The 55323-nt window shown below is 66.8% G+C and carries 56 protein-coding genes and 1 tRNA gene (2 of these 57 running past the window's edge); 33 read left to right on the plus strand and 24 right to left on the minus strand.

Going from position 1 to position 55323, the window contains the following annotated elements; all coding sequences use genetic code 11:
- From U1872_RS10730 to U1872_RS10740, 3 genes are all read right to left on the minus strand, one after another.
- Positions 1-943 carry the 5' portion of a TonB-dependent receptor gene (locus U1872_RS10730; RefSeq protein ID WP_332792899.1) on the minus strand. 1394 nt of this gene lie to the left of the window's left edge, so only the first 943 of its 2337 coding nucleotides appear in the window; the start codon lies at positions 941-943; its stop codon lies off the left edge, out of view.
- 112 nt (positions 944-1055) lie between these two features.
- Positions 1056-2213 carry an alpha/beta hydrolase family protein gene (locus tag U1872_RS10735; RefSeq protein WP_332792900.1) on the minus strand — a complete coding sequence of 386 codons (1158 nt, stop codon included), beginning with the start codon at positions 2211-2213 and terminating at the stop codon, positions 1056-1058.
- A 4-nt stretch (positions 2214-2217) separates the two neighbouring features.
- Positions 2218-3120, minus strand: a complete 903-nt coding sequence (locus tag U1872_RS10740; protein WP_332792901.1) for a VOC family protein — start codon at positions 3118-3120, stop codon at positions 2218-2220.
- Positions 3121-3333: 213 nt separating this feature from the next.
- Between U1872_RS10740 and U1872_RS10745 the strand changes: the two genes are divergently transcribed.
- Both U1872_RS10745 and U1872_RS10750 read left to right on the plus strand, forming a co-directional pair.
- On the plus strand, positions 3334-4101 hold the full coding sequence (locus U1872_RS10745) for a hydroxypyruvate isomerase family protein (RefSeq protein WP_332792902.1): 768 nt from the start codon (positions 3334-3336) through the stop codon (positions 4099-4101).
- Between the two features lie 56 nt (positions 4102-4157).
- Complete coding sequence (locus U1872_RS10750; RefSeq protein WP_332792903.1) at positions 4158-5510, plus strand: MFS transporter; 1353 nt, start codon at positions 4158-4160, stop codon at positions 5508-5510.
- Positions 5511-5549: 39 nt separating this feature from the next.
- Here the strand turns inward: U1872_RS10750 and U1872_RS10755 are convergent, their stop codons facing one another.
- Positions 5550-6041 carry a GlcG/HbpS family heme-binding protein gene (locus U1872_RS10755; RefSeq protein WP_332792904.1) on the minus strand — a complete coding sequence of 164 codons (492 nt, stop codon included), beginning with the start codon at positions 6039-6041 and terminating at the stop codon, positions 5550-5552.
- A gap of 242 nt (positions 6042-6283) precedes the next feature.
- Between U1872_RS10755 and U1872_RS10760 the strand changes: the two genes are divergently transcribed.
- The 4 genes from U1872_RS10760 (at position 6284) to U1872_RS10775 (ending at position 9723) form a co-directional block, all read left to right on the plus strand.
- The gene (locus U1872_RS10760; protein ID WP_332792905.1) at positions 6284-7294 is read left to right on the plus strand and encodes a sugar phosphate isomerase/epimerase family protein; all 1011 of its coding nucleotides are present in this window, start codon (positions 6284-6286) and stop codon (positions 7292-7294) included.
- A 14-nt stretch (positions 7295-7308) separates the two neighbouring features.
- A complete protein-coding gene (locus tag U1872_RS10765; protein WP_332792906.1) occupies positions 7309-7701 on the plus strand; it encodes a C-glycoside deglycosidase beta subunit domain-containing protein in 393 nt (130 codons plus the stop codon).
- Between the two features lie 76 nt (positions 7702-7777).
- The gene (locus U1872_RS10770; protein WP_332792907.1) at positions 7778-8746 is read left to right on the plus strand and encodes a sugar phosphate isomerase/epimerase family protein; all 969 of its coding nucleotides are present in this window, start codon (positions 7778-7780) and stop codon (positions 8744-8746) included.
- A gap of 14 nt (positions 8747-8760) precedes the next feature.
- Positions 8761-9723: a sugar phosphate isomerase/epimerase family protein gene (locus U1872_RS10775; protein ID WP_332792908.1), complete on the plus strand. Its 963-nt coding sequence runs from the start codon at positions 8761-8763 to the stop codon at positions 9721-9723.
- A gap of 79 nt (positions 9724-9802) precedes the next feature.
- On the opposite strand, the gene U1872_RS10780 is transcribed toward U1872_RS10775, so the two are convergent.
- Positions 9803-10489, minus strand: coding sequence for a fumarylacetoacetate hydrolase family protein (locus tag U1872_RS10780; protein WP_332792909.1), 687 nt, complete (start codon positions 10487-10489; stop codon positions 9803-9805).
- Positions 10490-10721: 232 nt separating this feature from the next.
- Between U1872_RS10780 and U1872_RS10785 the strand changes: the two genes are divergently transcribed.
- Entirely contained in the window at positions 10722-11051 is a 330-nt protein-coding gene (locus tag U1872_RS10785) for a hypothetical protein (protein ID WP_332792910.1), read from the plus strand.
- A 50-nt stretch (positions 11052-11101) separates the two neighbouring features.
- Here the strand turns inward: U1872_RS10785 and U1872_RS10790 are convergent, their stop codons facing one another.
- From U1872_RS10790 to U1872_RS10805, 4 genes are all read right to left on the minus strand, one after another.
- Positions 11102-13111, minus strand: a complete 2010-nt coding sequence (locus U1872_RS10790) for an alpha/beta hydrolase domain-containing protein (RefSeq protein WP_332792911.1) — start codon at positions 13109-13111, stop codon at positions 11102-11104.
- Positions 13112-13227: 116 nt separating this feature from the next.
- Entirely contained in the window at positions 13228-14937 is a 1710-nt protein-coding gene (locus tag U1872_RS10795; RefSeq protein ID WP_332792912.1) for a carboxylesterase/lipase family protein, read from the minus strand.
- Between the two features lie 12 nt (positions 14938-14949).
- Positions 14950-16530: a carboxylesterase/lipase family protein gene (locus tag U1872_RS10800; protein ID WP_332792913.1), complete on the minus strand. Its 1581-nt coding sequence runs from the start codon at positions 16528-16530 to the stop codon at positions 14950-14952.
- A 144-nt stretch (positions 16531-16674) separates the two neighbouring features.
- Positions 16675-18996 (minus strand): TonB-dependent receptor, encoded by a 2322-nt coding sequence (locus U1872_RS10805; RefSeq protein ID WP_332792914.1) that lies wholly within the window; start codon positions 18994-18996, stop codon positions 16675-16677.
- Between the two features lie 392 nt (positions 18997-19388).
- On the opposite strand from U1872_RS10805, the gene U1872_RS10810 reads away from it, so the two are divergent.
- Entirely contained in the window at positions 19389-20402 is a 1014-nt protein-coding gene (locus tag U1872_RS10810) for a glycosyltransferase family 2 protein (protein WP_332792915.1), read from the plus strand.
- Between the two features lie 90 nt (positions 20403-20492).
- Positions 20493-22055, plus strand: a complete 1563-nt coding sequence (locus U1872_RS10815; protein ID WP_332792916.1) for a glycosyltransferase family protein — start codon at positions 20493-20495, stop codon at positions 22053-22055.
- Positions 22056-22278: 223 nt separating this feature from the next.
- On the opposite strand, the gene U1872_RS10820 is transcribed toward U1872_RS10815, so the two are convergent.
- A tRNA-Gly gene (locus U1872_RS10820) sits at positions 22279-22353 on the minus strand.
- 194 nt (positions 22354-22547) lie between these two features.
- On the opposite strand from U1872_RS10820, the gene U1872_RS10825 reads away from it, so the two are divergent.
- Genes U1872_RS10825 through U1872_RS10835 form a run of 3 tightly spaced genes read left to right on the plus strand, consistent with a single transcriptional unit; the run spans position 22548 to position 24264 of the window.
- Positions 22548-23444, plus strand: a complete 897-nt coding sequence (locus U1872_RS10825; protein WP_332793613.1) for a tetratricopeptide repeat protein — start codon at positions 22548-22550, stop codon at positions 23442-23444.
- Positions 23441-24067, plus strand: coding sequence for an LON peptidase substrate-binding domain-containing protein (locus U1872_RS10830; protein WP_332792917.1), 627 nt, complete (start codon positions 23441-23443; stop codon positions 24065-24067). Before U1872_RS10825 ends, U1872_RS10830 begins: the two co-directional genes overlap by 4 nt.
- On the plus strand, positions 24064-24264 hold the full coding sequence (locus tag U1872_RS10835) for a hypothetical protein (protein WP_332792918.1): 201 nt from the start codon (positions 24064-24066) through the stop codon (positions 24262-24264). The genes U1872_RS10830 and U1872_RS10835 overlap by 4 nt, the downstream gene beginning before the upstream one ends.
- A gap of 297 nt (positions 24265-24561) precedes the next feature.
- Here U1872_RS10835 and U1872_RS10840 read toward each other — a convergent pair whose 3' ends face one another.
- Positions 24562-25779, minus strand: coding sequence for a UbiH/UbiF/VisC/COQ6 family ubiquinone biosynthesis hydroxylase (locus U1872_RS10840; protein WP_332792919.1), 1218 nt, complete (start codon positions 25777-25779; stop codon positions 24562-24564).
- 114 nt (positions 25780-25893) lie between these two features.
- On the opposite strand from U1872_RS10840, the gene U1872_RS10845 reads away from it, so the two are divergent.
- From U1872_RS10845 to ribA, 4 genes are all read left to right on the plus strand, one after another.
- Positions 25894-28209 (plus strand): FtsK/SpoIIIE family DNA translocase, encoded by a 2316-nt coding sequence (locus tag U1872_RS10845; RefSeq protein ID WP_332792920.1) that lies wholly within the window; start codon positions 25894-25896, stop codon positions 28207-28209.
- Positions 28210-28273: 64 nt separating this feature from the next.
- Positions 28274-28885: a LolA family protein gene (locus U1872_RS10850; RefSeq protein ID WP_332792921.1), complete on the plus strand. Its 612-nt coding sequence runs from the start codon at positions 28274-28276 to the stop codon at positions 28883-28885.
- 225 nt (positions 28886-29110) lie between these two features.
- Positions 29111-29905 (plus strand): exodeoxyribonuclease III, encoded by a 795-nt coding sequence (gene xth / locus U1872_RS10855; protein WP_332792922.1) that lies wholly within the window; start codon positions 29111-29113, stop codon positions 29903-29905.
- Entirely contained in the window at positions 29902-30978 is a 1077-nt protein-coding gene (gene ribA, locus U1872_RS10860; RefSeq protein WP_332792923.1) for a GTP cyclohydrolase II, read from the plus strand. Before xth ends, ribA begins: the two co-directional genes overlap by 4 nt.
- Positions 30979-31003: 25 nt before the next feature.
- Here ribA and U1872_RS10865 read toward each other — a convergent pair whose 3' ends face one another.
- Both U1872_RS10865 and U1872_RS10870 read right to left on the minus strand, forming a co-directional pair.
- Positions 31004-31666, minus strand: coding sequence for an HAD family hydrolase (locus U1872_RS10865; protein ID WP_332792924.1), 663 nt, complete (start codon positions 31664-31666; stop codon positions 31004-31006).
- On the minus strand, positions 31663-32361 hold the full coding sequence (locus U1872_RS10870) for a YggS family pyridoxal phosphate-dependent enzyme (RefSeq protein ID WP_332792925.1): 699 nt from the start codon (positions 32359-32361) through the stop codon (positions 31663-31665). The genes U1872_RS10865 and U1872_RS10870 overlap by 4 nt, the downstream gene beginning before the upstream one ends.
- Before the next feature lie 22 nt (positions 32362-32383).
- Here U1872_RS10870 and U1872_RS10875 point away from each other — a divergent pair, with 22 nt between their 5' ends.
- Positions 32384-32896 carry a thiamine phosphate synthase gene (locus U1872_RS10875; RefSeq protein ID WP_332792926.1) on the plus strand — a complete coding sequence of 171 codons (513 nt, stop codon included), beginning with the start codon at positions 32384-32386 and terminating at the stop codon, positions 32894-32896.
- 25 nt (positions 32897-32921) lie between these two features.
- On the opposite strand, the gene U1872_RS10880 is transcribed toward U1872_RS10875, so the two are convergent.
- Complete coding sequence (locus U1872_RS10880) at positions 32922-33617, minus strand: hypothetical protein (RefSeq protein WP_332792927.1); 696 nt, start codon at positions 33615-33617, stop codon at positions 32922-32924.
- Positions 33618-33902: 285 nt separating this feature from the next.
- Between U1872_RS10880 and U1872_RS10885 the strand changes: the two genes are divergently transcribed.
- From U1872_RS10885 to U1872_RS10900, 4 genes are read left to right on the plus strand one after another with little or no spacing between them, the layout of a single operon-like run.
- The gene (locus tag U1872_RS10885) at positions 33903-34361 is read left to right on the plus strand and encodes a DUF3576 domain-containing protein (protein ID WP_332792928.1); all 459 of its coding nucleotides are present in this window, start codon (positions 33903-33905) and stop codon (positions 34359-34361) included.
- Positions 34362-34373: 12 nt separating this feature from the next.
- On the plus strand, positions 34374-36926 hold the full coding sequence (leuS, locus tag U1872_RS10890) for a leucine--tRNA ligase (protein WP_332792929.1): 2553 nt from the start codon (positions 34374-34376) through the stop codon (positions 36924-36926).
- Positions 36923-37420, plus strand: a complete 498-nt coding sequence (lptE, locus tag U1872_RS10895; protein ID WP_332792930.1) for an LPS assembly lipoprotein LptE — start codon at positions 36923-36925, stop codon at positions 37418-37420. Before leuS ends, lptE begins: the two co-directional genes overlap by 4 nt.
- Positions 37421-37444: 24 nt before the next feature.
- Positions 37445-38461 carry a DNA polymerase III subunit delta gene (locus U1872_RS10900; RefSeq protein ID WP_332792931.1) on the plus strand — a complete coding sequence of 339 codons (1017 nt, stop codon included), beginning with the start codon at positions 37445-37447 and terminating at the stop codon, positions 38459-38461.
- Positions 38462-38499: 38 nt separating this feature from the next.
- Here U1872_RS10900 and U1872_RS10905 read toward each other — a convergent pair whose 3' ends face one another.
- From U1872_RS10905 to U1872_RS10930, 6 genes are all read right to left on the minus strand, one after another.
- Entirely contained in the window at positions 38500-39327 is an 828-nt protein-coding gene (locus tag U1872_RS10905) for a ParB/RepB/Spo0J family partition protein (protein WP_443025384.1), read from the minus strand.
- A gap of 68 nt (positions 39328-39395) precedes the next feature.
- Positions 39396-40184, minus strand: coding sequence for a ParA family protein (locus U1872_RS10910; RefSeq protein ID WP_332792933.1), 789 nt, complete (start codon positions 40182-40184; stop codon positions 39396-39398).
- Positions 40181-40795 carry a 16S rRNA (guanine(527)-N(7))-methyltransferase RsmG gene (gene rsmG, locus U1872_RS10915; RefSeq protein ID WP_332792934.1) on the minus strand — a complete coding sequence of 205 codons (615 nt, stop codon included), beginning with the start codon at positions 40793-40795 and terminating at the stop codon, positions 40181-40183. Before rsmG ends, U1872_RS10910 begins: the two co-directional genes overlap by 4 nt.
- Positions 40792-42636, minus strand: coding sequence for a tRNA uridine-5-carboxymethylaminomethyl(34) synthesis enzyme MnmG (gene mnmG, locus U1872_RS10920; protein ID WP_332792935.1), 1845 nt, complete (start codon positions 42634-42636; stop codon positions 40792-40794). The genes rsmG and mnmG overlap by 4 nt, the downstream gene beginning before the upstream one ends.
- A gap of 64 nt (positions 42637-42700) precedes the next feature.
- Positions 42701-43987: a tRNA uridine-5-carboxymethylaminomethyl(34) synthesis GTPase MnmE gene (mnmE, locus tag U1872_RS10925; protein ID WP_332792936.1), complete on the minus strand. Its 1287-nt coding sequence runs from the start codon at positions 43985-43987 to the stop codon at positions 42701-42703.
- A complete protein-coding gene (locus tag U1872_RS10930) occupies positions 43984-44214 on the minus strand; it encodes a DUF6489 family protein (RefSeq protein ID WP_332792937.1) in 231 nt (76 codons plus the stop codon). The genes mnmE and U1872_RS10930 overlap by 4 nt, the downstream gene beginning before the upstream one ends.
- Here U1872_RS10930 and U1872_RS10935 point away from each other — a divergent pair.
- A complete protein-coding gene (locus tag U1872_RS10935; RefSeq protein WP_332792938.1) occupies positions 44134-44742 on the plus strand; it encodes a methylated-DNA--[protein]-cysteine S-methyltransferase in 609 nt (202 codons plus the stop codon). The genes U1872_RS10930 and U1872_RS10935 overlap by 81 nt on opposite strands.
- Before the next feature lie 111 nt (positions 44743-44853).
- Here the strand turns inward: U1872_RS10935 and rho are convergent, their stop codons facing one another.
- From rho to hemE, 3 genes are all read right to left on the minus strand, one after another.
- Positions 44854-46110 carry a transcription termination factor Rho gene (rho, locus tag U1872_RS10940; RefSeq protein ID WP_140850649.1) on the minus strand — a complete coding sequence of 419 codons (1257 nt, stop codon included), beginning with the start codon at positions 46108-46110 and terminating at the stop codon, positions 44854-44856.
- A gap of 277 nt (positions 46111-46387) precedes the next feature.
- Positions 46388-46843: a CopD family protein gene (locus tag U1872_RS10945; protein ID WP_332792939.1), complete on the minus strand. Its 456-nt coding sequence runs from the start codon at positions 46841-46843 to the stop codon at positions 46388-46390.
- On the minus strand, positions 46840-47871 hold the full coding sequence (gene hemE, locus U1872_RS10950) for a uroporphyrinogen decarboxylase (RefSeq protein WP_332792940.1): 1032 nt from the start codon (positions 47869-47871) through the stop codon (positions 46840-46842). The genes U1872_RS10945 and hemE overlap by 4 nt, the downstream gene beginning before the upstream one ends.
- Positions 47872-48185: 314 nt before the next feature.
- Here hemE and U1872_RS10955 point away from each other — a divergent pair, with 314 nt between their 5' ends.
- From U1872_RS10955 to U1872_RS11005, 11 genes are all read left to right on the plus strand, one after another.
- Positions 48186-49013, plus strand: coding sequence for a pyruvate, water dikinase regulatory protein (locus tag U1872_RS10955; RefSeq protein WP_332793614.1), 828 nt, complete (start codon positions 48186-48188; stop codon positions 49011-49013).
- The gene (locus tag U1872_RS10960) at positions 49010-49606 is read left to right on the plus strand and encodes a Maf family protein (RefSeq protein WP_332792941.1); all 597 of its coding nucleotides are present in this window, start codon (positions 49010-49012) and stop codon (positions 49604-49606) included. Before U1872_RS10955 ends, U1872_RS10960 begins: the two co-directional genes overlap by 4 nt.
- Positions 49603-50415 carry a shikimate dehydrogenase family protein gene (locus tag U1872_RS10965; protein ID WP_332792942.1) on the plus strand — a complete coding sequence of 271 codons (813 nt, stop codon included), beginning with the start codon at positions 49603-49605 and terminating at the stop codon, positions 50413-50415. Before U1872_RS10960 ends, U1872_RS10965 begins: the two co-directional genes overlap by 4 nt.
- Positions 50412-51026 carry a dephospho-CoA kinase gene (gene coaE / locus U1872_RS10970; protein WP_332792943.1) on the plus strand — a complete coding sequence of 205 codons (615 nt, stop codon included), beginning with the start codon at positions 50412-50414 and terminating at the stop codon, positions 51024-51026. Before U1872_RS10965 ends, coaE begins: the two co-directional genes overlap by 4 nt.
- A gap of 4 nt (positions 51027-51030) precedes the next feature.
- Positions 51031-51723 carry a DNA polymerase III subunit epsilon gene (gene dnaQ, locus U1872_RS10975; RefSeq protein ID WP_332792944.1) on the plus strand — a complete coding sequence of 231 codons (693 nt, stop codon included), beginning with the start codon at positions 51031-51033 and terminating at the stop codon, positions 51721-51723.
- Between the two features lie 84 nt (positions 51724-51807).
- Positions 51808-52392 (plus strand): ribosome hibernation-promoting factor, HPF/YfiA family, encoded by a 585-nt coding sequence (gene hpf, locus U1872_RS10980; RefSeq protein WP_332792945.1) that lies wholly within the window; start codon positions 51808-51810, stop codon positions 52390-52392.
- Between the two features lie 101 nt (positions 52393-52493).
- A complete protein-coding gene (locus tag U1872_RS10985) occupies positions 52494-52961 on the plus strand; it encodes a PTS sugar transporter subunit IIA (RefSeq protein ID WP_332792946.1) in 468 nt (155 codons plus the stop codon).
- A complete protein-coding gene (locus tag U1872_RS10990; protein WP_332792947.1) occupies positions 52948-53421 on the plus strand; it encodes a PaaI family thioesterase in 474 nt (157 codons plus the stop codon). Before U1872_RS10985 ends, U1872_RS10990 begins: the two co-directional genes overlap by 14 nt.
- Positions 53418-53771: a DUF1491 family protein gene (locus U1872_RS10995; RefSeq protein ID WP_332792948.1), complete on the plus strand. Its 354-nt coding sequence runs from the start codon at positions 53418-53420 to the stop codon at positions 53769-53771. The genes U1872_RS10990 and U1872_RS10995 overlap by 4 nt, the downstream gene beginning before the upstream one ends.
- Before the next feature lie 320 nt (positions 53772-54091).
- The gene (locus U1872_RS11000; protein ID WP_332792949.1) at positions 54092-54610 is read left to right on the plus strand and encodes a cell wall hydrolase; all 519 of its coding nucleotides are present in this window, start codon (positions 54092-54094) and stop codon (positions 54608-54610) included.
- Between the two features lie 50 nt (positions 54611-54660).
- On the plus strand, positions 54661-55227 hold the full coding sequence (locus U1872_RS11005) for an MmcB family DNA repair protein (RefSeq protein WP_332792950.1): 567 nt from the start codon (positions 54661-54663) through the stop codon (positions 55225-55227).
- On the opposite strand, the gene U1872_RS11010 is transcribed toward U1872_RS11005, so the two are convergent.
- A protein-coding gene (locus tag U1872_RS11010; RefSeq protein ID WP_332792951.1) for an ankyrin repeat domain-containing protein crosses the window boundary here: on the minus strand, positions 55224-55323 show its 3' end. Its footprint extends 518 nt past the window's final position; the window shows 100 of its 618 coding nt (coding positions 519-618); its start codon lies beyond the right edge, outside the window; it ends in the stop codon at positions 55224-55226. The genes U1872_RS11005 and U1872_RS11010 overlap by 4 nt on opposite strands.

The following is a 55323-nucleotide window of genomic DNA, read 5'->3' on the forward strand; positions in this document are numbered from 1 at the left end:
TGGTGTTCTGCGGGATGCACTGCGTGCCCGGCGTCGATTGCCCGATCTGGACGTAGCCATTACCGGCGCACCCGGCGCCGGGCGCGTTGCCGGCTTGATTCAGGTCGGCATAGGCCTGCGCGGCTGGTACGAAATCCTGCTCGACATGCTCTACCGCCGCATCGATCGTCAGGCCTGCGACCGGCTTGAGCCGCACGCTCGCGCGACCGCCATAGGTATGGTCCGAGCCGCTGCGGCTTTGGTAGCGCGTGGGGAATTGCGGGGTCGAGACCGGTTGGTTGGCGTGATAATTATAACCGTCGTGATCGCTGTAGATGCCGGACAGCCGGATCCCGCCGACGTCGCCGAACGGAACGTCGACCCCACCTTCGGCGATCAATTGATTGAAATTGCCATAGCTGACCGAGGCGTTTGCACCCAACACGCTGCCTGGCTTGCGGGTGATGAAATTGACCGCGCCGCCGGTAGAGTTGCGACCGTACAGCGTGCCCTGCGGCCCCCGCAGCACCTCGATGCGGTCGATGTCGAAGATCGAGGCATTCAGGATCGTCGGGCGGTTGATATATTCGCCGTCGATGTTGACCGCGATCGACTGGTCCTGCGCCTCATTGTTGTTGAGCGATCCGACACCGCGGACGGTGACGCGCGTATTTGTCGTGTCACTGGTGATCTGCAACGCCGGCGAGACGCGTTCAGCGGACGCGAAATCGGTGACGCCGGCCTTGCGCAGCGCCTCCCCAGAAACGACGCTGATCGCGATCGGAACGTTTTGCACGCTCTCGGACCGGTTCTGCGCCGTTACGATGATGTCCGCAGTGGCGGAATCCGATTGCGCGGCGGATGGCGGCGGAGGGACCGCGCCGCTTTGCGTCTGCGCACCCGCGGCAGAGCTCGCCAGCAAGCTTGTACCCGCCAACAAAATACGGATCGATCGACTCGTCATGTGAAGTTCCTCCCCTAACACGCGGCTTTTTGCGCCGTCATAATAGAATATGCGTTCTAGTGTGCGGAATCTGATCTACTGTCAAGGCTCGCCCCAAGATCGGCCGAAAGCCTCACCCCGCCGTGGTGCCGAGCGTCTCGCTGAACCAGTCCGCGATGTAATCCCGACCGAACGCCATGTTGTCGGCGCCGACATGCTCGACCCCGCCCTCGCGTGCGGTGAAGATCTTGAGTTCGGGCCGCGGGCTGGCGGTCAGGCCGGCCAAGGTCCGGTGCGCATAGTCCAGCGCGATCTGCCGGTCGTGTTCGCCGTGCGTCACCAGGAACGGCACGGTGATCCGCTCGACCACGCCGTCGAGCGTCATCGCCGCCGACTTGTCGTGGAAGTCGTCCATGTCGCGCGCGCCGAACGCCCACATCACATGCGCCCAATAATGCGGCACGGGGTTTTCGCCCTCGCGGCGCAGGCGCTTCTGCTGCACCTCGGCCCACTCGTGATTCGCGCCCCAGACGGCGCCGCTGGCAAAGCGCGGTTCGAACGCCACCGCACGCGGGGCGAAATGACCGCCGAGGCTGATGCCGGTCATGCCGATCCGCGAGAGATCGACCTCCGGCTGCGCCTCGAGCCAATCGACCGCCTTCGACGCCCAATGCTCGCTGTGCGGATCGACCGGAAGCCCCTGCAGCCGCAGCGCCTCGCCGCTTCCGGGCTGGTCGACGCACAGCGTGGAAATGCCGCGCCGCGCCAGTGCCTGCGGGAGGCGCGACCAATAGAGCAGCTCCTTGCAGCTATCGAGCCCGTTGCAATAGACGACCACGGGGTGCGGCCCCGCCCCCGCTGCACGCGTGAACAGCGCCGGCATGGTGCCGGTCGCCAGCGGGATCTCGACGCGTTCGCGATCGATCTGACCGAGCGCGGTCGAGCGCTCGAACGCCTCGAGCGCGCGCGCATAGGTCTGCGTGCGGCCGGGATGGCCGTGGCCCTGCATCCGCTCGGCAGTGATGAGGTAGAGCGACGCGCGCTCGAGCTTGTTCGAGGCCGAGAAGCGCCGCCCGCGCGCCTCGTCCTCCGCCGCGAGGTCGAGCAGCTTGTCCGCCATCGCAACCCACTGCGCCATGAACTGCGGCGTGCCCGCGTCGGCGCCCCCCGCCGCCGCGTCGCGGATCGGCTGACACATGTCGATGATCTCGCCGATCTGCGCGCCGCTCTCGATCGCGATCGCGACCGAGAGATTCCAGATATAGTTCGGAAAATACTCGAACAGGGCCATGCGCTCAGACCTCGACCGGCTGGAACAGGCCGGCGTCCGGGCTCGGTTGCGGCATGGTCTGCGGGCCGCCAACGCCGATGCCCCATTGGTCCATCGTATGGGGCCCAGGGTTGTGGACGCCGTGGACGTGATGCGCGTCGTCGACGTCTTCCAGTTCCGACGTATATTCGATCGCGAACCCGTTGGGCGTGGTGAAATAGCTGAAAGTGTTGTTGCCTGCGGTGTGCCGTCCCGGCCCCCAGCGGATGTCGGTGCCGTGCTTCTTGAGCCGCGCGATCCCACGCATCATGTCGTCGACCGTGAGCATGTCGTAGGCGACGTGGTTGAGCGACGGCGGTCCGGGAAGAATTGCCAGCCGGTGGTGCGCGGCGTTGCAGCGCAGGAAGCACATGAAATCGCCAAGCCAATCGGAAATCCGGAACCCCAGAACGTCGGTGAAGAAGCGCACCGCGGCCTGATGATCGGGCGAATGCAGCACGATATGGCTGATCTTTACCGGCATCCCTTCCCAGCGCGCCAGCGTCCGCTTGTCGCCTGCGGCCACGTCGCTCGAGACTTCGAAGGGCAGCCCGTCGGGCGAGAAGAAGCGGAAGCCATAGCCGCCACCCGGCGCATCAAGGTCGTGCGGCGCGAAGACGACACGGCAACCCGCCGCCACGACCTTGTCGTGCAGCACATCGACGTCGGCCCGGGTCGCCGCCGCAAGCGCGATCACGTCGATCCGCTTCTGCTCGGCGGCCCGCAGCCGGACGACGTGATGCTCGTCATGCCCACGGGTCTTGAACCACGCCATCGTGTCGGTCGCGGCGACCTCTTCCAGCCCCCAGACGTCGGCATAGAAAGCGCGTTCGGCGGCAAAATCGGGCACGGCATAGCCGACGTAGCGGATTTCGGAAATTCGGCTCATTGGTCTTCCTCTCCTAGGGCTGGGCCGCACGTTCACGTCGCGTTTTGCGATCGACCCGCCAGACAGAATTTGGGCCGTTGACCGCACGATGCGGATTGCCCTAATCAGTAATACGAACTTTGGTTCTAATATGACGCGACGGTCGCAGGAGCAACGGTTTTGTTGCGCGACCAGAAACGATAATCGGCCGCAGGCCGCTCTGGAGAGAAATGTATGCTCGCTTCCCCCTGTATCGAATGGCTGTTCGCCAACGAGCATCCCGCCCTTGAGGATCGCGTCCGCGCGGCCCACGACGCCGGCTTCACCGCCGTCGAATTCCATCTGTGGCGCGACAAGGACCTCGATGCCGTCGCCGCCGCGCTCGACGAGACGGGCGTCCGTCTGACCGGCTTCGTCGTCGAGCCGCGCCGCAGCCTGGTCGACCCTGCGCAACATGCCGAATTCCTCCAGGCGGTGCGCGAATCGCTGGTGGCGTCGCAGAAGCTCGGCTCGCCCCCGCTGGTCGTGGCCTCGGGTTTCACCCGCGACGGCGTCTCGCGCGAGGAACAGCATGGCGAAGCGGTGACCGCGCTCAAGCAGGCCGCGAAACTGGCCGAAGAGGCCGGCGTCGTGCTGGTGCTCGAGCCGCTCAACACCAAGGTCGAACATCCCGGCATGTTCCTGTCGAGCACGACGGAGGCGCTCGACATGATCGAGGAAGTCGGCAGCGCCAACCTGCGCCTGCTGTTCGACGTCTACCATTCGGCGGTGATGGACGAGGACATCGAAACCGTTCTCGGTGGTCGCATGCATTTGCTGGCGCATGTCCAGGTTGCCGACATGCCGGGCCGCAACGAACCCGGCAGCGGGACGATTGACTGGCCGACCGTGGTCAGCACGTTGCAGCGGCTTGGCTACGACGGCGACGTCGGGCTCGAATACAAGCCGACCAAGCCGGCGCTCGAGTCGCTGGCCGAGGCACGGGCGACGCTCGGCTTCTGATCCGCCTACCGGGCACCCGGCAACGACCGGGTGCCCTTTCCATGGAGAGGAGCGCTATGGCCGGGTCCGGTACGAGCGAACGGCTGCGATTTGGCGAGAAGCTGAGTTACGGCCTCGGGGATTTCGCGTTCAGCATCGTGTGGAACGTCGTCGGCGCGTTCCTGCTCTTTTATTATACCGACGTGGCGCGCCTTCCGGCCGCGGCGGTGGGCACGCTGTTCCTGACGGCGCGGCTGCTCGATGCCGGCGTCGATATCGGCGTGGGGGTCTGGGTCGACAAGACACGCACGCGCTGGGGGCGGACCCGGCCCTTCTTCCTGTTCAACGCGCTGCCCTTCGCGCTGATCTTCGTCGCGACCTTCCTGGTGCCCGACTGGTCGATGGGCGCGAAGCTGGCGTACGCCTACATCACCTTCAACCTGCTCGGGATCCTCTTCTCGCTCGGGACGATTCCCTATTCGGCGCTGATGCCGATGATGACCGCCAATCCGGCGGAGCGGCTCCAGCTCGGCAGCTATCGCTCGGTCTCGACCGCGCTGTCGGTCATCGTCGCGACCGCCGCGACGATGCCGCTGGTCGGCCTGCTCGGCCGCGGCGATGCGCGGCTCGGGTTTGCGCTGGTCGCAGGCCTTTTCGCGATCGTCTCGCTCGTCCTGATCGCCAATCTGTTCCGGGCCTGCAAGGAGCGCGTGTCGGATGCGACCCCGGCGGACTTCGCGGTGCTCCCCGCGGTCGGGGAAATGCTACGCAACCGCGCCTGGCTAGTGACCTTCGTGTTCGCCGCGCTCAATTTCGTGCGATTTGGCGCGATCCTGTCGGTGACTGCCTATTTTGCGATCACGGTGCTGCGCCAACCGTGGATGATCTCGGTACTGCTGCCGGGCGTATCGGGGACGCTGGTGCTGGGCGCGTTTATCGCGCCGCCGATCCTGCGCCGCACCGGCATCCGCAACGGGTGTCTCGGCGCGATTGCGTTGGCGATCGCGCTGTATCTGGTGCTGCCGACGACCGAGGCCAACCCCGGCCTGTTCATCGCGCTGTTCCTCGCCGCCTCGATCTCGATCAGCGTGACGATGACCGCGATCTTCACCATGGCGGCCGACTCGGTCGACTATCACGAATGGCGCTTCGCGCGGCGCAACGAAGGATTGCTGTCCTCGGGGATTTCGCTGTCGACCAAATTGGGCATGGCGATCGGCAGCGCGGCGGTGGCCTATACGCTCGCCGCGACCGGCTATGCGCCCGGCGCCGTCAACGCGACCGCCGCCGCGGCGATCCGCTGGTCTTATTATGGCTGGCCGATCGGCGTGCTGCTCGCGCAGGCGGTGTGCATCCTGTTCTGGCCGATGGACGGCCTCCACGGCCGCATCCGCGCCGTCATCGCCGAGCGATCGGCGCTGATCGCCTGATTCGGCCCGCGGCACGCCGATGGCGTGCCGCGGGTCGCGTCACTTGAGCTTGTCGGCCAGCGCGGTCAGCGCCTTGGTGGCGCAGGCCTCGTCGGCGGCCCCGCCCGAGGCGCCGCCCACACCGATCGCGCCGACGAGCTGGCCGTCGATCCGGATCGGCACCCCGCCGCCGATGAAGATCATGTCGGGGTGGAGCGAGCGCAACATGTCGGCATAGGCCGGGGCCTCGCGCACCGCGTCGCCCAGTTTGGCAGTGGGAAAGCCGACCAGGACCGCCGACATGGCCTTGCGCCGCGCAGTCTCGATCGCCACCGAACCGGCGGTGTCCCCGCTCACCTGGGTGCGCACCAGCCCGCTCGCGTCGGCGATCGCCACGCCGACATCGAAGCCCCCCGCGGCGCATGCGTCGCGCGCGCGTTCGGCCAGCTCGAGCTGCAGCACAGCCGGCAGAAATGGACGGCGCGCGACCTGCGCATCGGCCGCCGCCGCCGCGAAAACCGCGCTCAAACCCATGATCCAGATCCTCTTCACGCTCGCTCTCCCTGTGTTTCTGCGCCTAAATGAGTGTCGACGTTCTAATTTGTCAAATCTCGCAAAGCGCTAATCGCGGCTTGACACTCGCGGCGCTTTTATAGAATGAACGTTCTAATTAAAGGGCGTTGGGAGAGGCGACGAGATCGGCCCGGTTGAGGCCTGACTCGTCCACGTTGTGGTCGACGCTGCAGCTTTCCCCGCGTGACGGATTTCGGCGCAATCACCGCGGTAGGGACTTTATGAACAGCCAGATCAAGCGGGGCGTGAGCCTCTACAGTTTCCAGAACGAGACGTTCAAGGGCAAGATGACGCTCGAGGGTTGCGTGCGCACCTGCGCCGACATGGGCGCGCACGGCATCGAGGTCATCGGCGAGCAGAGCTTCCACGGCTGGCCCGAGGTCGGCGTTGCCGATGCCGCCGTCGCCGAATGGCACGACATCATGCGCAAATATGGCACGACGCCGGTGTGCCACGATTTCATGCTCGACTATAAGCGCTACAAGGACCGCGACATGCCGTTCGATGAGCAGGTCGCGAGCGTCAAGAAGGACGTCGACTTCGGCGCACGGCTCGGCATGAAATATGTCCGCGCGCTCGTCTCGATCGCGCCCGACGTGTTGGTCGCGTGCGCCGATCATGCCGCGGAAAAGGGCATCACGATCCTGGTCGAGGTGCATGCGCCGCTGCATTTCGACCATCCGTGGATCATCCGCCACGCCGAGGCCTTCGCCAAGAAGGGGTCCGACGCGCTCGGCTTCTTGCCCGACATGGGCATGTTCCTGTTCGCCTTCCCGCCGGTGTGGAAGGAAAAGTTCCTGCGCCTCGGCGTACCGCCCCGGATCGCGGACTATATCGTCAAGGCGTATGACGACCGTGTCCTCAGCGAATATGTCATCTTCAATGTGCAGAAGATGGGGGGCGTCGGCCCTGCGATTGCGATGGCCGAGACGCTGCGCCACAACGCCGCGTTCGAACCCAAGCGCATGCTCGACTACATGCCGCGCATCAAGAACGTCCATGCCAAGTTCTACCAGATGACCGAGGCGCTGGTCGAACCGTCGATCCCCTACGACCAGATCTTCGCGGTCCTCAAGCAGGGCGGCTACGATGGCTACATCTGCTCGGAATATGAGGGAAATCGCTGGATCGAGGATGCCGAGGAACCCGATTCGGTCGAGCAGGTCCGTCGCCAGCAGGAAATGTTCAAGACATTGCTGGGCGAGCCCGCCCCCGCAGCGCTTGCTGCCTGAAAGGATTCTGCGCGATGTTCGACAATCAGATGATCTGCACCGACGGCTTTGAAAACGTCGTCGAAAATGGCGAGACGGTCGGTTTCGCCTTCTTCGCCCGCCTGCCCTATTATCGCGGCCTCGGCCTGTCGATGATCGAGGATATCGGCGTCACCGTCGATGGCGCGCCCGTCGCGCGCGAGGCGATCCGCTTCTCGGTCCGCGGGCGCAGCTGGACGCTCGACGCGATGGAAGCCGAATATGGCGACCGTTGGAACTTCGGCGAAAAAGCCCGGATCACGGTGCTGCAGCCAGGCGGCCTGCCGGTTGGCCCGCACCGGATCGAACTCGCCGAGCGCCTGCGCATCTCGTATTTGCCGTTCGTGCCGACCAGCAAGGACGCGAAGGACCTCGTGCTCGCGGCCTGACCGCGTCGCCGACCCCCTATCCGGCCGTTTCGTCGCGCGCATCGCGGCGTATGCCGATCCCTGAGGAGTATTACCCGTGAGCACCGAGCAGCCCGTCGTTACGACGACGACCGCCCCTGGCCAGAACATAAAATGGTCTTACATGGACCATTGGACGATGCGCTCGCCGAGCGGATGGGTTACGCCACAGCACGGCGTCCAATATGCCGATCGCTTCTACAAGCAGCTGGCCGGGATCGGTTTCCAGGGTGTCGATCCGTTCGAGTTCCGGCTACTCGCCCAGTCCGAGCTGTTCGGCTCCGCCAAGAAAGCCGAGGAGTTCGCACGCGACCGCGGCATCGAGCGCTTCGTCAACATGTTCGTCGCTTTCTATGACGATCGCACGCACTTGGCAGAAACGCACGACGCGCTGCTCAAGAATTTCGAGAACAAGGTGCGGATGTACGACGGCATCACGCTCGATTCGTACATCGTCATGCCGGTGTCGCGCTACTGGCTCGTCGAGCCGGTGACCGACGACAAGATCAAGACGATGGCCGAGGGCTGGAACCGCGTCGGAAAGATGCTCAAGAGCCATGGCATCAAGCTGTCGTGCCATCACGAATTCTACTGCGCGCTGCATTCGAAGGAGGAGATCGACACCTTCTACGCGCATGCCGATCCCGAATATGTCGGCCTGTTCATCGACACCGCGCAGCATGAGATCGTCGGCATCGATTCGACCGACCTCTATCTGCAATATGCCGACCGCGTGACCGGGTTCCACTTCAAGGACACCCACCATGTCGACACGGTCGACGACTATAAGACGCCACCCGACCCCGAGCGCGCGGCGAGCACGACGGACCGCTGGTTCTGGGAAATGGGCACGGCCGAGGGCCTGGTCGACTTTCCCAAGCTGATGCAGGCGCTCAAGGACAAGAACTATACCGGCTGGCTGACCGTCGAGCACGACAAGGCCGATATCGGCGGTGCGAACTACGCCGAGAGCACGGCGCGCTCGAAGTGGTACATCGACAACGTCCTGTCGCCCATTTATTCCTGATCGGACACCAGAACATGAAAGATCTTCGTTGGAGCTACGCCATCAATCAGTGGCGTACCGTAGAGACCGACCTCGCGCGGCTCGACCAGATGGAAAGCGCGTTCAAGACGATTTCGGTCAGCGGATTCGAAGCGATCGAGATTAACGACAATGCGCTGGGTGGGCACACCATCCCGGCCTATTTCGGCTCGGCCGCAAACTTCGTCGCCTATCTCAAGAATTGCGGTCTCAGCTGCGTCAGCAGCCACTTCTCGGGACTTGCGCACGGCAACCCGGCCGCAGCCGGCGACCACGGCCGGATGGTCGACAGCGCCGCCAGCACTGCCGCGTTCCTCGCCGAACTCGGCGGTTCGTGCCTGGTGATGCGGCCGTGCGGCCCCTATTGGAAAGAGGCGCCGATCACCGAAGCGAAGATCGGCGTGATCGCCGAGTGCTGCAACAAGGTAGGTGCCGCGACCAAGGCGAACGGCGTCGTGACGGCCGTGCATTTCGACTTCCTGGGCGGCATCCGTCGCGCCGAGGATATCCGCACGCTACTCGCGATGACCGATCCCGACCTGGTGCATGTCGCGCTCGACACCGCCGAATTGACGATCGCCGGGATCGATCCCGTCGCCTTCCTGCGCGAACACGGCGCGCGTGTCGCGCACGTCCAGTACAAGGATGCCAAGGTCGTCGACAGCTTCGACGATTACGCCCGGCCCAACGCCGAGATGGAATATTGGCCCGCGCCGATCATCACCGCCGGGGCGGACCGCGGCATCGACCGCTGGTATTATGAAATGGGCACGCCCGGCGGGCTGGTCGATTTCCCGGCCGTCACCGCGGCGCTGACCGCGCTCGACTATGCCGGCTGGATCGTCGTCGAAAGCGACCAGAGCCCGCATGTCGAGGAAAGCGTCATGCTCAACGGCTGGTACAAGAAGCAGCTGCTCGCGGGTCAGAACGCCCTGCCCGCCTTTGGTCAGCGGTCCTGAAATCGAATGCCGATCGGGTCGCGCACGATCCGATCGGCACCCTCCGCCACAACGGCCACGCGCCGCCAGTGCCGCGCTGCTAGGCGATGATGCTTTCGAAGGTCCCGACGCCGGCGATCGCCGCGCGGACCCGATCGCCCACCTCGAGCGGACCGACGCCCGCCGGCGTTCCGGTGAAGATCAGATCGCCGGGGTGCAGCGTCACGAAGCCGGAGAGTTCGGCGACGAGATCGGGAACCGACCAGATCATCTCGGCAAGGTCCGAGCTTTGTCGGATGTAGCCGTTGACCGACAGGTCGATCGATCCTGCCGCAGGGTGCCCGATCACGGCCGCCGACGCCACGTCGCCCACCACAGCGGACGCATCGAAGCCCTTCGCCATATCCCACGGCCGCCGCTGCGCCTTCGCCGCCGCCTGCAGGTCGCGGCGGGTGAGATCGATGCCGACGGCATAGCCCCAGACATGCTCCAGTGCGCGTGCCGGCGGAATGTCCGCGCCGCCCGTGCCGATCGCGACGACCAGTTCGACCTCGTGATGCAGGTCCTTCGTCCGCGGCGGATACGGGATCGGCTGCCCCGACACCACGACCGCGTCGGCCGGCTTGGTGAAGAAGAAGGGCGCCTCGCGGTCAGGATCGCTCCCCATCTCGCGCGCGTGATCGGCGTAGTTGCGTCCGACGCAGAAGATCCGGCGAACCGGAAAAACCTGCCCGTCCTGGGTCGGCACCGTCGCGGGTTGCGGCGTCGGGATCACGGTTGTTGTCATAGGAGTCAGTCCCCTCACACTCCGAAGCGCGAAGCATGCTGCCTGCTTGTGCGTCGGATCGTACGTCCACTTCATGACGCCTTGCGGCTTGTATGGAAGGGTGTCGCAGCAATAGACGGAAGTGAAAAAACTGTCCACGCTGGCAGCTCACAGTCCCTTCGACCCCCCAAGTGCCAAAGGTCACCCGCGTTCGTTCGATCGTGCGCGAGCCCCCGACAAGGCCCAGCTGTTCATGGAGGCGGTCGCGCATCACGAGCGGCTGTACTGGGATGACGCCTGCGATCAGATTGGCGCCGAGCTCGCCGTGAATGCGGCCATCGGGGGTTTCTTCACCAGCGCAGCGCGCATCCTGACGACCCCCGATGCGCCGTGCGGCTGCTCAGACCTGTGGATCGCCTTCGATTTCGATTGCCACCATATCGTGACGCATCTCCTTCCCGGCATGCAGGCGCGCGACGCGGGCGGTAACGCGGTGGACGGCCATCACGTCCCCGTCCCGTATTTCGGTTTCGCGCTCGAGATGAAGGCGTTCGAGGATCTGGGGCAGCTCTTCGCAAAGTGACGCTGCCAGGCAGTCGCGCCGGTCGCTGATGACCGGCGCGGGACCGCATTTTACTTCAGGACGTCACTCTTCTCCGCCTGCTCGACGATGCGCCCGGCGTCTTCGGCGAGCAGCCAGCCGGCTGCGACCTGCTGCGCGGCGACCGCGCGGACACGCGCGACGAAGCCGGCATGGTCGCGATACCGCTCGGTCAGCGACGGACGCGGATCGCCCGTCGTTGCACGCTCGGCGGCGGTGCGGGCAAACGGGATGAAGCCACCGGCAAAGCCGCACCCACCGCCCTTGCCATAGCCGTCGGCGAGCACGTTCCAGCCGGTGTATGTGCCGATCGGCACCAGCAACTGCACCGACGGCACACCCGCAGTCTCGTTGCCGTCGCCATTCACCCTGGGCACCCGCGAGGGCAGGATGCCCCGGATGCGGGGCGGCTGCCGCGTGATCACACCCGACAGATCCCGATAGCCGAAGCCTTCGCCGAAATCCTGATCGACGAAATCGTTGATCTTGCCGTCCGGCGTGGGGAGGCCCGCCAGCGCGGGCCAGCCGATCGCCTTGGCCGTCGGCGCGACGAGATCGCCGGCCGCCAGCATCGGATACCGGCTGGCGGCGGGTTCCTTGCCGGTGCCAACCCAGTCCGCGAGCATCTTCAATACCGCGCGACGGGTGTCGCTCGATGGATTGGGATTAGCCGCCAGCGTACACGCCGGCGCGCCTGGATAGGTCGTCACCTCGCCCTTCACCGGGAAGCCGCCGATGTAAGAACCGGAATGGGTGACGCTCGGGAAATAATAGCGCCGCACCTCGGGCGGGAGCGGAATGTCGGCGACGGCATCGGTGCCGACGAGGTCCGGCGACATGCGCAAGCCCCACAATTCCGCCGACCCGAAGGTCTCGACGATCTTGGGGCAGGTCGACGTGACATGACAGCGGTCCAGCAGGCTGGAAACCCCGCGCGCGCGGGCGCGATCGGTGTAGCGTCCCCACCACAGGGTTCCTTCGCTGCCCGCCTCGTACGGGCTCGCGGCGCCGCCGGGCAGGCCGAAGCGAACGTTGAGCGGCAGCAGCCGCGCGGCGACATTGGGATTGGCGCCGTCGAATACGCGGTGTCCGTCCTCCGCCTGGTTGAACCCGAGTGCGATGAAGCTGCGGATGAAATTGCCGGATTGCGACGTGCCGGTCACGATCGGCCAGCGCACCGACCGTGCGACCGGATTGGGCGTACCGGCATCATCCGCCACGCCGAACCGCAGGAACGCGTTGAGATCGCGCACGGCGGCGAAACCGATCCCGAGCACCTTGGGATCTTTGCCTTGATAGGTCAGCGTATAGGCCTGACTCGGATCGAACCCGCCGCGCACGCACAGCTGCGTCGGGTCGGGGCGGCCGGGGAACGGCGTGGTGCGGCAGTCGGCGAAGGCCCAGTCGGTCCCGGCGATCACGACAGGGGTGGCGGTCTCGTCGGGCTGTCGGGTCAGCCGCGCCTTGTGGACGTCGAGCGACATCGGCAGCGGTCGCGGTGTCGGGCGCCCCAATCCGCCGGCGATGGCAACGCTGCCCGCATTTGCCGGCACGTTGACGAAGCGCTGAAGCACCGGCCCGCTCAACGGTTTTCCGCGCGAACCGTGTGCGACCGGGACGGTGATGGTCTGTGCCCCTGCGGTGTCGAGGTCGCCCTGCCAGCCGCTGATCACCTGGATATGGCCGTCGGGATCGGCGGCGACGGTGCCGTTGCCACGATTGGGGACGTCGTACATCAGGAAACCGCTGCGCCGCGCGGCGTCGGTCGGCATCGCGATCGCAAAGGTCGCACGGTAGCCGACCTTGCCGTTGGCGAGCCGCGGCGCTGCGGCGATGTCGGTGATGATGCGGTTGTGCACGTCGCGCGGATCGAGTTCGCCGTCGTAATGCCCGCGTAGGATCACATAAGCGGGCGCGCCCGCGCGCTTCGGCGCGGCGGCCTCGCTGGTCTCGACGATCAGATGGGTGAGCCGCGCGTCAGCGGCCGGCGCGGCGAGCGCGGCGGTCAGGACGGCGGTTGCCAGGAGCAGGTGTTTCGTCATGTCATCATCATCCCAACCAACCGAGCCGACGTCCGTAATCGCCCAGCGCATTCCGATCCGCGACACACGACGGAGCACCCAAACATACTCGAAAAAACAGACCGATGAAGCGCGCCCTATCGCGCATAGGCGATCGTTCGCGCCGCAGGATCGGCGATCAGCTGCGCGCTGCGGTCGAACACCATCGTGGGCACGCTGCGATCATGCGGGCGCCAGGGAAGCCGCGGACCCGCCGGGTTGCCCGTCCTGGCGAAGCGGATGAAGGCGTCCGCCATCGTGGCAGCGATCCGGTTCGCGTCGGGCGTGTTGCCGGTCAGTTGATCGGCGCGCTCGCAATTGTCGAAGGCGTAGACGATGTCGGTACAGTGCGGCACGCCGATGCGCCCGTCGAGCAGGTCGGGCGCGTAGGTGAACCAATAGCCATATCCCGGCGCGCCGCCCTGCGCCGCCTTCAGGTCGAGCTGGTGGAGCGCCGATGCGCGCCAGGCCATGCCGCTCACGACACCCCCAAGATCGTTCGCCCCGAGCTGCGGGAAGTCCGCGCGCAACGCGCTCAGGACCTGCGGCGCCTTGTCCCGACCGTACAGCCCGTCCAGCCTTGCGCGCAATCCGGCTTCGTCGATGACGATCGATGACAGGCGGAACTCGTCGCGAACGCTGCCGACCATCAGCGGCACGGTGCGCGAAACGGCCGGGGCACTCGCCTCCCACGCCGCGTCGGGAAGGATCGTGCCATCGATCACGGGGGCCCAGGTCCGCGGCAAGCGCAGCGCTCCGCGCGTTAGCCCTGGCGGAGACCGGCCGCCACTCGCCCGGCTCGCCGCTTCGGCCTCGCCCGCCGCGACCAGCGCTTCCGCCGACACCGCGCGCAAGCCCGCGATGTCGCTGACCCCGAGGCGCTTCATCACCGCGCGCGCCGTGGCGCGGGCCTGGTCCTGCGGCTGCGCGGGCGCAAAGGAGCCGCTCATCACGATCCCGCGATGGAAAAGCCCTTGCGCGACCGGCATCGCCATCAGTGCCGACACCTTCGCGCCACCACCGGACTGGCCGAAGATCGTCACGCATGACGGGTCTCCACCAAAGTTCGCGATATTGTCCTTCACCCAGCGCAGGGCGAGGACCAGGTCGGTCATGCCGACGTTGCCCGACCCCGCATAGTCCGCCCCGGCTATCTCCGAGAGGTCCATGAACCCGAGCGCACCGAGCCGGTGGGTGACCGTCACCACCACCGCACCGCGGGCCGCCAGGCGCGTGCCGTCATAGGCGGGCTGCTCATGCCCCGATCCGGTGACGAACCCGCCGCCGTGCAGCCACACCATCACCGGCAGTTTGGGCGAATGCCGTGTCGACGGCGTCCAGACGTTGAGCGTGAGGCAATCCTCGCCCGGATGCCCGTCGTTCCAGTCGGCGATGAACGCCATTTCGTCGTTCGACCAGTTGCGGGCCGGCTCGGGGCAGACCGGGCCCAGGCTGAGCGTGGAGCGGATGCCTGTCCATGGCTCGGGCGGGGCGGCGGGCAGAAAACGGCGCTCGCCCGCGACCTTGCCGCCGTACGGGATGCCGCGGAAGCCGTAGATTCCCGATCGCGTGAACCCCCGGACACGACTGCTGACGGTTTCGACGATCGCATCTGCAGGGGTGCGCACCGTGCGGTCCGCCGCGGGGCTGCCGGCGGCGGTTGAAGCGTCGGATCCTGTCCCGCGGCCGCTGGCGGCGCTAGCCGCCCCTGCCCCTGCCCCCGCACCGGCCCCCACCAGCGTCGCGGCAGCGACGGCACAGCCGACGACCGCGCGACGGCTTACGATAGCCGGTTCGTCTCTTGGCATGATCGTCGTCCTTCAAAACAGCGCAAGCTTCCCCCCGGCGCCGGCGAAGGCGCGATAGGTGGCAAGCAAGGTCGGATCCATCGGCGCGCGTGCCTGGGCCGGCGCATCGAACATCATGATGTGCCCACCCGCGACGGTCGGCCAGGCCGGCAATCCTTGTCCGTTCGGGTCACCGTGCAGGACGAAATTCACCCAGTAGCGCCCCATCAGGGTCTCGAGCGCACGGTCAGCCGGGCGCGGCTGCGGGATGGCCGCGGCGACGGTGCCGAGCACATAGGGAACCTCGGACGTATGGAAGCTGCCGAAACGGCGACCGATCGCATCGTCCTGCGGATGATCAAAGCGATAGCCGTAGACCGGCGCGGAGCGCGGCGCGCGCGCTTCGGCCCAGAGCAGCATCGCTGCGGTCGCCTGGTCGCGCAGCAGGCTGCGCGCGGCCAGCGTCGTGTCGGCGCTCCGGGCATAGAAAGGCGCGAAGGCCTGCGCCTCTGCGCCGAAACGCTTGCCGAGCAAGGCCGTCAGCCCGGCTGCGGTCGCGCTCTGCCAGTCGGGCGCGGTGCTGGCTTCATCGGCGGTCAGGCCGGTCAGGACCGGCACATCGCCGCGTTCGGCCGCCGGATCGGGCAAGACCTTCGGCTCGGTGATCGGAACGAAGCGAAGCCCGGGCGGTCCCACCGCGGGCGCATGAGACGCGCGGGCGACGGCCTCCGCCGACAAGCGTCGCAACGCGCCGATGTCGGCGGCTCCGGCGGCGGCCGCAACGCGCACGCCCTGCGCTTCGGCATCGGCGAGCGGTGGCGCGGCGATGCCCATGCCCGATCCGCTCTGCGCGACTGCTTGGCGGAACAGCCCGCGCGCCGACGGTGCCGCCAGCAGCGCGTGGACCGAAGCCGCCCCAGCCGACTGGCCGGCGATCGTCACCCGATCGGGATCACCCCCGAACCGCGCGATGTTACGGCGGACCCAGCGCAGCGCCGCGACCTGATCCATCAATCCATAATTGCCCGACGATCCCGCTTCGGTGGTCAGGCCGGGATGGGCGAGAAAACCGAAGACGCCGACGCGGTAGTTGATCGACACGACGACGATGCCGTGGCGTGCCAGCGGCGCGCCGTCGTAGATCGGAACCGAACCCGAGCCGCCCGCAAAGCCGCCGCCGTGGATCCAGATGAGGACGGGCTTTCGCGCGGCAAGCGACGGCGTCCAGACGTTCAGCGCGAGACAGTCCTCGCTCATCGTGCCGGTCGGGAAATAGGCCGGCGACCAGGGTGAACCGCCCGGCGGAATGTAGGGCGGATCCTGATAACAATCCGCACCGAACGCCGTCGCGGCGCGTTTGCCGTGCCAGGTCGGGGCGGATCGCGGCGCGCGCCAACGATTGGCGCCGCCGGTGTCGCCGGCATAGGGTACGCCCAGAAAGGCCATGACCGCGCCGTCGCGCTTGCCGATCACGGTGCCGGTTTCGACACGCGCCTCGGGCATGGCCGGCGCGGGGCGGGCAGCGACGGGCGCCAGCGCACCGACCGGCAGGCCGGCGGTTATCCCGCAGACACCGATCGCCTTGGCCAGCCGCCTGAGGAGTTTAGCGCGCACGATCGAGAACCCCTTCGCTGTGGCATCCGGCGATCGATCGGACGCCCCCTGCCCGCCCGCCCGCCCGACCTGTCCGCCCCCGGAAGAGGACAGGAGGTGTCGGCGACGAATCATCGCCACGCACAGGCGCGGCGATGGTTCGGATCAGAAGTCGACCGAGAGACGGACGCCGTAGGTCCGCGGCGTGCCGAACTGGAAGTTGAAGACATCGTCGGGACCGGCCGCGGTGTAGTTGGCGTAGGTGAGCGGCCGCACGTTTTCGAGATTACGGGCGAAGGCCTGGATCCCGAACGCCTTGTTTGCCGGCTTGTACTCGAGGCTCAGGTCGGTCTGGGTGTAGGCCGTCTGGCGGGTATCGCGGTAGTTGAAGAAGCTCAGGAAATAGTCGCTCTTGAAGCGCGAATAGGCGCTTGCCGTCACCGTTCCGGCCGAACCGAGGCGGAACACATGGTCGTAGCCGACACCGATGACGTACCGCGGCGTCTGCGGCAGGCGATTCCCCGCGAGGTTGGGGTTGTCGACCGTCAGCAGCGATGTCTGGTTCGGGTTGGCTGGGTTCAACACGGCGTAGGACGCTGCGAAATCATCATATTTCGCGTACAGATAGTTGAACGTCGCGTTGAAGGTGTCGTTGTCCGACAGGTGGATCACGCTCTCGACTTCGACGCCGTAAATCGTCGCCTTGCCCGCATTGAACGTCTGTGAGCCGAGCGCGGCGTCGAGCAGCACGTCGTTCTGCAGGTCCTTATAGTTATAATAGAAACCGGCGACGTTGAACTGGTTGCGCGATCCCGGGCCGTAGTTGAGCTTGAGCCCGCCCTCGTAGGCCGTGTTGGTCTCAGGCTTGAAGCCACCGCGCGAATCGAACCCGCCGGATTTATAGCCGGTGGAGACCTTGCCGTAGATCAGCGTGTTGCGGTTTGGCTTGTAGTTCAACCCGGCGAGATAGTTGACCTTGCTGCCCTCGTATCGAAGATTGAGGGTCGTCGGCGAGGGGCCCGTCAATTCCACAAGACCGGAATTGAACTGGAAGCCGTAGTCGCTGTACGCACCGCTGCGCTTGTCCTTGGTGTAGCGCAGACCACCGACGGCCGTCAGCTTGTCGGCAAGCGGCACTTCGACCTGCCCGAATGCCGAATAGCTCTCGCTCAGGGTCGGGCGACGGAAGTAGTTGATATAGCTTCCCTTTGGACCAACGAAGGGATTGTACAGCCCGCCGTTGCTCGACAGCGCCTCGCGAAAATAGAAGACGCCGGTCTGCCACTGGATGCCGCTGACATCGCCGTTGAGGCGCAGTTCGTGGCTGTGGGTCTTGACCGACCCGCCCCAGTTGCGGCTCGCATACGCCGGGCCAAGCCCCAACACCCCGTCGGTCGAGGTGGTGCGATACCCGCCGGTGTAGGTCAGCGTAGCCGGGCCGAAATTGTAGAGCAGCCGCCCGCGCACCGCATCGGAGCGCAGATTGAAGATGCCCAATCCGGTCAGCGGCGCGTCATAGGTATCCCGGTTGATCGATTGCAGGAAGTTCGTGTTCTGCGGGATGCACTGCACGCCAGGCGTCTGCGCGCCGACCTGGACATAGCCGTTCAATTCGCAATTGCTGCCCGGCGCATTGGCGGGAAGGTTGAGGTTGGTATAGGCCTGCGACGCGGTGATGATCCGCTGCTCGGCATGTTCGTAGGATGCATCGATCACGAGGCCGTCGATTGGCTTGAGGCGAATGCTGGCGCGCCCATCCCAGGTGTGATCGTCGCCGCTGCGGTCGCCCTTGCGGGCCTGGAACTGCGGCAGCGACAGGAAGGCGCCGCTGTTGGGGTGACGATTGTAGCCGTCATGGTCAGAATAGATGCCCGACAGACGCACACCGCCGATATCGCCGACCGGGATATCCACGCCGCCCTGCGCGATCACCTGGTTGTAATTGCCGTAGGTGGCGGAGGCATCGACCGCAAATTCCTGGCCCGGCTTGCGCGTGATGAAGTTCACCGCGCCGCCGGTCGAGTTGCGTCCGTACAGCGTGCCCTGTGGCCCGCGCAGCACTTCCACGCGATCGACATCGAAGATCGCCGCGTTGAGGACGTTGGGGCGATTGATATATTCACCGTCGATGTTGACCGCGATCGACTGATCCTGCGTTTCACCGGCGCTCAGCGTGCCGACACCACGCACCGTTACGCGGGTCAGGTTCGTATCGCTGGTGATCTGCAGCGATGGCGAAACCCGCTCGACCGCTGTGACGTTCGTGACCCCGGCCGCAGTGAGCTGCGTGCCCGACAGCACCGAGATGGCGATCGGCACGTCCTGGACCGACTGGCGACGATTCTGTGCGGTGACGATGATATCTTCGTTGCTCGCATCCGCGGCGGCGGCGGGCGTGGTGCCGATCGGCGTGGTATCGGGTGTACCAAGCGGCGGTGACGCTGGGTTGGTCTGCGCCGATGCCGTACCGGCCAAAACGACGGCCACAGCGAATAGCGATGCGCCCACAACGATTTTCATACAGGTTCCCCTCCAGCGGACCGATCGGATCAGTCTTTTTATAATTACAATGTTCGTTCTAATTATGAAGGCTGGGGATCGTCAAGGGTTTTCGTCAACAGCAGCCTGACCGGGTCGGCGGGCAGGCCGCAGGCGTAGTGCGCGCGCGGGGAAATCCACGCTAAACGACACCGATGTCGGCACTTTTGCGCTGCCTTCGCCGCCGCAGACCGCGCGCTAAAAACAGTCTCTGGACGCCCCTGTGCCAGACGCGGTGCGCGCCGCGCACGGCATTAACGGTCTTTGGTAAGAAAATTTCAACCACGTTAGCGCGAGATTAATCCTTCGCCGATAGCGTCGCGGGCGAAGGGGTGGCGGGCATGAGCTTTCAACTGATTGGCAGAGACCACCATGCCGCTTTCCAGCGCGGTGCCGATACCGCCGCGCGCACCGCCCCGGTCGGGCTTTCGATCATCGTTCCCGTCAAGGACGAGGAGCAGGCAATCCGTCCGTTCCTGGCGCGAACGGTGCCGCTGCTGGAGGCGCTGACCGACGTCGCCAGCTGGGAAATCCTGTTCGTCGACGACGGCAGCACCGACGCCACGCTACCGATCATCATCGCGGCAAGCCAGCTCGACTGCCGCGTGAAGGCGATCTCGCTGTCCCGCAACTTCGGCAAGGAAGCCGCGCTGTCCGCCGGGCTCGACTATGCCACGGGACTTGCCGTGATTCCGATCGACGTCGACATGCAGGATCCGCCCGAAGCGATCGCGTCGCTCGTCGCGCGGTGGCGCGAAGGGTTCGAAGTGGTCTACGGCGTGCGCACGGATCGTCGGTCGGACAGCAGGACCAAGCGCTGGTCCTCCTCGCTTTACTATCGTTTCCACAATTTCATTTCAGCGGATCGCATTCCGGCAAATGCGGGCGATTTCCGTTTGCTCGACCGCAGTGTCGTCGAGGTGATCCGGATGTTGCCGGAGCGCAACCGCTTCATGAAGGGCATCTTCGCCTGGTCCGGATTCAAGCAATCCTCGGTCGAATATGCGCGCGATCGGCGCGCCGTGGGCGAGACGAAATTCAGCTATTGGAAGCTGTTCACGCTCGCGATCGACGGCATCACCGCATCGTCCACCGTCCCGCTGCGGATCTGGAGCTATATCGGCGGCGTCATCGCACTGCTGGCGTTCGCTTATGCCGCTTTCATCGTCGTCGACACGATGATCTACGGTCCGGCGGTCAACGGATACCCTTCGATCATCACCGCGGTGATGTTTCTCGGCGGGATCCAGCTCGTGTCGCTGGGCGTGCTCGGCGAATATATCGGGCGGATCCTGATCGAGACCAAGCAGCGCCCGCTCTACGTCTTGCGCAGCAGCATCGGACTGACGATCTGACATGACGCCAACGACCGTCGACCGCAGCGGGGGGATTGCCCCCAGCCACCGGGGACTCGCGCCGGAAGTCCGCTTTCGCAAGGGCCTCCCATGCTGAAGCGTGGTCCGGCCGCGACGCTGGCGGCGACGGCGGCGATCCGCCGGCGCGCCGCCCCGATGCTTGCGGGAACGACGCTGTTGTCGGCGACAGTCCTGGTCGCGGTCATCCTGATGACGCTGGTGCGTTTGGTCCCGCAGGTGGGATTGCCGCTGTGGCTCGACGAAACCTGGACCGCCACGATCGCGGGCCGCGCGACCTGGGCCGACTTCGCGCACGAGGCATGGCTCGATTGCAACCCGCCGCTCTATTACGCGGTGATGAAGCTGTGGGTGTCGGTCGCGGGACCGTCGAACATCGCACTTCGCCTGCCCAGTTTCGCGTTCATGATCCTGGCCGCCGCGCTGCCGCTCGCGTTGCCCGTCCGCGGGCTGAGCCGTGCGACCCGCTTGACCTGGGCGGCGTTGCTCTTCTGCTGGTGGCCAGGCCTCGCGATCACGCTCGACGCGCGCTGCTACACCATGCTGCTGGCGATCAGCGTGATGCAAACCATCCTCCACGTCGCGCTGCTGCAGCAGCCGTCGCTGCGGCGCGCGCTGGCCTGGACGATCTGTGCGGCGCTGGCCATCCTGACGCATTATTACGCGGTCGCGATCGTCGCGGCGCAGGGGCTGGTCTATCTGCACGTCCACCGCGGTCGCACGGTCCGCACCTGGCCCGCGCTGCTCGCGTTCGTCCCAACCCTGGCGTGGATGCTGCACCACGCCCCCCGGCTCGCCCAATATGCGCGCCCAGACGTCGCCTGGTATCTGCCGGTCGACGCCTATGCGCTGTCCGAATTCCTGGCCTATCTCTTCGGCATGCAGACGACGCGGTTTGCGATCATCGCCGGCGCGGGCATCGTGCTGCTGTGGTGGTCGATCCGCTATCGACCCGATCCGGTCCGCGACGAGGTCGGCGCGATCGACCCGGCGATCCGGTGGAGCGTGACCGCCGCGCTCGGCAGCGTCGCGTTCGCCATCGCGCTGGCGGTCGTCAAGCCGACGCTGTCCGATCGCTACCTGACCCCGGCGGTGCCCGCGATGTTGCTCGGCCTGGTGCTGTGTATCCGCCATATCCGCGGCACGCATCGGGCGTTCGCCGTGCTGGTCACGGTGTTCTGGCTGGGCAGCGCGGCGCCCTATACGCTGACCCAGAACCTGAGCAACCGCGCGACCTATGGCTATGAGCGGAGCTCGAGCTACCTTGCCGCCGCCCGCCCGGAGACGCTCGTCTTTGCCTGGGATCATCCCGCGACCAAGATCATGGCGCGCGAATCGCTCGATCGGATCGGCGGCTACTTCCTGCGGCGCGACGGGGTGCCCGTTACGGTCGTCCCGGTCACGCTGCGGCTTGGCGAAGACCCGAGCCCGCGCCTGCTCGCCGCGGCGACGGGCGCGCGCCCCGCGATTCTCTGGCTGTACGACAGCCGCCATGGATCGGTCGCCGGCCGCGACAGCTTTGCGGTCGAGCGGCAACCGGGATGGCAATGCCGGCACTGGCGGCAGCGCTGGGTCGGCGTCGTGGCATGCGCCCCTGCACGGCTGTTCAACGGCCCGGACGCGCCTCGGCGCTAGCGTCATCCCGCGCCACGCGCGTTGGATCGATCGCCATACGCCAGCCGAGGACGCCGTTGACCGCACACTAGGCGGAGGCGAAACGTCTCAGGCGCCACCGACAAGCAGCACGCGCGACACCGACCATGGTGGCAGATGCACTATCTCTGGGGTGAAGCGAGCGGTTCGGGTCCGAAGCAGATATCTGCCTCGGCGCTAACCTACTGGTTTTCGAAATGAAAACTGGAGCGGGCGAAGGGATTCGAACCCTCGACCCCAACCTTGGCAAGGTTGTGCTCTACCCCTGAGCTACGCCCGCTCTGGCGTTTACGGCCCGGTCAGTGGCTGACTGGGCGGGTAAGGTGGCGGGCTCTAACAGCGACATTGGCACTCGGCAACCCCCTTATCGCGATCCTGCGCAGATCGGCGAGAAAAGGGTTGGCTTCGCGCGCGCAGCGCCCACATAAGACGGGGAGCACACAAGCATTGGAGCGACACTTGGCCACCCTGGGAATGAGCGCCGCCGAACGCGAAGCGGTGGAGAGCTTCCGCCGCGACGTCGTCGAGCCGTCGATGACCAAGCTCGTCCTGATCGATTTCTGGGCGGAGTGGTGCGGGCCATGCAAGGCGTTGACGCCGCTGCTCGAGAAGGTCGCGGCCGCCTATGCCGACAAGGGTGTCGTGCTCGCCAAGGTCGATACCGACAAGAATCAGTTCATCGCCGCGCAATTCCAGATCAAGTCGATCCCGACCGTCTACGCGATGTTCCAGGGCCAGCTCGTCGCCGACCTGACGCCCGCGCGCACCGAGACGCAGCTGCGCACGATGCTCGACCAGCTGCTCAAGCAGTTGCCGCTCGAGAGCGAGGCGGCGGGGCTCGAGGCCGAACTCGAGCCGCTGATCGCGATGGGCGAGCAAGTGCTGGTCGAAGGTGATGCCGAGCGCGCAGTGGACGTGTTCACGCAGCTGAGCGAGATGGCGCCCGAACATCCTGCGGTGCTGTCGGGCATGGTGCGCGCGCTGGTCGCGGCCGGCCGGACCGACGAGGCCGAGGCGGCGATCGCCGCGCTCCCCGAGGAGATCGCCAAGCTTCCCGAGATCGAACGGGCGCGAAGCGCGCTGGCGCTGGCGCGTGACGTGCAGCCGGTCGACGATCTCGCGGGGCTCGCCGCCGAGGTGGCCGCGAACCCCGAGAATCACGAAAAACGCTTCGAGCTCGCCGGCGGCCAGATGGCGGCGGGCGACCGCGATGCCGCCGCCGACACGCTGCTCGCGATGATCGCCGCCGACCGCACCTGGAATGAGGGCGCGGCGCGGACGCAATTGCTCAAGATCTTCGAGGTCGTCGGGCTCGAGGATCCGTGGGTCTCGGCGCAGCGGCGCAAGCTCTCGGCGATCCTGTTCGGATGACGATCACGCGGCTCTCGATCTTCCCGCTGCCGGGCGCGTTGCTGTTCCCGGGCATGCACCTGCCGCTGCACATCTTCGAGCCGCGCTATCGTGCGATGATCTCGGACGCGATGGCGCGCGATCGGCGGATCGGCATGGTCCAGCCGCGGCCCAACGTCCCCGCGCGGCCCGACAAGCCGCCGCTGTTCGAGATCGGCTGCGTCGGCAAGATCTCGGAGTTCGAGGCGAGCGAGGACGGGCGCTACAATCTCATCCTCGAAGGGCTGTCGCTGTTCCGCATCGTGCGCGAATTGGACGTGACGACCGCCTTCCGCCAGGTCGAGGCCGAGCTGATCGCGGGATCGAGCGAGCCCGAGATCCTGTCGCTGTCGCGCCGCTCCGCGCTCGAGAGCGAATCGCGCGCTTTTGCCGATGCGCAGGGCTATGCGGTCGATTGGGACGCGGTGACGCGGCTCGACGACGAGGCGCTGGTCAACGGCATCGCGCAGATCGCGCCGTTCGACGTGGCGGCCAAGCAGGCGCTGCTCGAGGCGGGGCGCATCGAGGATCGCGCCGAGCTGATCATCCAGCTGATGCAATTCTTCGGGCGGCATGACGGTGAGGATTCGGTGACGTTGCAATGAAGGCCGCAGCGAAGCGCAAGGGCCGCGTCGGTGGCGCTGCGATGATGCTCGGGATGTTCTTCACCACGCTGTTCGACCCGAAGAAGGCAGCGGCGATCGTGCAGATCGATACGCAACGGCGGATCGGCAGCGAGAGCGAGCGGATCGCGGCTACGGCAAGTGCCCCGCGGAGCGGGGATGGGACTGTGCACGCCTGAACTGGTGGTCCGGCGGTTCGTCGGCGGATTGGTTCGCGCATAGGCGCGGAGGCGTAGAGAGGCTGCGCTCGGGTTGTAAGGGGGCTCCCCCTGCTCATCGCTTCCCCGGCGAAGGCCGGGACCTAGAAGCGCGAGGCCTTAGGTCGCACGTAGCGCCCAATCCGCTTGGTCATTTCGACCGGGCTCCGGTCTTCTCCGGGGAAGCGCTATTCAGTGAGCGCGCACCCCCGGCAACACTACCCTCCGCGCCTCTGCGCGAACTTAATCGACGCTGCCACGAACGCTGTAGCGAGCCGCCTAGACCGTGATCCCTTGCAACAGCTTCGGCACATCCCCGCTCTCGCCGCGCGCCTCGGCGATGAAGCGGCGCTTGAGCGGCGGCACGCGCTGCACCGCCGACAGACCCATCCGGCGCACCGCATTGGCGGTCTTGCCGGGGATGCCGAACAGCCGTGTCAGCCCGTCGGTCGCCGCCGCCACCATGAAGGTGTCGAGGCTGCGCCAGCGGTCGTAGCGTGCGAGCAACTGCGGATCGCCGAGATCGAGCCCGGTGCGCTTGCCCTCGACCAGCACCTCGACCAGCGTCGCCACGTCGCGGAAGCCGACGTTGACGCCCTGCCCTGCGATCGGATGGATGCCGTGCGCGGCATCGCCGACGAGTGCGAGCCGGTCCGACACGATCCGGGCGGCATGGTGGAAGCCGAGCGGATAGCTCATGCGATTGCCGAGCGGCCCGAGCTTGCCGAGGAAACCGCCGATGCGCTTGTCGGCCTCGGCGAGCCAGCCGCGATCGGACAGCTTCATCATCCCCGGCGCCTGATCGTGCGTCACCGACCAGACGATGCACGAGCGATGCCCCTGCTCGTCGTCGTTGAGCGGCAGGATCGCGAACGGGCCGTCGGGATAGAAAATCTCGAACGCGATGTTCTCATGGGCGTGTTCATGGTGCAGCGAGGTGACGATCGCGGCATTGTCGTAGCTCCAGCGCGCGACGCGCAGGCCCGCCGCCTCGCGCGTCGGCGAATTGCGGCCCTCGGCGGCGATTAGCAGCGGCGCCTTGATCACCGCGCCCGAATCGAGCGTGACGGTGACACCCGCGGCGCCGCGATCGACCGAAACCGCACGCGTCTGCATCCGCACGTCGACATTGGGGGCAGCCGATGCCGCCTCGAACAGTGCCGCGCGCAGCTTGCGATTCTCGATCATGTGGCCGAGCGCGCCATCGCCCGGCTCGGGTTCGAAATCGAGCGCGCCGGGTTCCAGCCCGTCACTCACGCGGATTCCCTGGATCGGGCAGGCGACGGGCGCCAACCGCTCGGCTACCCCGATCGCTTGCAACATCCGCCACGGCGCACCGGCGATCGCCGAGGCGCGTCCGTCGAAACCAGCGGCGAGAATCACCGCGGGATCGGCAATGTCGATGACGATCGCGCTGAGCCCATGCGTGTCGAGCGCCACGGCGAGCGCGCTGCCGACGAGTCCGCCGCCGAGGATGATGACGTCTGCTGTGTCCATATCCGCTGCTGTAGCGCCTCGTCCGGGCGCTCGCCAGCCCGCAAAGTCTTGACGCCGGAGCCGCCGCGCGCGATGAATCCGCAGCACAGACAGCGAACATCGGGACAAGTGATCATGGCGAGCCGCGCGCAGCCACCCTTATGGCGTGAAACCGTCAAGGCCGGCGCCGTGCGCAGCGGCGCCCTGATCGCCGCGATCGCGCTGGTCGGCGTGGTCGTGCTGCTCGTCGTCGCGGTCGCGAGCTATCATGCCAGCGATCCCTCGCTCAACACCGCCTCGGGCGGCGCGGCGCGCAACTGGCTGGGCAAGCCCGGCGCGCTGGTCGCCGACGCCGCCTTCTGGCTGCTCGGCCCGGCCTTCGTCATGCTGCTGCCGACGCTGCTGCTGATCGCCTTGCGGTTGTGGCGCGCGGTGCCGGTTGGGCGCTGGCGGCTGATGCTCGGCGCGTCGCTCGGTGGCGTGCTGCTCGTCGGCACGGGCTTTGCCTTGTTCTGGGGCGGCGCGGTGCAGTGGCTGCCGGCGGGCTATGGCGGCGCGCTCGGGCTGGTCCTGGCGCATGCGCTCCACGCGCTGATCGGCCTGATCCCCGATGCCACCGCCGTGGTGTGGACGACGCGCGGCGTGGCCGCGGCGTTCGCGCTCGCCGGAGTGGCGGCCTGGGCCTACAGCTTCACGATCGACGTCAGCGAGCGCCCGGTTCGCGTCGCGCGCGAGCCCAAGCGGCTGACCGACCAGCGGCGTGAATTCGGGGGTGATTACGAGGGCGAGCAGGACGTGCTGCCCCCCGAGCCGCCGCGCAAACTGTCGATGCCGCGCGCGCTGGCCAGCCCCGACGTGCGCCCCGGCCCGGTGATCGCCGATCGCCAGATGACGCCCGTCACGGTCGCCAAGCCCCGCGCCAAGCAGACGTCGATGGATTTCGGCGACAAGTCGATCCTGCCGTCGCTCGACCTGCTCAATCCGGCACCGCCCGCGATCGGCGGCCCGGTCGACAAGGTCGCGCTCGACCGCAATGCGCGTTTGCTCGAGACGGTGCTGAGCGACTTCCACGTCAAGGGATCGATCATCAACGTACGGCCGGGCCCGGTCGTGACGATGTACGAGCTCGAGCCCGCCCCCGGCATCAAGGCGAGCCGCGTGATCCAGCTCGCCGACGACATCGCGCGCAACATGTCGGCGGTGTCGGCGCGTGTCGCGACGATCCCCGGGCGCACCGTGATCGGCATCGAGCTGCCCAACGCCAAGCGCGAGACGGTCGGCCTGCGCGAACTGATCGATTCGCTCGACGACCAGCCGGGCTCGCTGTCGCTGGTGCTCGGCAAGAATATCGCAGGCGATCCGGTCATCGCCGATCTCGCGCCGATGCCGCACCTGCTCGTCGCGGGCACCACCGGCTCGGGTAAGTCGGTCGGGCTCAACTGCATGATCCTGTCGCTGCTCTACCGGCTCAAGCCCGAAGAGTGCCGGATGATCATGATCGATCCCAAGATGCTCGAACTCAGCATGTATGAGGACATCCCGCATCTCTACGCGCCGGTCGTGACCGATCCGTCGAAGGCGGTGCGTGCGCTGAAATGGACCGTCGAGCAGATGGAGGACCGCTATCGCCAGATGTCCTCACTCGGCGTGCGGTCGCTGGCGAGCTTCAACGACAAGGTGCGCGCGGCCAAGGCCAAGGGCCAGCCGCTCGGCCGCAAGGTGCAGACGGGGTATGAGCCCGGCACCGGCGCGCCGATCTACGAGGAAGAGACGCTCGACTATCAGGTGCTGCCGCAGATCGTCGTGATCATCGACGAGCTCGCCGATCTGATGATGACCGCCGGCAAGGAAGTCGAATTCCTGATCCAGCGGCTCGCGCAAAAGGCGCGCGCGGCGGGCATCCATCTGATCATGGCGACGCAGCGGCCATCGGTCGACGTCATCACCGGCGTGATCAAGGCCAACCTGCCGACGCGAATCAGCTTCCACGTCACATCGAAGATCGATTCGCGCACGATTCTGGGCGAGCAGGGCGCCGAGCAGCTGCTCGGCAAGGGCGACATGCTCTACATGCCCGGCGGCAAGGGCATCGTTCGCGTCCACGGGCCGTTCGTGTCGGACGACGAGGTCCGCGCGGTGACCGATCACTGGCGCGCGCAGGGGCAGCCCGATTACAACCAGGCGATCACCGAGGAGCCCGAGGATGGCTTCGCGATGGACGGCGCGCCGACCGGCGAGGATACCGCCGAGGACCAGCAATATCGCACCGCGATCCAGCTCGTCGTCGAAAGCCAGAAGGCGTCGACCTCGTGGCTGCAGCGCCAGCTGCGCGTCGGCTACAACAGCGCGGCGCGGCTGATCGAGCGGATGGAGAAGGACGGCATCGTCGGTCGCCCCGACCATGTCGGCCGCCGCGAGGTGTTGCGCGATCGCGACGGGAACCCGGTCTAGGGCTTTCCGGTTCAGAGCGGGTTCAAGCCGCTACGGGCTTAAGCGGCCCCGTCAGGAGATTATCGTGCCCCTTCGTTACCCAACCCTTCTCGCAGCACTTGCCGTGCCTGCCCTGGTGGCGGCCGCGCCGGTCGCCGACCTGTCGTCGGTGCAGACGCACCTGCAATCGGTCGAGAGCATGACCGCGACGTTCAGCCAGACCGATCGCGCCGGCAAGGTGCTGAACGGCGTGCTGACGCTCAAGAAGCCCGGCAAGATCCGCTTCCAATATGAAAAGGGCGTGCCGATCCTCCTCGTCGGCGACGGCAAGTCGCTGTGGTTCCTCGATTATTCGGTCGGACAGAAGCAGCGCTGGCCGATCGGCGGATCGCCGCTCGGCATTCTGCTCGACCCGTCGCGCGACATGCGCGGGATCGCCAAGGTTGTGCCGTCGGACAATCCCAACCTCGTCGCGGTCGATGCCGCCGACCCCAAGCATCCCGAATATGGCCGAATCAGCCTGGTGTTCGTGCGCAACCCCGCCGCGCCGGGCGGGCTGATGCTGCAGGGCTGGGTCGCGCTCGATTCGCAGAACAACCGCACGACGATCCGCCTGTCGAATCAGCGGTTCAACGCGCCGGTCAGCAATTCGACGTTCCAGTGGCGCGATCCAACACCGAACTCGGGCAGAAAATAGGCCGTCCCCGGATCGGTTCATATTGGCGACAGGTTCGCGTCGCTAAAGCCGGAATTGCGGATGCGAGGTGCTACCGGGATTTTTCCCCCTGTTGCCCGGACCCTTGCTTCCCGCCTGCGTGACGAACGCTAGGTCGGCCCTCGCTCCATGCCCCCGGAGCGGGGGCCTTTCTCTATCCGGCACCCGCGGCTGGCGCGGCGCCCAGACGATGGCTACAGCGCCTGCATGACGACACCGCTCAAGATCGTTTCCTGGAACATCAATTCGGTGCGTGCGCGCATCGAGATCGTCGAAACCTTCCTGCGCGAGATGGCGCCCGACATCCTCTGCCTGCAGGAAACCAAGGTGGTCGACCAGGATTTCCCGACCGCCGCCTTCCGCGCGCTCGGCTATCGCCACATCGTGCTGCACGGCCAGAAGATGCATCACGGCGTCGCGATCCTGTCGAAGGTGCCGCTGGTCGAGGACGATCGGTTCGACTGGCAGGCCAATCGCGAGGCGCGCCATGTCGGCGTGCGGCTCGAATCCGGGCTGCGGATCGAGAATGTCTACGTGCCGGCCGGCGGCGACGTGCCCGATCGTGCGGCCAATCCGAAATTCGGGCAGAAGCTCGATTTTCTTGACCGCATGACGGCGTGGTCGCAGGATCTCGCCGTGCCGACACTGCTGGTCGGCGATCTCAACATCGCGCCGCTCGAGTCCGACGTGTGGAACCACAAGCAGTTGCTCAACGTCGTCAGCCACACGCCGATCGAGGTGGCGGCGATGGACCGGCTCAAAGCCTCCAATTCGTGGGTCGATCTCGGGCGGCATTTCTACCCCGCACCGGCGCGGCTGCACACCTGGTGGAGCTACCGGTCCGCCGACTGGACGGTCAACGATCGCGGGCGGCGGCTCGACCATATGTGGGCGACCGCCGACGTTGCAGCCAAGGCGACGCGTCACCATGTCTATGAGGAATGCCGCAGTTGGCTGAAACCCTCCGACCATGTGCCGATCATGACCGAATTTCTGCTGTGAGCGCTCCACGTCGCGGAGACGCGCACAAGACCGCGCTAGCGATCGACGCGTTGCGCCGCGGCTGGGCGGTCGCGATCGACGGCGCCGACGGCCTGCTCGCTTTGCTGCCGATCGAGACCGCCGACCCGGTGCGGCTCGCCGCCTTCGATCCGCAAGCGTGCGCGCCGTTGCTGCTGTCGGCAGGCCGCGCCGCGACGCTCAAGCTCGCCAATCAGCTCGAGGCGGCAGCGCCCGACGCGCCGGTCCTGGTCGAGCGCGTGCCGTGGATCGATTTCGCGATGGCGACGGCGCTCGCCGACCCGCAGTTCGATCTCGAAACGCCGATGAAGGGCCCGTTCCGTGCGCTCCATCTCGCCGAGAGCGACGCCGGAGCAGCGGCATTGCGGCTCGCGCGGATCGGCGGCGTGTTGCCGGCCTTCTTCGCGCTTGCGGGCGAGACCGCCGCGTTGGTGCTGACCCCCGACGATATCGACGCGCATGAGGAAGCCGCGCGGCTGACCATCGCGACGCGCGCGCACTTGCCGGTGGTCGGCGCCGAGACTGCCGAGATCGTCGCCTTCCGCACGCCGGAAATGCCCGGCGAGCATATCGCCTTGCTGATCGGCACGCCCGATGGCCGCCCGCCGCTGGTGCGGCTGCACAGCGAATGCCTGACCGGCGACATGCTCGGCAGCCTCAAATGCGATTGCGGCCCGCAGCTCCACGCGGCGATCGACGCGATCGCGGCGAGCGGGTGGGGAATCGTGCTCTATCTGCGGCAGGAAGGGCGCGGCATCGGCCTGATCAACAAGCTGCGCGCTTATGCGTTGCAGGACCAGGGGTTCGACACGGTCGATGCCAATACCCGGCTGGGGTTCGCGGTCGATTCGCGCAATTATGCGGTGGCGGCGCGGATGCTGGACCTGCTCGGTCAGCCCGCGGTGCGGCTGTTGACCAACAACCCGCTGAAAGTCGCGCAGCTCACCAACGCAGGGATCGACGTGGTCGAACGCGTGCCGCACATTCTGCCCGCCAACCCGCACAACGAACGCTATCTGGCGACCAAGCGCGACCGCACCGGACATCAGTTCTAGCGGAGCCGGCCCGCGCTGCCGGCGGTCAGCCGATCAGCCGTGCGATCTCGGCAAAGTCGGTCGCGACGTCGTGCACCCCGATCGCGCGGAGTTTGTCGGCATGGTCGGGCCCGCAATGCGTCCCGCCGACGAAGCCGACGACATGCGCGCCCGAGGCGACCGCACCGGTCGCGCCGACCGGAGAATCCTCGATGATCACGCAGCGCGCGATCTCGACGCCGAGCGCGGCGGCGGCGTGGAGATAGATGTCGGGTGCGGGCTTGCCGTTGACGACATGCTCCTTGCCAGAGAACAGCCGGTCGCCAAACGCGGCGCGCAGTCCGATATGGTCGAGATGCCGCGCGATCCAGGCGGTCGAGCTCGACGAAGCGATCGCCTTGGGCAGGGTCGGCGGCAGGTCGAGCACGAAGCGCACCGCGCCCTCGACCGCGTCGACCCCCGCGCGCATCACGCGCTCATCTTCGGCCTTGCGGGCGACATGGAAATCGTCGGGCAGGCTGCGCCCGATCCAGCGTTCGATCGCATCGGTGAACGCCGCGCCCGACAGCCCCATGAAGTTGGCGAACGAATCCGCCGGCGTGGTCGGGTGGCCGATGCTGGTGAGATAGGCGGCGATCTGGCGATTGCCGACCGCTTCGCTCTCGATCAGCACGCCATCGAAATCGAACAGGATCGCGTCGAAGCTCATGCGCGGCTGCCGAACAGTGCGGTGCCGACGCGGACGTGAGTCGCACCGAGCATCACCGCGACCTCATAATCGCTCGACATGCCCATGCTGAGTCCGTCCAGACCGTGCTCGCGCGCCAGCTTGGCGAGCAACGCGAAATAGGGGGCGGCCTCGGTGTCGACCGGCGGCACTGCCATCAACCCGACCACCGGCACACCCGCCGCGCGGGCTTCGTCGAGAAGCGCGGGGAGGGCGGCGATCGGGCAACCGCCCTTTTGCGGCTCGTCGCCGATATCGACCTGCACGAAGCAGGCCGGACGGCGATCGAGCTTGTCCATCGCGCGGCCGAGTGCGGCGACGAGCGACGACCGATCGACCGAATGGATCACGTCGAACAGCGCGACCGCATCCTCGGCCTTGTTCGACTGGAGCTGCCCGACGAGGTGGAGCGTCACGCCGGGGAAGGCCGCGCGCAGATCGGGCCATTTGGCCTGCGCCTCCTGCACGCGATTCTCGCCGAAATCGTGCTGCCCGGCCTCGAGCAGCGGAATGATTTCGTCGGCGGCCTTGGTCTTAGAAACCGCGATCAGCGTGGTGTCGGCGGGCGTGCGGTCGGCGAGGCCGGCGGCATGCGCGATCGCGGCTTTGACGGCGGCGAGGCGCTCGGCGGGCGTGCCAGTGGGAGAGGCGGTGGGGGTGGGGTCGTCGCTGGACATCGCCCGCGCTATAGGCGGGGCAATGCCCGCTCGCCACCCCAATAGCCGCCACGCATCGAGACCATCGCTATGGCTGATGACCGACGAGCGGATGGGCGAGGGGCTCTGGACGGCGCTCGCGGCACTGCCGCGCGGCAGCGGCGTGGTGTTCCGCCATTTCGCCACCGCCGAACCCGAACGCACCGCGCTCAAGGCGCGGATCGCACGGTTCGCACGGCGGCGGCGGTTGGTGCTGATCGCTGCGGGAACGACGGCGCAGCAGCGGGCGCTCCACCCCGCGCATTCGGTGCGCGAGGCGATCGCCGCACGGCGTGCGGGTGCGGCGCTGATTCTCGTCTCGCCGGTCTACCCGACGCGAACGCACCCCGGCGCGCGCGCGCTCGGCCCGTTGCGCGCCGCGACGGTCGCACGGGCCGCACAAATCCCGGCGATCGCGCTCGGCGGGATGACGGCGGCGCGGTACCGGCGCATGAAGGCATTGGGATTCGTCGGCTGGGCGGCGATCGATGGGCTGACTCCCAACGCCACCCGCTGACCTGTCGTTTCAGCGGGTCGCGCCATCAGAAGCGGAAGGCGGTTCCGACATAGACCGCTTGGCTGTCGCGGCGGTTGGTTTCGGTCGCCGGCTGCGCGATCAGGCGATCGCGGTCGGCCTTGTAGCGCACGCCCGCGGTGACATCGAGGCGCCGCGTCAACGAGTAGGAGCCGCCGACGTCGATCGAGTAGGCCGGCATGTCCTCGACGAGCTTGGGCGCGCCAGCCAGCGGACGATCGGTCCCGGCCTTGACCTGGCCGGTGAAGCGGTTGCCGGTGTAGCTCACCCCGACGTCGGCCGATTCGCGGCTGCCGGGCAGGCCGGCGAGATCGATCTTCGCGACGTCGCCCGAAAGCGCGAACCGCTTCCAGCCTACAGCAACGCTGAGGTTATAGGCGATCGGCGTCAGATTGACCGTCGATGGGGCGAGCGGTGCAGTCCGGTCGACCACCGCGATGCCCCGCGCCGAGCGGGCGCGGATCGCAACATTGACCGCCCGCGCGCCATCGCGGCGCGTGTCGGACGGCGTGAAACGGAAGCCGCTCGTATCGAGTCCGCCCCGCGCGAAGATCGCCGTGAGGCGCGGATCGGCCGAAGCCGGGGTGAAGGTGCCGATGCCGCGCAACAGCACCGGACGCTTGGTCGCATAGCGCGCGGCAGAGCTCTCGCTCGCACCAAGCGCTGGAGCCACGGTGAAGCCGAGGCCGACGAGCGACCCCATAGCTAAACCGGCCAACCAACGTACAGACGACACCGTGCAACCCCTTCATGCGAGCCCTTGTGGACCCCGCTTTATGTGCCAACGCGCCTATCACGATTCAATTCCGTGTTGCCACTGTATCGACGCAATTTTCCGCGAGAGTGTCTCGAAGGACACACCTTTCGACGCATCCCGGAAGAGTGGGGCGACTCGGCAGGCGCGGTCCCCCGGAGGTGTCGCTTGCGGCGCCTGCGAGACATTCTATAGATAGCGCCATCCAAATCCAGTTTTGTTCAGGAACCGCCGATGATCCGCCGCCCAGGCACCGCGCCCCGCACCGTGATGGTGGTTTCGCTCGCTCTCGCCGCTTCGCTCTCGCTGGCGGGCTGCGGCCATAAGGCTCGACCGCAGAATGCCGATCTCGCCGCGTCGAAGGTCACCACGATCGGCGTCAACGCCTATCTGTGGCGCGCGAGCCTCGACACGCTGAGCTTCATGCCGCTGCTGCAGACCGATTCGAACGGCGGCGTGATCGTGACCGACTGGTACATCAACCCCGCCGCGCCGTCCGAGCGCGTCAAGGTGACGGTGACGATCCTCGACCAGGATCTGCGTGCCGACGGCCTACGCGTCGCGGCGCTGCGCCAGGTGAACCAGGGCGGGCAGTGGGTGGCGGCCCCCGTCCAGGCGGCGACGGTGCAGAAGCTTGAGGACATCATCCTGACCAAGGCGCGTGATCTGCGTCGCGCCGCCGTCGCCGGCTGAGGCAGCACCCTCATGGCGTCACGCTTCAACGCGCTGAAGGCGGACGCGGCTTGGCAGAAGGTGTGGGACGACCGCGCCACCTTCGCCGCGGACGATAGCTCCACCAAGCCGCGCTCCTATGTTCTCGAGATGTTCCCCTATCCGTCGGGGAAGATCCACATGGGCCATGTCCGCAATTACACGATGGGCGACGTGCTCGCGCGCTATCGGCGGATGACCGGCATGGAAGTGCTCCATCCGATGGGGTGGGACGCTTTCGGGATGCCCGCCGAGAATGCCGCGATGGAAAAGGGCGTCCATCCCGGCGGCTGGACGCGCGAGAATATCGCGACGATGAAGGCGCAGTTGAAACGCCTCGGCTTTGCGCTCGACTGGAGTCGCGAGCTCGCGACCTGCGAGCCTGACTATTACGGGCATGAGCAGGCGCTGTTCCTCGATCTGTTCGCAGCCGGGCTCGTCTATCGCAAGGAAAGCTCGGTCAATTGGGATCCGGTCGACATGACCGTGCTCGCCAACGAGCAGGTCATCGACGGGCGCGGCTGGCGCTCGGGCGCCTTGGTCGAGCGGCGCAAGCTGTCGCAATGGTTCCTGAAGATCACCGACTTTGCTGACGAGCTGCTCGAGGGCCTCGATGGGCTCGAGCATTGGCCCGACAAGGTCAAATTGATGCAGGAGAATTGGATCGGGCGCAGCCAGGGGCTGCAGTTCCGGTTCAAGCTGTCCGACGGCGGCGCGGTCGAGGTGTTCACCACGCGCCCCGACACGATCTTCGGGTCGAGCTTCGTCGCAGTCGCCGCCGATCACCCGATCGCGCAGGCGCTCGCTGCCGAGAACCCCGCTGCGGCCGAGTTCATCGCGCTGTGCAAGCGCGGCGGCACCACCGCGGCCGAGCTCGACACGCAGGAGAAGCTCGGTTTCGACACCGGCATCACCGCGGCGCATCCGTTCGATCCCGAGTGGCAGCTGCCGGTCTACATCGCCAATTTCGTGTTGATGGAATATGGCACCGGCGCGGTGTTCGGCGTTCCCGCGCACGACCAGCGCGATCTCGATTTCGCGCGGAAGTACGATCTGCCGGTGCGCCGAGTCGTCTCCGACGGCGACGTGACCGACCCGATGTTCGAGGGCACCGAAGCCGCCACCGGCCCCGGCACGCTCGTCAACTCGCACTTCCTCGACGGCATGGACGTCGAGGAAGCCAAGCGCACCGTGATCACCCGCGCCGAGGGCGAAGGCTGGGGGACCGGCTCGACCGTGTTCCGCCTGCGCGACTGGGGCGTCAGCCGCCAGCGTTACTGGGGCACGCCGATCCCGATCATCCACTGCGACGCGTGCGGCGCGGTGGCGGTGCCAAAGGACCAGCTCCCCGTCGTGCTGCCCGAGGATGTGTCGTTCGACATCCCCGGCAATCCGCTCGATCGCCATCCGACGTGGAAGCACGTCGCGTGCCCGTCGTGCGGCGGGCAAGCGCGGCGCGAGACCGATACGCTCGACACCTTCGTCGATTCGTCGTGGTACTTCATCCGCTTCGCCAGCCAGCCCAAGGACATGCCGTTCGACCGCGCGGTCGCCGAGCAATGGCTGCCCGTCGCGCAATATATCGGCGGGGTCGAGCATGCGATCCTGCATCTGCTCTACGCCCGCTTCTGGACGCGTGCGCTCAAGCATATCGGGCTGCTCGACGTCGCCGAGCCCTTTGCCGGCCTGTTCACGCAAGGCATGGTCACGCACGAGACCTATAGCCGTCAGATCACCGAGCTCGGCAGCGACGGCGTCGACAGCATCACCAAGCCGCTGTGGCTGTCGCTCGACGACATCGTCCGCAATGGCGATGGCTGGACCGAGAAAGCGACCGGCGAGGCGGTCACCGTCGGCCGTGTCGAGAAGATGTCGAAGTCGAAGAAGAACACCGTCGACCCGACCGGCATCGTCGACCAGTACGGCGCCGACGCGACGCGCTGGTTCATGCTGTCCGACTCGCCGCCCGAGCGCGATCTGCCGTGGAGCGAGAGCGGGATCGAAGGCTCGTGGCGCTTCATCCAGCGGCTGTGGCGGCTGTTCGACGGCGAGCGCGCCGGCGAGGCTGGCGCGAAGAACGCCGCACTCGACCGCAAGCTGCACCAGAGCATCGCTGGAATCGCGCTCGATATCGAGGCGTTGAGCTTCAACAAGGCGGTCGCCAAACTGTACGAGCTGACCGCCGCAATCGAACGTGCCGAGCCCTCGGCGTCGCGCGACACCGCGATCGCCACGCTGATGCGGCTGGTCGCGCCGATGGCGCCGCACCTCGCCGAAGAGGCGTGGGCCGCCGCCGGGAATGACGGCCTGATCGCCGACGCGCCCTGGCCGCAGGTCGACGTTGCGCTGCTGGTCGAGGACGAGGTCACCATCGCGGTGCAGGTCAACGGCAAGCTGCGCGACACGCTCACCATGCCCAAGGGCCATCCGAGCGATGCGGTCGAAGCCGCAGCGCTCGCGTCGGACAAGATCGTCCGTATCCTCGACGGCAAAGCGCCCCGGAAGGTCATCGTCGTGCCAGACCGTCTCGTGAACATCGTCGCATGAAGCGGATCGGTGCCCTCGCGGCCCTCGCGCTGACACTCTCGGGGTGCGGGCTGCATCCGCTCTATTCGGGCGGCGGGAGCGGCACCGTGGCGATGACGCTGACCCAGGTCGACGTTGCCCCGATCGAGGGCAAGGCGGGGTGGCTGATGGCCAACGCGCTGCGGGACCGCCTCCATGCGGGCGACACGCCGCGCTATCGGCTCGAGATCAAACTCGACGACCAGATCGTCGGGCTCGGTGTCAATCGCGACAACAGCATTTCGCGCGAGCGGCGCACGCTGCGCGCGCGCTACCAGCTGGTCGATCTATCGAACGGCGCGGTCCTGCTCGACGCGACCGCGCGCTCCGATGCCGGGATCGACGCCGTCACCTCGGAATATGCGACGATCGCCGCCGAAAACACCGCGCTCGAACGGCTGTCGGGGACCATCGCCGACCAGATCGTCGCACGCGTCGCCACCTATGTGCAGCGCACCGCCCCGGATTCGCGCTGACGTGGCGCAGGATGGGCTTGCCCGATGAAGGCCAATCTCAACCAGCTGACCCGCGCGATCGATAGCGCCAATCCCGACATCCGGCTGTATGTGCTGCACGGGCCAGACGAAGCGGGCGCACGTGACATCGCGATGCGGCTGGCGCGCTCCCTCGGGCCCGACGCCGAACGCATCGATCTCGAGCCCGCGCTGCTCAAAACTAATCCCGGCCGGCTCGCCGACGAAGCGGCGTCGCTGTCGCTGTTCGGCACCGCGCGCCACATCCGCGTCGCCGGCGCCGGCGAGGAGAGCGTCGCCGCCTGCACGCTGCTGCTTGGCGCCGAACGCGCCGGCAATCCGGTGGTGGTGATCGCGCCGGGCGCCAAGGCAACCTCAGCGCTGGTCAAGCTCGCCACCAGCGACCCGCGCGCGATGGCCTGCGTATTCTACGTTCCCGAAGGAGGAGAGGCCGACAAGATCGCCACCAGCATCGCGCGCGAGCAGGGGTTGCGCACCGTCGGTGGCACCGCGGCGCGGATCGCGATGGCGGCGGGCGGCGACCGCGCCGTGATGACGCGCGAGTTGGAGAAGATGGCCTTGTTCCTCGACGCTGCGCCCGAACGCCCGCGCGAGCTCGATGACGCCGCGCTCGACGCTATCGGCGCCGATCTTGGCGATTCCGAAATGTCGCGCGCGATCGACGCGGCGATTTCCGGCGGTCCCGATGTGCTTGCCGGCGAGTTGGCGCGGCTCAATGTCGCGGGCGTATCGCCGATTCCGTTGCTGCGTCAGCTGGTGCGGCGGCTGATGGCGCTTGCCGAACTGCGCGCCGAGATTGAAAATGGCGCCAATATCAACAGCGTGATCGAACGCGTCTTTTTTCGCGAGCGCGTGACGACCGCGGCCGCGCTACGGATCTGGTCGGCTGCAAAGATCAGCGACGCGATCGACCGCGTCCGCCGCGCCGAGCGCGCGACCATGGCGCCTGGCAACGCTGGCGGAGTCCTGTCCGATGCCGCAATCGTCGGCGTCGCCCGGATGGCGGCGCGGCAGCGCGGATAAGCCTCTTCGGCCGACGCGCCGCCGCTGCCAGGGTTACGTCATATACGCTCACCGGTGAGCCGCTGGCACAGCATGTCGAGCTGATCGAGCGTCGAATAGGCGAGGGTCAGCGTGCCGCCCTTGGCACCGTGCGCGACGCGTACCGAGACGCCGAGCAGATCCGCCAATTGATGCTCGAGCGCGGCGAGATCGGGATCGCGGCCGGCACCATCGCTCGGTCCGCGCGCGGCCGGCTTGGCGGCCCGTGCCATCCGCTCGGTATCGCGCACCGACAATCCCCGCGCGACGACCTGGTCAGCGAGCGTCTCGACATCGGGTGCGCCGATCAGCGCACGCGCATGCCCCATCGTCAGCGTACCCGTGACGACGCGCTCCTGCACCGGCCGCGGCAATTCGAGCAGCCGCAGCAAGTTTGCGATATGGCTGCGCGATTTGTTGACCAGCTTGCCGAGCGCGTCCTGCGTATGACCGAAATCCTCGATCAGCCGATGATAGGCCTCGGCCTCTTCGATCGCGTTTAGGTCCTGCCGCTGGATGTTCTCTACCAGCGCGACTTCGAGCGTTTCGGTATCGTCGAATGCGCGCACGATCACCGGAACCTCGTGGAGCCGCGCCCGCTGCGCTGCACGCCAGCGGCGTTCCCCCGCGACGATCTGATAGCCGGTGCCGTGCGGCCGCACCACGATCGGCTGCAGCACACCGCGCTGTGCGATCGACTGGGCGAGCTCCTCGAGCGCAGCCTCGTCGAAATGGCGCCGCGGCTGGCCGGGGTGAGGGGTCAAGGATCCGACCGGGAGCGAGCGCACGCCAGGGGAGGTGCCTTCCTTCCCTTCACCAACTGGCTCTTCGCGCGCAAGATCGCCCATCAAGGCATTGAGGCCGCGCCCCAGACCCGAGCGCGGTTTTGGACGGGGAGGCGGCGCGTTCGGTTCGGTCATGCGGCCCTTGCTGGTGCTTCGGTCTTGGGAAGGCGCGCGATCAGTTCGCGCGCGAGTGCGATATAGGCTTCGGACCCCGGGCAGCGATGATCGTAGATCAGCGCGGGCAGGCCATGGCTCGGGGCTTCTGACAGCCGCACATTGCGAGGGATGACGGTATCGAACACGACGCGGCCGAGCACCGCACGAACATCGTTCGACACCTGATCCGTCAGCCGGTTGCGGCGATCGTGCATCGTCAGCGCGACGCCCATGATCGACAGGCCCGGGTTGAAGCGCTCGCGAATCCGTTCGACCGTGCTGAGCAGCTGGCTCAACCCCTCCAACGCAAAGAATTCACACTGAAGCGGCACAAGCAGCGAATTGGACGCAACCATCGCGTTGAGCGTCAACAGTCCGAGCGATGGCGGACAATCGATCAGGACGACATCCCAGCGATGGTCCGATCGCGCCAACGCGCGAGAGAGGCGATGCGTCCGCTCCTCATATTCAACCAGCTCGATCTCTGCGCCCGAAAGGTCGACCGTTGCCGGGACGATGTCGAGCTTGGGCACGCACGTCGCGATCGCGGCAACCTCCACAGAGGTCTCACCGAGCAAGATGTCGTACGTCGAATGATGCCGATCCGCGCGCGCAATACCGAGACCGGTCGAGCAATTCCCCTGCGGATCGAGGTCGAGCAACAGCACGCGTAGCCCGGTCGCAGCAAGCGCGGTCCCGAGATTGATCGCGGTGGTCGTCTTGCCGACCCCGCCCTTCTGATTTGCAACGGCAATCACGTTCATCGACGAGCCACCCCTGATGCGACCACGATCAGCGATTCAGGATCGGTGATGCTATGTTCCACGTGAAACAGACCATGCCATGCTTGCTCTGCAGTTACCACCTCTTCGCGCGCCGAACGGCCTTTTGGAAGGATCCATTGTGTCTCGCGCGTCGCGCAGCGGGACGCCCAGCTGAAGAGGTCATCGAGCGACCCTACCGCGCGCGCAGAGATGATCGCTGCCGGCACCGAAACGGCTTCGATACGGCCACATACGACGGTCGTCCGCTGCGCAACGCCCAGCGCTTGTGCCGCGTCTTGCAGGAAAGCCGCCCGGCGCTTGCGTGGTTCTACCAGCCAGATTGGGCGGTCGGTCAGGGCCGCGATCACTAGGCCGGGGAAACCGGCACCGCTTCCGATATCGATCCACGGCCCAGTCGAATTCGTCGCGTGATCGAGCAATTGCGCTGAGTCGACCACATGTCGTGACCACATCGCACCAAGGGTCGACGGCGATACGAGATTCTGCTGGGCCGCTTCGGCGACGACGATCGCCACGAGCTGCTTCATCGCCGTTGCAGCCGTCGCGCCGAAATGGGCTAGGATCCACGCCTTTGCGTCATCCTCGCTCACGCGGCGCGCCGCCGAACGTGCAACAGGATTGCAGTCAGGGCCGCGGGAGTCACGCCGCGCACTCGTCCGGCTGCACCAAGCGTGGCCGGGCGTGCGGCGGAGAGCCGCTCAACCATCTCACTCGACAGTCCCGCGATGTCGCCGAACGCGATTGTATCGGAAAGGGCGATCCCGTCTTGTGTGCGCAATTCGACGATCTCGGCCTCCTGCCGCAAAAGATAGGGCGCATAGCGGGCATCCTCGACGACTTCGGCGACGAGCGCCGGGTCATGTTCGGCAGGCAGTTCGAGCCCCAGCATGTCAGGAAGAACCCCCGCGACGCGAAGCCACTCCCTGCCGCTGCGCGGCTGTGGGTCGGGGTTCATCGTCGCGCCCCTGGCGATCAGCCGATCGGCCGATACGGGCAAGGCCAGCCGTGCTTCGATATCGGCACGCGCTTCTTCACGTTGCTCGAGCCGCGCGCGGCGCTCCGGACCGAGGCATCCGAGTTCCGCCGCGATCGGTCCAAGCCGCGTCTCAGCATTGTCGGCGCGGAGACGCAGGCGATATTCCGCGCGCGCCGTGAGCATGCGGTAGGGTTCGGTGATGCCCTGAAGCACCAGATCGTCGATCATCACGCCGAGGTAGCTCGACGCGCGATCGAGAATGATCGGCGCCTGATCGAGCGAGCGCGCCGCGGCGTTGAGACCCGCCATCAGACCCTGGCCGGCTGCTTCCTCATATCCCGTCGTCCCGTTGATCTGACCACAACAGAACAGTCCCGGCATCGCGCGGACCTCGAGGGTGGGGGCGAGGGCGCGGGGGTCGATATAGTCATATTCGACAGCATAGCCCGGTGCGACGATCCGCGCGTGCTCAAGGCCGGCGATCGTCGCGAGCATCGCCGCCTGAACATCGCACGGCAATGAGGTCGATATGCCATTTGGATAGACGATCGGATCGTCGAGCCCTTCGGGTTCAAGGAAGATCTGATGGCCATCGCGATCGCCGAAGCGATGAATCTTGTCCTCGATCGACGGGCAATAGCGCGGCCCTTGCCCAGCAATCGCGCCGCCAAACAGCGGCGATCGGTCGAGACCGTCGCGGATGATTGCGTGCGTTGCGGGGTTGGTGCGGGTGATTGCGCAATGCAGTTGGGGCAGGGGGCGACCGCGCGACAGGGGGGACATCGTCCAAGGGTCGGCATCACTAGCCTGCTCTTCGAGCACCGCCCAATCGATCGTGCGCCCGTCGATTCGCGGCGGCGTCCCTGTCTTGAGCCGCGCCATCGGCAACGCAGCGGCCCGCAATTGTTCGGCGAGCAGCGACGCCGCCGCTTCGCCGATCCGCCCACCGACAGATCGATCCTCGCCGCAGAACATCCGTCCGCCAAGGAAGGTCCCGGTTGCGAGCACCACCGCACCCGCGCTCAGCACGGTATCATCGGCCAGGCGGACACCGGCAACGCTGCCATCTGGCCGCTGCGCGAGCGCGGCTACCTCACCCGCGACGATCGTCAGATTGGCTTGGTCACGCAGCATCGCCTGGATCGCGGCGGCATAACGGCGTCGATCGGCCTGCACGCGCGGGCCCTGAACCGCCGCGCCCTTGCTGCGGTTGAGCATGCGATAGTGCACCCCGGCGGCATCGGTCGCCCGCGCGATCAGCCCGTCGAAGGCATCGACTTCGCGCACCAGATGGCCCTTGCCCAGCCCGCCGATCGCCGGGTTGCACGACATCGCCCCGATCTTGGCAGGGTCGAAGCTGATGAGGGCGGTGCGGGCGCCGCGCCGTGCCGAAGCGGCAGCGGCCTCGGTCCCGGCATGCCCGCCGCCGACGACGATAACGTCGAAACTGTTCATTCCGCTGCGCTAGTTTGCCTGTCGCACAGTGTCAAAGTCGAAACGCGATGTTCCACGTGGAACGTCACTTGCCGATACAGAATCGCGAGAAGATCGCATCGAGCACCGCCTCGGTATCGGCCCGTCCAGCCACACGATCTAGCGCCCGCAACCCACCGCGCACCTCCTCCGCGACGAGCAGGAGATCGTCATGCTGCGCTGCGGCAAGATGATGCATCGCATCCAGCAACAGCGCACGTTGGCGGTGGTTGGTGACCAACGCGTCCGCGACCGGAAGCATCGCGGTGGCACGCCGTTCGAGCAATGACCACAGCGCTACGATCCCCACGCCCGATGCTGCCGAAACAGCGAGCGCTGCTCGCTCCGGGACCACGCCACGATCGGGCAGATCCGCCCGCGCATGGATTGCGATATGATCGGGGCCGGGGGCAGGGCCATCCCCCAGCCACAGCACGATGTCGGCGCCGGCGATGGCCGCTTCCGCCCGGCCGACCCCGATCCGTTCGATCTCGTCGCCCGGCGTCTGGGTCAGGCCGGCGGTGTCGGTCAGCAGATAGGCGATCCCGCCACGTTGCACCGGCGCCTCGATCCGGTCGCGCGTCGTCCCCGAAATGGCCGAGACGATCGCGACGTCGCGCCCGCTCAGCGCGTTGAGTAAGGTCGACTTGCCGCTGTTGGGCGGCCCCGCCAGCACGACCCGCACCCCGTCGTACAAGCGCTCGACAGGCGGCACCGCGAGGAGCGCGTCGATCTCCCCGGCGACGGCGGCGATATCGCCAGCGATCACCGCCATCGTCTCGGTCGCGACATCATCCTCGTCGGAGAAATCGAGCTGCGCCTCGATCCGCGCGGCGATCCCGACCAACCGGTCGGTCCAGGCATCGATCCTCGCGCGCAGCCCGCCATCGGCGACATGCAACGCCGCGCGACGTTGCGCCTCGGTCTCGGCCGCCAGCAGGTCGCCAAGCCCCTCGGCCTCGGTCAGATCGATCACGCCGGCGGCAAGCGCACGCCGCGTGAACTCGCCGGCCTCGGCCCGCCGCGTGCCCGGCAGCGCCGCGATCGCCGCCTCGACCGCCGCCACCACGGCGCGCCCGCCATGGACGTGAAACTCGACGAGATCCTCGCCGGTCGCCGTCCGCGGCGCGGGGAAGACCAGCACCAGCGCCCGGTCGAGCAACGCCTGGCTCGACGGATCGCGCAACGCCCGCAGCACCGCGCGGCGCGGCGCCGGCACGCTCCCGGTCAGCGCGCGGGCGACATCGAACGCGACCGCACCACTGACCCGAATGATCGCGATCGCCGCCGGCGCCGCGCCGCTCGACGTGGCGAAGATCGTCGGCTCGCTCACGCCGACTTGGTCGCGCTCTCGAACATCTTGCGCCACATGCCGAGCCCGGCATCGCTCATCGGCATCCAGCTGCGCATCATATTCTCCATCAAATCGGGCACCACGACGCCGTCCATCGAATTGGTCAGCATCGCGAGATATTTGTCATGGACCGGCGCCATATCGGGGAGACCCATGAAGCGCCGCGCTTCCTCGGGCGTGCAGTCGACATCTACGGTAATCTTCATCGCGCTTCTCCGCTTGAGCGGGCGGAGGCCACGCTTCATAGTCTTGCCATGTATGCGCGCGATACGGCCCGGATCGCAACGCCTGTGGGAATCATCGCGATCAGCGGTGACGACGCGCTGCTGCATGCGATCACGATCGGCGAAGACGGCGCGGAGCGTGAGGGGGACACCAGTGCGGTGCGGCTGGCCTGTCATCAGCTGCAGGCGTGGTTTGCGGGTACACTGACGCACTTTTCGCTACCGCTCGCGCCGTCACTGACGCCGCGTGGGCAAGCGCTGCGCGAGGCAATGCTCGCGATCGGCTATGGCGAGACGGTTAGCTACGGCACCCTGGCGAAACGCGCGGAATCGAGCGCGCGGGCGATCGGGCAGGCGTGCGCCCGCAATCCATTCCCGATCGTGGTGCCTTGCCATCGCGTGCTCGACGCGTCGGGGCGGCTTGGGGCCTATTCGGCGGGGGAGGGGCCTGCGACCAAGCGATGGTTGCTCGATTTCGAACAGCGCAGTTGGCGGGGGTTGTTGCTTTAGAGCGGAAGCGGCGTGGGCATGGGCAAAGCCCATGCCGTCGGTCGGGAGCGAGGGCTCCCGCCGGCCGAGCCGGTGCGAGTCCGGCGGCAGCATGCCGCCGGCCGCATCCGGCTATTGATTCATGCTGTCGAAGAAATCTTCGTTGGTCTTCGAATTCTTCATCTTGTCGAGCAGGAACTCCATCGAGTCGATCGTGCCCATCTGCATGAGGATGCGGCGCAGCACCCACATCTTGGAAAGCTTGCTCTGGTCGACCAGCAGCTCTTCCTTGCGCGTGCCCGACTTGCCGACGTCGAGCGCCGGGAAGATGCGCTTGTCCGCAACCTTGCGGTCGAGCACGATTTCCGAGTTACCCGTGCCCTTGAATTCCTCGAAGATCACTTCGTCCATGCGGCTGCCGGTATCGATCAGCGCGGTCGCGATGATCGAGAGCGAGCCGCCCTCCTCGATGTTGCGCGCCGCACCGAAGAAACGCTTCGGGCGCTGCAGCGCGTTCGCATCGACACCGCCAGTCAGCACCTTGCCCGACGAGGGCACGACGGTGTTGTAGGCACGGCCGAGACGCGTGATCGAGTCGAGCAGGATCACCACGTCCTTCTTGTGCTCGACGAGGCGCTTGGCCTTTTCGATCACCATTTCGGCGACCTGGACGTGGCGCGTCGCGGGTTCGTCGAAGGTCGAGGAGACGACCTCGCCCTTCACCGAGCGCTGCATGTCGGTGACTTCCTCGGGACGCTCGTCGATCAGCAGGACGATCAGGAACACCTCGGGGTGGTTGTCGGTGATCGCCTTGGCGATGTTCTGCAGCATCACCGTCTTGCCGACGCGCGGCGGCGCGACGATCAGCGTGCGCTGGCCCTTGCCCTGCGGCGAGATGATGTCGATCACGCGCGCAGACTTGTCCTTGACCGTCGGGTCGGCGGGATCGAGCGTCAGCTTCTGCTCGGGGTAGAGCGGGGTGAGGTTGTCGAAATTGACGCGGTGACGGACCGCGTCGGGATTGTCGAAATTGACCGCGGTCAGCTTGGTCAGCGCGAAATAGCGTTCGCCGTCCTTGGGCCCGCGAATTTCGCCTTCGACCGTGTCACCGGTGCGCAGGCCGAACTTACGAACCTGGTTGGGCGAGATGTAGATGTCATCGGGCCCAGCAAGATAGTTCGCTTCGGGCGACCGCAGGAAGCCGAAGCCGTCGGGCAGCACTTCGATCGTGCCGAGCCCCATGATTTCCTCGCCCTCTTCGGCCTGGACCTTGAGGATCGCGAACATCAGATCCTGCTTGCGCAGCGTTGATGCGCTCTCGATGCCGAGCTCCTCGGCCATCGCGACCAGCTCGGCCGGCTTTTTGTTCTTAAGGTCTTTGAGATGCATGGAGGGCGTCCGGGGCATGAAGATGCAAGGGAGGAGCTTCGGTCGGCGACACAGGTACGCGACGATGCTTGAGGAAGGATATCGCAACCGAACGGGTGGACCCGCCGCATCGCAATACACTCCCGAGATACGATTGGCGCGCGGGCGCGTCAAGGGAGGCGATGCACACCCCCATCCGTCACCCCGGGCACGTCCCGGGGTCCACCGTGCCGCACATCCTGAAGCCGAGGTGATCGCACCACGGTGGGCCGGCACAAGGCCGGGGTGATAGTGGAGATCAGAACGGCTGGACGATCGCCAGGATGACGATGAACGTGACCAGCACCGCGGGCACTTCGTTGATCAACCGCAATTGCCGCCCGGTTAGCGTCGGCTTGCCGTTGGCGAGCTTCTTCGCATAGCCGACCGCCCAGCCGTGATAGCCGCTGAGGATCACCACCAGCAGCAGTTTGAAGTGCAACCAGCCGAGCCCGCTCGCGCCCGAGAACAGTCCGAGATTGGCGGCAAGCGTCAGCCCGAGCAGCCACACCAGCACCAGCGACGGCGTCAGGATGATCGTGCGGATCTTGGTCTCGCGCTCGACCCACAGGGCCGCCTCGGGCGAGCCGATCGCGGCTTCCTGGTGATAGACCAGATAGCGCGGCAGCATGAACAGCCCCGCCATCCAGAAGATCACGAAAATCAGATGCGCCGCCTTGACCCACGGATAGGCATTGCCGAGCATTCCGGTCATCGCTGGCTCCGAACGAACGCGAGCAAGTGCTCGACATGAGGGATGGGGGTGTCCTGCAGGATACCGTGCCCGAGATTGAAGACATGGGGGCGATCGGCGAAGGCGGCAAGGATCCGCGCGGCGGCCTGCTCCATCGACGCGCCGCCGGCGATCAGGACGAGCGGATCGAGATTACCCTGTACCGGCATCCCCTGCGGCAAGGTCTTTGCCGCCCATTCGGGATCGATCGTCTCGTCGAGCCCGAGGGCGTCGACCCCGGTCTCGCGCGCATAGGCGGGAAGCTTTTCGCCGGCGCCCTTGGGGAAGCCGATTACCGGCACGCCGGGGTGGCGCGCATGCAGCGCGGCGACGATCGCCGCATTGGGTGCGATCACCCAGCGTTCGAACTGCGCCGGGCTGAGGCTTCCCGCCCAGCTGTCGAACAATTGCACCGCCTCGACGCCGGCATCGATCTGCCGCGACAGATATTCGATCGTCGAGGCCGAGATTGCCGCGATGATCTCCTCGAACGCCTGCGGATCGCGATAGGCGAAGCGGCGCGTCTCGCCCTGGTCCTTCGAGCCATGTCCGGCGACCATATAGGTGGCGACGGTCCACGGGCTTCCGGCGAACCCGAGGAAGGTGGTCTGGGGCGGCAACTGCGCGGCGACCAGGCGCACCGTCGCATACACCGGATCCAGGCGCTCAGGGGCGCTCTGGAGGCTCGACAGCGCATGATCGACCAACGGGGGTGTCAGGGCCGGGCCTTCGCCCACACCGAAGCTGAGGCCCTGTCCCAGCGCCGAGGGCACCATCAGGATGTCGGAGAAGAGGATCGCCCCGTCGAAGCCGAAGCGCTTGATCGGCTGGATCGTCACCTCCGCCGCTGCCGCGCTGTCGTTGACGAGCGCGAGGAAGCCGCCCTTCTCGGCGCGAAGTTCCCGATATTCTGGGAGATAGCGGCCGGCCTGGCGCATCAGCCAGATCGGCGGAGTCGACAGACGCTCACCCTTCAGCGTCGCGAGCAGCGGTTTCGTTTCGGTCTGCACGATCGGTTTTCCTCGCCCTACTTCTATAAGAATCTAGAATCTTAAAAGGTTGAAGTGGTTGTTGGCACGTTGATACCGGGGCTTATGCCGCCGTCCCCAAAATGCCAACAGATTGACGTGCGGCGATCTGCGGCGACGCTCTGAGTCGGATGGATCATCCCCGTTATCCACAGCCTGTGGGAGATACTTAGGGGTGTTTACGCGATTGTGGATAGATCGTCGCTTATCCACCGCCGACGCCCGGCTTTGCGGATCGGCAAAGTTGCGCTAGCGCTTGCCCCCATGTTGTCCACAGTTTCGCCCAGCGGCACGCTCTGATGCGACTGCATCTCCACCTCCTGTCGGATTCGACCGGCGAGACGCTCGAGAACATCGCCAAGGCGGCGCTCGCGCAATATGACGATGTCGAGACGATCCGGCATTTCTGGCCGATGGTGCGGACCGAAGCGCATCTCGAACGCATTCTCCAGGAAATCTCGCAAAATCCCGGGCTGGTGCTGTTCACGCTGGTCAACAGCGCGACGCGGCAGACGCTCGAGACGCGCTGCCGCGCGCTCGGTTTGCCGGCGGTGGCGCCGCTCGATGCAGTGACGCTCGCGCTCTCGGGCTTGCTCGGGCAGGCGGCGAAGGCGCGGCCGGGGCGGCAGCACGTGCTCGACGCCGCTTATTTCGCGCGGGTCGATGCGATCCAGTTCACCATCGCGCATGACGACGGCATCCTCGCCGAGGATTGGGAGGAAGCCGACATCGTGCTGGCCGGCGTGTCGCGCTCGTCGAAGACGCCGACCTCGATCTATCTCGCCAATCGCGGCTTCAAGACTGCGAACATCCCGATCGTGGTCGAAAGCCCGCCGCCCGAAAGCCTGTATGCGCTCAAGAACCCGATCGTCGTCGGGCTGACGACCAGTGCCGATCGGCTGATCCAGGTGCGGCGCAACCGCCTGCTCTCGCTCAACCAGAAGACCGAGACCGCCTATGTCGACCAGGAAGCGGTCACCCGCGAGGTCGCGTTCGCGCGGCGGATGTTCGCCGACAATGGCTGGCCGGTGATCGACGTCACGCGGCGTTCGATCGAGGAGACCGCGGCGGCGATCATCGCGCTGGTCGGCGAGCGGCGCGGCGACGCGCGGGGGGAATCATGAAGGTCGTCCTGGCGTCGCAAAGCGCCTCGCGCCGCGCGATGCTGACCGCGGCGGGGGTGCCGTTCGTGGCGGTGTCGGCGGGCGTCGACGAGGAATCGGCCAAGACGGCCTTGCTCGGCGAGGGGCTGGCGGCGCGCGACATGGCCGATGCGCTGGCCGAGCTGAAGGCGATCAAGGTCTCGTCGGGTGACGGGCAGTCGCTGGTGCTCGGCTGTGACTCGGTCGTCGCGCTCGAGGACGGGTCGATGCTCGACAAGCCGCGCGATCGCGCCGAGGCGGGCGCGCACCTGCGGCGGCTCTCGGGCAAGCGGCACGAACTGGTCAGCGCAGCGGTAATGGCCGAAGGCGGGCGCCCGGTGTGGCGCGTGGTCGACCGCGCCAAGATGCATGTGCGACCATTGTCCGACGCGTTCATCGAATCCTATCTCGACCTCGAATGGCCAGATATCTCCTATTGCGTCGGCTGCTACCGGATCGAGGGTCCCGGTGCGCAACTGTTCAGCCGGATCGAAGGCAGCCAGTTCACCGTGCTCGGCCTGCCCTTGCTGCCGGTGCTCGATTATCTGAGGGTTCGCGGGGTTATGGCGTCATGATGTTTGCCGAGGTGATCGGGGATCCAATCGCACATTCCAAGTCGCCGATCATCCACAAGGCGTGGATCGCGGCGCTGGGGCTCGACGCCGACTATCGCCAGTGCCGGGTCGAGGCCGCCGAGCTCGATGGCTATTTCGCGCAGCGGATGGCGGACCCGGCGTGGCGCGGGTGCAACGTCACGATTCCGCACAAGCTGGCGGTGTTCGATCATCTGCCCGATCCCGGCGGAGTGCGCGACACGATCGGCGCGGCCAATACCGTGTTCCGGGGCGAGGACGGCGCGTTCATCGTCACCAATACCGATGCCGCGGGCTTCTATGCGCCGATCAACCAGCTCGACCTGACCGGTGCGCCGGTCGTCGTGGTCGGGGCAGGGGGGGCGGCGCGCGCGGTGCTGTTCGCGCTGTCGCGGCTGGGGGTCGGCCCGGTGACGATCCTCAACCGCAACGTGCTCAAGGCGGCGGCTTTGCTGTCGTCGTTCGGGCTGAAGGGCAAGGCGCTGCCGCTCGACGCGACGCTGCCGGCGGCGGCGTTGCTGGTCAATGCCAGCGCGCTCGGGATGGTCGGACAGCCGCCGCTCGATCTCGATCTCGCGCCGTTGCCCGACGATGCGGTGGTCTATGACGTCGTCTACAGCCCGCTCGAGACGCCGTTGCTGGCGGCTGCGCGCGACCGCGCGCTCGATACGGTCGACGGGCTCGACATGCTGGTCGGGCAGGCGGCGCTGGCGTTCGAACTGTTCTTTGGCGTCGCGCCGCCGCGCGACGAGGCTAGCGACGACCGGTTGCGCGCGCTGCTGAGCGCATGATCGCGCCGCGTCCGATCACGATCGGGCTGACCGGCTCGATCGGGATGGGCAAGTCGACCGTCGCGGCGCTGTTCGGCGCGGCAGGTGTGCCGGTGTTCGATGCCGACGCGGCGGTGCACCGGCTGCAAGGCCCCGACGGCGCGCTCGTCGCGGCGATCGAGGCGGCGTTCCCCGGCGCGACCGGGCCCGGCGGCGTCGATCGCGCGCTGCTCGGGCCGATGGTGCTCGGTAATCCCACCGCGCTCGCGCGGCTCGAGGCGATCGTCCACCCGGCGGTCGGCGAAGCGCGCGCCCGCTTCGTCGCGAGGCATGCGCAGGCGCCGCTGATCCTGTTCGACGTGCCCCTGCTGTTCGAGACCGGCGGCGAGTCGCGCGTCGATCATGTCGTCGTGGTCTCGGCGCCGCTCGAGATCCAGCGCGCGCGCGTGCTGACGCGTCCCGGCATGACGCCCGAAAAACTCGACGCGATTCTCGCCAGGCAATTGCCGGATCGGGAGAAAGTCGCGCGCGCCGACTTCGTTGTGCCGACCGGCGGTTCGCTCGATGCGACACGCCGTGCGGTGGACTCCATCATCGCTTGCCTCGCGCCGCGCGAGACCCCACTATCATAGACCTATGCGCGAGATCGTCTTCGACACCGAAACCACCGGCTTCAGTTTTGCCGATGGCGATCGCATGGTCGAGATCGGCTGTCTCGAGATGGTCAACAAGGTCGAGACCGGCCGCACCTTCCACGCTTATTTCCACCCCGAGCGTACGATGCCGCCCGAGGCGCAACGCGTCCACGGGCTGAGCGACGCCTTTCTCGCCGACAAGCCGCTGTTCGCGCAGCGCGTCGAGGATTTGCTCGATTTCATCGGCGACAGCCCGCTCGTCGCGCACAATGCGAGCTTCGATTTTGGCTTTCTCAACGGCGAGTTGCAGCGCTGTGGCCGCGCGACGGTCGGGCTGGACCGGATGGTCGATACCGTCGCGATGGCGCGGATGCGGCATCCCGGTGCCAAGCACAGCCTCGACGCCTTGTGCAACCGCTACGGCATCGATCGCAGCCACCGCACCGTCCACGGCGCGCTGCTCGACGCGCAATTGCTGTCGCAGGTCTATGTCGAGCTGACCGGGGGCCGCCAGATCGGGCTCGGTCTGGTCCGCGAGGTGGTCGAGGACGCTGGTCCGGGCGTGATCGCGGCGCCGACCGTCGTGCGTCCGGCACGGATCTTCGCGATCGCCGAGGGTGAGCAGGCGCGGCATGCGGCGTTTCTCAAAACCGTGGTCAATCCTTTGTGGGGGAGCGATCCGGCACTGTCTTGAGTTTAAGGGGGTCGAGGCGCCCGACAGGCGTCGTCTACCGCCGGTGATCGTCAAAGCGACATCGGCCAGCTAAGGAGAATGCTCATGGATATTCGGGTTTCCGGCCATCAGGTCGAAACGGGCGAGGCGCTCAGAACCCATGTCGACGAGCGCCTCCAGGGCATCGCCAGCAAATATTTCGCGCGCGCCATCTCGGCGCAGGTCACCTTCGGCAAGGGACCGCACGACAACCGCTTCACCAGCGACATCGTCGCACACGTCATGCAGGGGCTGATCCTCAAGGCGCATGGCGATGCCGCCGACGCGCATCTCGCCTTCGATGCCGCCGCCGCCAAGATCGAGAAGCAGCTGCGCCGCTACATGCGCCGGCTCAAGGATCGCAACGCCGGCGCCACCGCCGCCGCGGCGCAGGCGGCCGATGCCGACAATGCCGGCTATACGCTGTTCCAGGAGAACACCGCCGAGGAGGAAGTCGAGGATTTCCCGCTGATCGTCGCCGAAACGCGCGTCGATGTCCCGGATGCGACGGTGTCGGATGCGGTGATGATGCTCGATCTGCGCAACACCGCGGCGCTGCTGTTCCGCAACAGCGGATCGGGCACCTACAACATGGTCTATCGCCGCGGTGACGGGACGATCGGCTGGGTCGAGCCACAGCGCCAGTCCTAAGCCGCGCGATGTCCTAGCAAAAGGGTCGTGCTTTCGCCGGTTACCGATCGGCGCTATGGGCCCGCTCGAAGCTTCCGCTTCGGGCGGGCCCAAGGACGTATATGACGGATTTGCATGACATTCTGGCACCCGAGGCCGTGCTGGAGCGGGTCGGCGCGGGGACGCGCAAGGCGCTGTTTCAGCAGCTCGCGGCGGCGGCGGCGAGCGCCTATGGGCTCGATCCGGCGGCAGTCGCCGATGTCGTCGGCGCGCGCGAAAAGCTCGGATCGACCGGCTTCGGCGACGGCGTGGCGACGCCGCACGGCAAGCTCCCCGGTCTCGACCATGTCTGCGGGGTGTTCGCGCGCCTGGCGCAACCGATCGACTTCGCCTCGGTCGACGACCTGCCGGTCGACATCGTCTTCATGCTGCTCTCGCCGCCCGATGCCGGCGCCGCGCATCTCAAGGCGCTGGCGCGCGTGTCGCGCGCGCTGCGCGACAAGGCGTTCGTCGCCAATCTGCGCGGCGCCGCGTCGCGCGACGCACTGGTCGCGTTGCTGACCGCGGGGCAAGCGCGTGACGCCGCCTGAGGCGGCGCCCGTCCCGGCGGGCGCGCAGGCGCATTATCGCGCGCTCGAGGCGCTCTATGCCGCGGCGCCGATCAACCGGCTGTTCGAGTCGACGCTGGAAATCCCCGAAGCCGGTATCGCGCGAATCCATTTCCAGATCGACGAGCGCGTGTTCCACGCCGCCGGTGCGGCGCACGGAACGAGCTATTTCAAGATGCTCGACGACGCGGCCTTCTATGCCGCCAACAGCCTGGTGACCGATCGCTTCCTGCTGACGACGGCGTTCAACCTGTTGCTGACCAAGCCGCTGCGCGCGGGCCCGGTGGTCGCCGAGGGCCGCTGGATCTCGGGCCATCGCCGCGTGTTCATCGCCGAGGCACGGCTGATCGATGCCGAGGGTGAGGAAGCCGCGCGCGGGACGGGCACCTTCATGCGCTCGCAGATCGCGCTGGCAGGATTGCCCGGCTACCGCGCGCAATGACGCGGTTGCTGCCGACCGGCCTGCTCGTCTCGGCGCTGCTGCGGCGCGTCAACGATGCCGGCGGGATGGGCATGGTGCGCGCCAAGGGCGACCCTGATTCCGGGTCTATCCTGTTGATTCTCAACGACGGATCGGGGCCGGGACGGATGGTCGAACGCGCGATCGGCCCGCTTGGAACCTATGCCTTGGTCGCAACCGGGCCAACCGACGCACCCGACGATTTGGCCGGCGCTCCGGCGCGCGACGCCTATTGGCAACGCCGTCGCGCGCGCGACCCTGACCTGTGGGTGATCGAACTGGACATCGCGTCGGCAGAACGATTCGCCGCAGAAACGATCCTCGACGGTTGACCGCGAAGCCCCGCGCGGGGATAGGCCGACACCTTAGTTCAGGGCGTTGTGCTGTACCGGGTGCGATCCGGGATGGTTACGCAGTCGGGGGGCTGTCCGGACGGGCGACTTTTGGTCAGCCCTCGCCGTGGACCAACCGCATTTTAGTCGTTTTCATGTCGTTTTCTAACCGCGTTGCATCCATCGCGACGCTGACCCTTACCGTCGCTGCTCTCATCGGCTTCGGAACGCCTGGGTTTGCCCAGGAAATCAATCGTGCCATCAACGAGCCGACGTCTGTTTCGGTTCCCCCCGCTGGTTCGCCCAGCCAGACCGTCCGCATGATGCCGGCGATCGCCACCACCGAGTCGGCTGATCCCGCACCCACCGCGTCGACCACCCCCGACGATCTTCAGGACGGCGATCTTCAGGACGGCGATACCGTCGCTTATGGTACGCTCGATGCTGCCGTCGCCGCGCAGCCCGTCCCCGAGACGATGAGCGAAGAGCTCCAGTGCATGGCCGGCGCGATCTATTTCGAGGCCAAGGGCGAGCCGCTCGACGGCCAGCTCGCAGTCGCCGAAGTCATCCTCAATCGCTCGAAGTCGGGTCGTTTCCCCAAGGGCGTGTGCTCGGTCGTGACGCAGCCCGGCCAATTCTCGTTCGTTCGTGGCGGCCATGTCCCGGCGATCCCGCAGACCAAGCAGTATCGCACCGCCGTCGCCGTCGCGCGTGTCGCGCTCGCCGATGCATGGGACAGCGCGGCGTCGACCGCGATGTATTTCCACGCGCGCCGCGTCGCCCCGAGCTGGCACCGCGTTCAGGTCGCCGCGATCGGCAACCACCTTTTCTATCGGTAATAGGCGCGCGTCGAAATTGACGTGTTCGTGAAATGTTCTAGGATCGGGGGATGTTGCAGACCTTCCCCGATTCCAGTCCTTCCGACTCCAGCCTTTCCGGGTCCGGTTTCCCCGGCTCCGCGTCCCCGAACCTCCCCATCGATGCCTGCGCCGACTTCCCGGGCTCTCCGCTGTGCGCCGCCGATGTCGCGCGCGGCACGACGCGGCTGCTGCTGCGGCACGATCTCGTCGCGCTCGGCGAAGTTCCGCTCGACGGAAATCGCCGCGCCGACCTGATGGCGATCGATGCGCGCGGGCAGATCATCATCGTCGAGATCAAGGTGTCGCGCGCCGACCTGCTCGGCGACGGCAAATGGACCGACTATCTCGCCTGCTGCGATCGCTATTATTGGGCGATCCCCGCCGGTTTCGATGCGACCCCACTCGACGGTCCGGCCTTCCTGCCGGACCGCACCGGTATCATCGTCGCCGATCGCTACGATGCGGCGATTGTGCGCGAGGCGCATACCGTTCCGCTCGCCGCCGCGACGCGCAAGCGCGCGACGCTCGCCTTCGGGCGACGCGCGGGGCGGCGGCTGATCGCGCTGACCGACCCCGAAGCGATGACCTTACCCTAGAGGCTGGGCCCGGACACCGCGCGGCGTGCCTTTTTGGGGGTCGCGTCGATCAGCTGCGCGATCGCGGGCGAGCGCGTGTCCTGGTGCGCATAATCG

It is taken from the genome of Parasphingomonas frigoris (genome assembly GCF_036663815.1).
Taxonomy (GTDB): Bacteria; Pseudomonadota; Alphaproteobacteria; order Sphingomonadales; family Sphingomonadaceae; genus Sphingomonas.

Excerpts from the sequence above, each read along its gene's own strand:
- rho (WP_140850649.1), bottom strand. The coding sequence starts at position 46,110 with ATGCATCTCAAAGACCTTAAGAACAAAAAGCCGGCCGAGCTGGTCGCG.
- xth (WP_332792922.1), top strand. The coding sequence starts at position 29,111 with ATGACGACACCGCTCAAGATCGTTTCCTGGAACATCAATTCGGTGCGT.
- U1872_RS10830 (WP_332792917.1), top strand. The coding sequence starts at position 23,441 with ATGACGATCACGCGGCTCTCGATCTTCCCGCTGCCGGGCGCGTTGCTG.
- U1872_RS10835 (WP_332792918.1), top strand. The coding sequence starts at position 24,064 with ATGAAGGCCGCAGCGAAGCGCAAGGGCCGCGTCGGTGGCGCTGCGATG.
- U1872_RS10745 (WP_332792902.1), top strand. The coding sequence starts at position 3,334 with ATGCTCGCTTCCCCCTGTATCGAATGGCTGTTCGCCAACGAGCATCCC.
- lptE (WP_332792930.1), top strand. The coding sequence starts at position 36,923 with ATGAAGCGGATCGGTGCCCTCGCGGCCCTCGCGCTGACACTCTCGGGG.
- U1872_RS10875 (WP_332792926.1), top strand. The coding sequence starts at position 32,384 with ATGCCCGCTCGCCACCCCAATAGCCGCCACGCATCGAGACCATCGCTA.
- U1872_RS10845 (WP_332792920.1), top strand. The coding sequence starts at position 25,894 with ATGGCGAGCCGCGCGCAGCCACCCTTATGGCGTGAAACCGTCAAGGCC.
- U1872_RS10995 (WP_332792948.1), top strand. The coding sequence starts at position 53,418 with ATGACGCGGTTGCTGCCGACCGGCCTGCTCGTCTCGGCGCTGCTGCGG.
- hpf (WP_332792945.1), top strand. The coding sequence starts at position 51,808 with ATGGATATTCGGGTTTCCGGCCATCAGGTCGAAACGGGCGAGGCGCTC.
- U1872_RS10735 (WP_332792900.1), bottom strand. The coding sequence starts at position 2,213 with ATGGCCCTGTTCGAGTATTTTCCGAACTATATCTGGAATCTCTCGGTC.
- U1872_RS10965 (WP_332792942.1), top strand. The coding sequence starts at position 49,603 with ATGATGTTTGCCGAGGTGATCGGGGATCCAATCGCACATTCCAAGTCG.
- U1872_RS10775 (WP_332792908.1), top strand. The coding sequence starts at position 8,761 with ATGAAAGATCTTCGTTGGAGCTACGCCATCAATCAGTGGCGTACCGTA.
- leuS (WP_332792929.1), top strand. The coding sequence starts at position 34,374 with ATGGCGTCACGCTTCAACGCGCTGAAGGCGGACGCGGCTTGGCAGAAG.
- dnaQ (WP_332792944.1), top strand. The coding sequence starts at position 51,031 with ATGCGCGAGATCGTCTTCGACACCGAAACCACCGGCTTCAGTTTTGCC.
- U1872_RS10905 (WP_443025384.1), bottom strand. The coding sequence starts at position 39,327 with ATGGGCGATCTTGCGCGCGAAGAGCCAGTTGGTGAAGGGAAGGAAGGC.
- U1872_RS10765 (WP_332792906.1), top strand. The coding sequence starts at position 7,309 with ATGTTCGACAATCAGATGATCTGCACCGACGGCTTTGAAAACGTCGTC.
- U1872_RS10750 (WP_332792903.1), top strand. The coding sequence starts at position 4,158 with ATGGCCGGGTCCGGTACGAGCGAACGGCTGCGATTTGGCGAGAAGCTG.
- U1872_RS10825 (WP_332793613.1), top strand. The coding sequence starts at position 22,548 with ATGAGCGCCGCCGAACGCGAAGCGGTGGAGAGCTTCCGCCGCGACGTC.
- U1872_RS10885 (WP_332792928.1), top strand. The coding sequence starts at position 33,903 with ATGATCCGCCGCCCAGGCACCGCGCCCCGCACCGTGATGGTGGTTTCG.
- U1872_RS10880 (WP_332792927.1), bottom strand. The coding sequence starts at position 33,617 with ATGGGGTCGCTCGTCGGCCTCGGCTTCACCGTGGCTCCAGCGCTTGGT.
- U1872_RS10960 (WP_332792941.1), top strand. The coding sequence starts at position 49,010 with ATGAAGGTCGTCCTGGCGTCGCAAAGCGCCTCGCGCCGCGCGATGCTG.
- U1872_RS10840 (WP_332792919.1), bottom strand. The coding sequence starts at position 25,779 with ATGGACACAGCAGACGTCATCATCCTCGGCGGCGGACTCGTCGGCAGC.
- mnmG (WP_332792935.1), bottom strand. The coding sequence starts at position 42,636 with ATGAACAGTTTCGACGTTATCGTCGTCGGCGGCGGGCATGCCGGGACC.
- U1872_RS10815 (WP_332792916.1), top strand. The coding sequence starts at position 20,493 with ATGCTGAAGCGTGGTCCGGCCGCGACGCTGGCGGCGACGGCGGCGATC.
- U1872_RS10865 (WP_332792924.1), bottom strand. The coding sequence starts at position 31,666 with ATGAGCTTCGACGCGATCCTGTTCGATTTCGATGGCGTGCTGATCGAG.
- U1872_RS10935 (WP_332792938.1), top strand. The coding sequence starts at position 44,134 with ATGGACCGGCGCCATATCGGGGAGACCCATGAAGCGCCGCGCTTCCTC.
- U1872_RS10780 (WP_332792909.1), bottom strand. The coding sequence starts at position 10,489 with ATGACAACAACCGTGATCCCGACGCCGCAACCCGCGACGGTGCCGACC.
- U1872_RS10785 (WP_332792910.1), top strand. The coding sequence starts at position 10,722 with ATGGAGGCGGTCGCGCATCACGAGCGGCTGTACTGGGATGACGCCTGC.
- U1872_RS10810 (WP_332792915.1), top strand. The coding sequence starts at position 19,389 with ATGAGCTTTCAACTGATTGGCAGAGACCACCATGCCGCTTTCCAGCGC.
- U1872_RS10790 (WP_332792911.1), bottom strand. The coding sequence starts at position 13,111 with ATGACGAAACACCTGCTCCTGGCAACCGCCGTCCTGACCGCCGCGCTC.
- U1872_RS11005 (WP_332792950.1), top strand. The coding sequence starts at position 54,661 with ATGTTGCAGACCTTCCCCGATTCCAGTCCTTCCGACTCCAGCCTTTCC.
- U1872_RS10945 (WP_332792939.1), bottom strand. The coding sequence starts at position 46,843 with ATGACCGGAATGCTCGGCAATGCCTATCCGTGGGTCAAGGCGGCGCAT.
- U1872_RS10795 (WP_332792912.1), bottom strand. The coding sequence starts at position 14,937 with ATGCCAAGAGACGAACCGGCTATCGTAAGCCGTCGCGCGGTCGTCGGC.
- U1872_RS10760 (WP_332792905.1), top strand. The coding sequence starts at position 6,284 with ATGAACAGCCAGATCAAGCGGGGCGTGAGCCTCTACAGTTTCCAGAAC.
- U1872_RS10910 (WP_332792933.1), bottom strand. The coding sequence starts at position 40,184 with ATGAACGTGATTGCCGTTGCAAATCAGAAGGGCGGGGTCGGCAAGACG.
- U1872_RS10740 (WP_332792901.1), bottom strand. The coding sequence starts at position 3,120 with ATGAGCCGAATTTCCGAAATCCGCTACGTCGGCTATGCCGTGCCCGAT.
- U1872_RS10870 (WP_332792925.1), bottom strand. The coding sequence starts at position 32,361 with ATGTCCAGCGACGACCCCACCCCCACCGCCTCTCCCACTGGCACGCCC.
- U1872_RS10985 (WP_332792946.1), top strand. The coding sequence starts at position 52,494 with ATGACGGATTTGCATGACATTCTGGCACCCGAGGCCGTGCTGGAGCGG.
- U1872_RS11000 (WP_332792949.1), top strand. The coding sequence starts at position 54,092 with ATGATGCCGGCGATCGCCACCACCGAGTCGGCTGATCCCGCACCCACC.
- coaE (WP_332792943.1), top strand. The coding sequence starts at position 50,412 with ATGATCGCGCCGCGTCCGATCACGATCGGGCTGACCGGCTCGATCGGG.
- U1872_RS10900 (WP_332792931.1), top strand. The coding sequence starts at position 37,445 with ATGAAGGCCAATCTCAACCAGCTGACCCGCGCGATCGATAGCGCCAAT.
- U1872_RS10930 (WP_332792937.1), bottom strand. The coding sequence starts at position 44,214 with ATGAAGATTACCGTAGATGTCGACTGCACGCCCGAGGAAGCGCGGCGC.